Source organism: Streptomyces sp. NPDC088730, from assembly GCF_044751215.1.
Taxonomy (GTDB): Bacteria; Actinomycetota; Actinomycetes; order Streptomycetales; family Streptomycetaceae; genus Streptomyces.
The window spans coordinates 1-55,553 of the sequence record NZ_JBIVLK010000026.1 but is presented as its reverse complement, the minus strand read 5'-3'; the positions used below and the strand labels follow the sequence as shown (position 1 = coordinate 55,553).

50 protein-coding genes and 1 pseudogene are annotated in these 55,553 nt (G+C 71.9%); 38 read left to right on the top strand and 13 right to left on the bottom strand.

Going from position 1 to position 55,553, the window contains the following annotated elements:
- Positions 1-83 (bottom strand): annotated as a pseudogene (locus tag ACIP89_RS36580) (electron transfer flavoprotein subunit beta); the annotation flags it as partial.
- 140 nt (positions 84-223) lie between these two features.
- Between ACIP89_RS36580 and ACIP89_RS36575 the strand changes: the two are divergent.
- The 3 genes from ACIP89_RS36575 to ACIP89_RS36565 all read left to right on the top strand — a co-directional run bounded on the left by ACIP89_RS36575 (position 224) and on the right by ACIP89_RS36565 (position 2,324).
- Complete coding sequence (locus tag ACIP89_RS36575) at positions 224-892, top strand: TetR family transcriptional regulator (protein ID WP_401933732.1); 669 nt, start codon at positions 224-226, stop codon at positions 890-892.
- 132 nt (positions 893-1,024) lie between these two features.
- The gene (locus tag ACIP89_RS36570) at positions 1,025-1,426 is read left to right on the top strand and encodes a Zn-ribbon domain-containing OB-fold protein (RefSeq protein ID WP_402118770.1); all 402 of its coding nucleotides are present in this window, start codon (positions 1,025-1,027) and stop codon (positions 1,424-1,426) included.
- A gap of 349 nt (positions 1,427-1,775) precedes the next feature.
- The gene (locus ACIP89_RS36565) at positions 1,776-2,324 is read left to right on the top strand and encodes a hypothetical protein (protein WP_402118768.1); all 549 of its coding nucleotides are present in this window, start codon (positions 1,776-1,778) and stop codon (positions 2,322-2,324) included.
- On the opposite strand, the gene ACIP89_RS36560 is transcribed toward ACIP89_RS36565, so the two are convergent.
- Together ACIP89_RS36560 and ACIP89_RS36555 are read right to left on the bottom strand one after the other, a co-directional pair.
- Positions 2,306-3,220: an acyl-CoA thioester hydrolase/BAAT C-terminal domain-containing protein gene (locus tag ACIP89_RS36560; protein ID WP_401929491.1), complete on the bottom strand. Its 915-nt coding sequence runs from the start codon at positions 3,218-3,220 to the stop codon at positions 2,306-2,308. The two genes, ACIP89_RS36565 and ACIP89_RS36560, sit on opposite strands and share 19 nt — an antisense overlap.
- 9 nt (positions 3,221-3,229) lie before the next feature.
- Positions 3,230-4,114 carry an SIS domain-containing protein gene (locus ACIP89_RS36555; RefSeq protein ID WP_401929489.1) on the bottom strand — a complete coding sequence of 295 codons (885 nt, stop codon included), beginning with the start codon at positions 4,112-4,114 and terminating at the stop codon, positions 3,230-3,232.
- A gap of 184 nt (positions 4,115-4,298) precedes the next feature.
- Here ACIP89_RS36555 and ACIP89_RS36550 point away from each other — a divergent pair, with 184 nt between their 5' ends.
- From ACIP89_RS36550 to ACIP89_RS36445, 22 genes are all read left to right on the top strand, one after another.
- Positions 4,299-5,099, top strand: a complete 801-nt coding sequence (locus ACIP89_RS36550) for a DeoR/GlpR family DNA-binding transcription regulator (RefSeq protein ID WP_401929487.1) — start codon at positions 4,299-4,301, stop codon at positions 5,097-5,099.
- Between the two features lie 561 nt (positions 5,100-5,660).
- Positions 5,661-6,671, top strand: coding sequence for an ABC transporter permease (locus tag ACIP89_RS36545; protein ID WP_401929485.1), 1,011 nt, complete (start codon positions 5,661-5,663; stop codon positions 6,669-6,671).
- Positions 6,668-7,627: a carbohydrate ABC transporter permease gene (locus ACIP89_RS36540; protein ID WP_402118765.1), complete on the top strand. Its 960-nt coding sequence runs from the start codon at positions 6,668-6,670 to the stop codon at positions 7,625-7,627. The genes ACIP89_RS36545 and ACIP89_RS36540 overlap by 4 nt, the downstream gene beginning before the upstream one ends.
- 53 nt (positions 7,628-7,680) lie before the next feature.
- The gene (locus ACIP89_RS36535) at positions 7,681-9,321 is read left to right on the top strand and encodes a twin-arginine translocation signal domain-containing protein (protein ID WP_402118763.1); all 1,641 of its coding nucleotides are present in this window, start codon (positions 7,681-7,683) and stop codon (positions 9,319-9,321) included.
- Between the two features lie 69 nt (positions 9,322-9,390).
- Positions 9,391-10,566, top strand: a complete 1,176-nt coding sequence (locus ACIP89_RS36530) for a Gfo/Idh/MocA family protein (protein WP_402118761.1) — start codon at positions 9,391-9,393, stop codon at positions 10,564-10,566.
- A 501-nt stretch (positions 10,567-11,067) separates the two neighbouring features.
- Positions 11,068-12,090, top strand: a complete 1,023-nt coding sequence (locus tag ACIP89_RS36525) for an MBL fold metallo-hydrolase (protein WP_401929477.1) — start codon at positions 11,068-11,070, stop codon at positions 12,088-12,090.
- Positions 12,091-12,207: 117 nt separating this feature from the next.
- Positions 12,208-13,575, top strand: coding sequence for an ATP-binding protein (locus tag ACIP89_RS36520; RefSeq protein ID WP_401929475.1), 1,368 nt, complete (start codon positions 12,208-12,210; stop codon positions 13,573-13,575).
- Positions 13,572-13,997, top strand: coding sequence for a roadblock/LC7 domain-containing protein (locus tag ACIP89_RS36515; RefSeq protein ID WP_401929474.1), 426 nt, complete (start codon positions 13,572-13,574; stop codon positions 13,995-13,997). Before ACIP89_RS36520 ends, ACIP89_RS36515 begins: the two co-directional genes overlap by 4 nt.
- On the top strand, positions 13,994-14,347 hold the full coding sequence (locus ACIP89_RS36510) for a DUF742 domain-containing protein (protein WP_073734775.1): 354 nt from the start codon (positions 13,994-13,996) through the stop codon (positions 14,345-14,347). The genes ACIP89_RS36515 and ACIP89_RS36510 overlap by 4 nt, the downstream gene beginning before the upstream one ends.
- Entirely contained in the window at positions 14,325-14,939 is a 615-nt protein-coding gene (locus ACIP89_RS36505) for a GTP-binding protein (RefSeq protein ID WP_401929472.1), read from the top strand. Before ACIP89_RS36510 ends, ACIP89_RS36505 begins: the two co-directional genes overlap by 23 nt.
- A complete protein-coding gene (locus ACIP89_RS36500; protein WP_401933703.1) occupies positions 14,936-16,210 on the top strand; it encodes a cytochrome P450 in 1,275 nt (424 codons plus the stop codon). The genes ACIP89_RS36505 and ACIP89_RS36500 overlap by 4 nt, the downstream gene beginning before the upstream one ends.
- 104 nt (positions 16,211-16,314) lie before the next feature.
- On the top strand, positions 16,315-16,713 hold the full coding sequence (locus tag ACIP89_RS36495) for a cell division protein SepF (protein WP_401933700.1): 399 nt from the start codon (positions 16,315-16,317) through the stop codon (positions 16,711-16,713).
- Between the two features lie 125 nt (positions 16,714-16,838).
- A complete protein-coding gene (locus tag ACIP89_RS36490; protein ID WP_402118758.1) occupies positions 16,839-18,242 on the top strand; it encodes an ATP-binding protein in 1,404 nt (467 codons plus the stop codon).
- Complete coding sequence (locus tag ACIP89_RS36485; protein WP_401929464.1) at positions 18,239-18,598, top strand: nucleotide pyrophosphohydrolase; 360 nt, start codon at positions 18,239-18,241, stop codon at positions 18,596-18,598. The genes ACIP89_RS36490 and ACIP89_RS36485 overlap by 4 nt, the downstream gene beginning before the upstream one ends.
- A 125-nt stretch (positions 18,599-18,723) precedes the next feature.
- Positions 18,724-19,260 (top strand): DUF6099 family protein, encoded by a 537-nt coding sequence (locus tag ACIP89_RS36480; RefSeq protein WP_401929462.1) that lies wholly within the window; start codon positions 18,724-18,726, stop codon positions 19,258-19,260.
- A gap of 92 nt (positions 19,261-19,352) precedes the next feature.
- Positions 19,353-20,276, top strand: a complete 924-nt coding sequence (locus ACIP89_RS36475) for an LLM class F420-dependent oxidoreductase (RefSeq protein ID WP_401929460.1) — start codon at positions 19,353-19,355, stop codon at positions 20,274-20,276.
- A 125-nt stretch (positions 20,277-20,401) separates the two neighbouring features.
- Complete coding sequence (gene mmuM / locus ACIP89_RS36470; RefSeq protein WP_402118776.1) at positions 20,402-21,304, top strand: homocysteine S-methyltransferase; 903 nt, start codon at positions 20,402-20,404, stop codon at positions 21,302-21,304.
- 43 nt (positions 21,305-21,347) lie between these two features.
- Positions 21,348-22,823 carry a 3' terminal RNA ribose 2'-O-methyltransferase Hen1 gene (locus ACIP89_RS36465; protein ID WP_402118755.1) on the top strand — a complete coding sequence of 492 codons (1,476 nt, stop codon included), beginning with the start codon at positions 21,348-21,350 and terminating at the stop codon, positions 22,821-22,823.
- A complete protein-coding gene (locus tag ACIP89_RS36460) occupies positions 22,820-25,423 on the top strand; it encodes a polynucleotide kinase-phosphatase (protein WP_402118753.1) in 2,604 nt (867 codons plus the stop codon). Before ACIP89_RS36465 ends, ACIP89_RS36460 begins: the two co-directional genes overlap by 4 nt.
- A gap of 93 nt (positions 25,424-25,516) precedes the next feature.
- Positions 25,517-26,749 (top strand): arginine deiminase, encoded by a 1,233-nt coding sequence (locus tag ACIP89_RS36455; RefSeq protein WP_401929454.1) that lies wholly within the window; start codon positions 25,517-25,519, stop codon positions 26,747-26,749.
- A 170-nt stretch (positions 26,750-26,919) separates the two neighbouring features.
- Positions 26,920-27,924, top strand: coding sequence for an ornithine carbamoyltransferase (gene argF / locus ACIP89_RS36450; RefSeq protein WP_401929453.1), 1,005 nt, complete (start codon positions 26,920-26,922; stop codon positions 27,922-27,924).
- A 179-nt stretch (positions 27,925-28,103) separates the two neighbouring features.
- Entirely contained in the window at positions 28,104-29,531 is a 1,428-nt protein-coding gene (locus ACIP89_RS36445; RefSeq protein WP_402118750.1) for an amino acid permease, read from the top strand.
- 21 nt (positions 29,532-29,552) lie between these two features.
- Here the strand turns inward: ACIP89_RS36445 and ACIP89_RS36440 are convergent, their stop codons facing one another.
- Complete coding sequence (locus ACIP89_RS36440; protein ID WP_402118775.1) at positions 29,553-29,987, bottom strand: ATP-binding protein; 435 nt, start codon at positions 29,985-29,987, stop codon at positions 29,553-29,555.
- 251 nt (positions 29,988-30,238) lie between these two features.
- Between ACIP89_RS36440 and ACIP89_RS36435 the strand changes: the two genes are divergently transcribed.
- Positions 30,239-31,066, top strand: coding sequence for an enoyl-CoA hydratase family protein (locus ACIP89_RS36435; RefSeq protein ID WP_401929448.1), 828 nt, complete (start codon positions 30,239-30,241; stop codon positions 31,064-31,066).
- On the top strand, positions 31,063-33,366 hold the full coding sequence (locus ACIP89_RS36430; RefSeq protein WP_402118748.1) for a bifunctional salicylyl-CoA 5-hydroxylase/oxidoreductase: 2,304 nt from the start codon (positions 31,063-31,065) through the stop codon (positions 33,364-33,366). Before ACIP89_RS36435 ends, ACIP89_RS36430 begins: the two co-directional genes overlap by 4 nt.
- Before the next feature lie 106 nt (positions 33,367-33,472).
- Here ACIP89_RS36430 and ACIP89_RS36425 read toward each other — a convergent pair whose 3' ends face one another.
- The 3 genes from ACIP89_RS36425 to ACIP89_RS36415 are packed head-to-tail and all read right to left on the bottom strand — an operon-like array spanning position 33,473 to position 36,811.
- The gene (locus ACIP89_RS36425; RefSeq protein WP_401929445.1) at positions 33,473-34,309 is read right to left on the bottom strand and encodes a GNAT family N-acetyltransferase; all 837 of its coding nucleotides are present in this window, start codon (positions 34,307-34,309) and stop codon (positions 33,473-33,475) included.
- 44 nt (positions 34,310-34,353) lie between these two features.
- Positions 34,354-35,169 carry a PaaX family transcriptional regulator C-terminal domain-containing protein gene (locus tag ACIP89_RS36420; protein WP_401933671.1) on the bottom strand — a complete coding sequence of 272 codons (816 nt, stop codon included), beginning with the start codon at positions 35,167-35,169 and terminating at the stop codon, positions 34,354-34,356.
- 4 nt (positions 35,170-35,173) lie between these two features.
- Positions 35,174-36,811, bottom strand: coding sequence for an AMP-binding protein (locus tag ACIP89_RS36415; protein ID WP_402118745.1), 1,638 nt, complete (start codon positions 36,809-36,811; stop codon positions 35,174-35,176).
- A 193-nt stretch (positions 36,812-37,004) separates the two neighbouring features.
- Between ACIP89_RS36415 and ACIP89_RS36410 the strand changes: the two genes are divergently transcribed.
- Together ACIP89_RS36410 and ACIP89_RS36405 are read left to right on the top strand one after the other, a co-directional pair.
- A complete protein-coding gene (locus ACIP89_RS36410) occupies positions 37,005-38,132 on the top strand; it encodes an acyl-CoA dehydrogenase family protein (RefSeq protein WP_402118743.1) in 1,128 nt (375 codons plus the stop codon).
- Positions 38,129-38,530 (top strand): RidA family protein, encoded by a 402-nt coding sequence (locus ACIP89_RS36405; RefSeq protein ID WP_401929438.1) that lies wholly within the window; start codon positions 38,129-38,131, stop codon positions 38,528-38,530. Before ACIP89_RS36410 ends, ACIP89_RS36405 begins: the two co-directional genes overlap by 4 nt.
- 194 nt (positions 38,531-38,724) lie before the next feature.
- Here the strand turns inward: ACIP89_RS36405 and ACIP89_RS36400 are convergent, their stop codons facing one another.
- The 5 genes from ACIP89_RS36400 to ACIP89_RS36380 all read right to left on the bottom strand — a co-directional run bounded on the left by ACIP89_RS36400 (position 38,725) and on the right by ACIP89_RS36380 (position 44,277).
- The gene (locus tag ACIP89_RS36400) at positions 38,725-39,858 is read right to left on the bottom strand and encodes an FAD-dependent monooxygenase (RefSeq protein WP_401929436.1); all 1,134 of its coding nucleotides are present in this window, start codon (positions 39,856-39,858) and stop codon (positions 38,725-38,727) included.
- A 62-nt stretch (positions 39,859-39,920) separates the two neighbouring features.
- Positions 39,921-40,490, bottom strand: coding sequence for a GTP-binding protein (locus ACIP89_RS36395; RefSeq protein ID WP_401929435.1), 570 nt, complete (start codon positions 40,488-40,490; stop codon positions 39,921-39,923).
- Between the two features lie 6 nt (positions 40,491-40,496).
- On the bottom strand, positions 40,497-40,898 hold the full coding sequence (locus ACIP89_RS36390; protein WP_401929433.1) for a DUF742 domain-containing protein: 402 nt from the start codon (positions 40,896-40,898) through the stop codon (positions 40,497-40,499).
- On the bottom strand, positions 40,895-41,332 hold the full coding sequence (locus ACIP89_RS36385) for a roadblock/LC7 domain-containing protein (RefSeq protein ID WP_401929431.1): 438 nt from the start codon (positions 41,330-41,332) through the stop codon (positions 40,895-40,897). Before ACIP89_RS36385 ends, ACIP89_RS36390 begins: the two co-directional genes overlap by 4 nt.
- A complete protein-coding gene (locus ACIP89_RS36380) occupies positions 41,329-44,277 on the bottom strand; it encodes a nitrate- and nitrite sensing domain-containing protein (RefSeq protein WP_402118742.1) in 2,949 nt (982 codons plus the stop codon). Before ACIP89_RS36380 ends, ACIP89_RS36385 begins: the two co-directional genes overlap by 4 nt.
- A gap of 325 nt (positions 44,278-44,602) precedes the next feature.
- Here ACIP89_RS36380 and ACIP89_RS36375 point away from each other — a divergent pair, with 325 nt between their 5' ends.
- From ACIP89_RS36375 to mnhG, 6 genes are read left to right on the top strand one after another with little or no spacing between them, the layout of a single operon-like run.
- Positions 44,603-47,515 carry a Na+/H+ antiporter subunit A gene (locus tag ACIP89_RS36375; protein WP_402118739.1) on the top strand — a complete coding sequence of 971 codons (2,913 nt, stop codon included), beginning with the start codon at positions 44,603-44,605 and terminating at the stop codon, positions 47,513-47,515.
- Positions 47,512-48,174, top strand: coding sequence for a Na(+)/H(+) antiporter subunit C (locus ACIP89_RS36370; RefSeq protein WP_401929426.1), 663 nt, complete (start codon positions 47,512-47,514; stop codon positions 48,172-48,174). The genes ACIP89_RS36375 and ACIP89_RS36370 overlap by 4 nt, the downstream gene beginning before the upstream one ends.
- Entirely contained in the window at positions 48,171-49,823 is a 1,653-nt protein-coding gene (locus ACIP89_RS36365) for a Na+/H+ antiporter subunit D (RefSeq protein WP_402118737.1), read from the top strand. Before ACIP89_RS36370 ends, ACIP89_RS36365 begins: the two co-directional genes overlap by 4 nt.
- Positions 49,820-50,464, top strand: a complete 645-nt coding sequence (locus ACIP89_RS36360; RefSeq protein ID WP_401929423.1) for a Na+/H+ antiporter subunit E — start codon at positions 49,820-49,822, stop codon at positions 50,462-50,464. The genes ACIP89_RS36365 and ACIP89_RS36360 overlap by 4 nt, the downstream gene beginning before the upstream one ends.
- A complete protein-coding gene (locus tag ACIP89_RS36355; protein WP_401929422.1) occupies positions 50,461-50,796 on the top strand; it encodes a monovalent cation/H+ antiporter complex subunit F in 336 nt (111 codons plus the stop codon). The genes ACIP89_RS36360 and ACIP89_RS36355 overlap by 4 nt, the downstream gene beginning before the upstream one ends.
- Complete coding sequence (mnhG, locus tag ACIP89_RS36350; RefSeq protein WP_401929421.1) at positions 50,793-51,146, top strand: monovalent cation/H(+) antiporter subunit G; 354 nt, start codon at positions 50,793-50,795, stop codon at positions 51,144-51,146. The genes ACIP89_RS36355 and mnhG overlap by 4 nt, the downstream gene beginning before the upstream one ends.
- Positions 51,147-51,178: 32 nt before the next feature.
- On the opposite strand, the gene ACIP89_RS36345 is transcribed toward mnhG, so the two are convergent.
- On the bottom strand, positions 51,179-51,730 hold the full coding sequence (locus ACIP89_RS36345; protein WP_401933648.1) for a MarR family winged helix-turn-helix transcriptional regulator: 552 nt from the start codon (positions 51,728-51,730) through the stop codon (positions 51,179-51,181).
- Positions 51,731-51,775: 45 nt separating this feature from the next.
- Here ACIP89_RS36345 and ACIP89_RS36340 point away from each other — a divergent pair, with 45 nt between their 5' ends.
- From ACIP89_RS36340 to ACIP89_RS36330, 3 genes are all read left to right on the top strand, one after another.
- Positions 51,776-53,080, top strand: a complete 1,305-nt coding sequence (locus ACIP89_RS36340; protein WP_402118734.1) for a multidrug effflux MFS transporter — start codon at positions 51,776-51,778, stop codon at positions 53,078-53,080.
- Between the two features lie 116 nt (positions 53,081-53,196).
- Positions 53,197-54,297 (top strand): P1 family peptidase, encoded by a 1,101-nt coding sequence (locus ACIP89_RS36335; protein WP_402118772.1) that lies wholly within the window; start codon positions 53,197-53,199, stop codon positions 54,295-54,297.
- Between the two features lie 168 nt (positions 54,298-54,465).
- Positions 54,466-55,392: an endo-beta-N-acetylglucosaminidase H gene (locus tag ACIP89_RS36330; RefSeq protein ID WP_402118732.1), complete on the top strand. Its 927-nt coding sequence runs from the start codon at positions 54,466-54,468 to the stop codon at positions 55,390-55,392.
- Positions 55,393-55,553 lie beyond the last annotated feature (161 nt).

Here is a 55,553-nt window from a genome sequence, read left to right as displayed (position 1 = left end):
TCCAACGTCAGGTCATCGGCGAAATGCCGGTCACCGGTCGCGTCGGGCACGTACTTCACACAGACAACGATCCTCAAGCTCACGCCGGCTCTCCTCACTGATGCGGTTCGTTCGACTCTATGGCACTCAGTACCCCGAGTAAAGGTACGCAGTGCCGGACGGTCTCTTCTGGTGCTACGTTTCCGCCATGACCGATGACCGCGGACCGGCCAAGAAGCCGCCCATGCGTGACGTGCTCGCGGAGGCTGCCTTCGGACTCTTCATGGAGCGCGGGTTCGAGCGGACCACGGTGGACGACATCGTCGCCAGGGCGGGGGTGGGGCGGCGGTCCTTCTTCCGCTACTTCCCTTCGAAGGAGGACGCGGTCTTCCCCGATCACGAGCGGTGTCTCGCGGACATGACCGCGTTCCTGGAGGCCGCCGGCGACGGCGATCCGGTGGACACGGTGTGCGACGCGGCCCGGCTCGTCCTGCGGATGTACGCGGTGAATCCGGAGTTCTCCGTGCAGCGCTACCGGCTCACCCGGGAGGTGCCCGGTCTGCGCACCTATGAACTCTCCGTCGTCCGCCGCTACGAACGGACCCTCGCCGGCTATCTGGAGCGGCGCGGCGACGGCACCAGGGAGGCCGCGCTGCGCGCCGAGGTGACCGCCGCCTCCGTGGTCGCGGCGCACAACAACGGCCTCCGGTCGTGGCTGCGTTCGGGCGGCCAGGGCGATGCGGGCGCCGAGGTGGACCGGGCGCTCGAACTCGTCCGCACGGTATGGGGCCGGGCGTCCGCGCGGCCCGCCGTAACCGCCGCCGAGGACGAGGTGATCGTGATGGTCGCCGCGAAGGGCGCCCCCATGTGGCGCGTGGTGCAGCGCATCGAATCGGCTCTCGGCCAGGACTGAGCGGCCGGCGGAGAAGGGCTTCGGCAACTTCCGGCACTCAGTACCTTTACGTGCTGGCACTAAGTGCCATACGGTGCCGGTGTGCCGTCGTCGGCGGTGCGGCGCACCCAGTCGAGCGCGGGAGGCCGTGACGTGTTCAGTACCGGAACCGATGTGGGGCGGACGGCCTGTGACCCGGCGGATCCGCATACCGTTGAGGGGCTGGTCTACCAGCTGTGCCGATGGTGCGGCACCGCCTCGTTCCGCAAACTGCTGTGCCCCGTCTGTGCGTCGAGCGATCTCGAACCGGAACGCAGCGACGGCCACGGTGTCGTCGTGCGGTCCAGTGTCGTGAACCGCTATTCGCGGGTGATGCGCAACGAATCCCTGGTGCGCTTCCCCGAAGGGTTCGTGTACCGGTGCCGGATCGTGGGCGCGGCGCCCCATCTCGTGAGTGTCGGCGACCGGGTCCGGCCGGTGGGCGGCACGACCTCCGAGGCCGGCGAAGTGGTCCTCGAACTGTGCGATCCGCCCTTCACGGCCGGCTGGCACTGACCCCGGCCCCGAGTGCCCGGTGCGTCTCCCTGATCTCGGTGAGGGGGCGGACGGTGTCGGCGGACTCGCGGATGCCGCGGACCGCCACGTACCGGGCCGGCCGGGCACCCCGGTGTCCGGGGTGCCGCTGAAGTACCGCACACGCCGGGAGCCGTGGAGGGGCGGGGCGAGGATGCGGGAGACGGAGCGGCCCGAGGCATCTTCCGGTCCACGGAACGCGGGTGCCGGCCGGAACCGGATCAACGAGGACGCGCACGAGTGGGGTTCGGCCCGGCTCGGGGACACGCCCGGGGCCGGGTGAACACGGACTCACTGGCCCCGTACAGGTTCGTCGGCCATACTGCCCGCCGTGGAGCAGCGCATAGATCCGAACACTCAGCCCGCGTACGCCGCAGGGACAGACCCGGCGTACATCCCTGGTCTCACGGCCCCCCGAACCACCGGAAAGGCGGACAAGGAGCCGGAGCCGACCGAGGAGCCCGCACCCGAGGACGCCGTGCCGGGCAAGGCCGCGGCGGAGGCCGTGTCCGGGGACGCGGAGTCCGACGGAGAGGCCGTCGCCGAGGCGGCCGACGACGAGGAGGACGAGAACGAGGACACGGACGGCCGGCCCGCGGACGGGCCCGCTTTCGAGGTGAGCGACCGCCGCGGTTCGATCGCCGCGGACAGCCAGGGCATCCGGTTCACCCTGGACGACCAGGAGGCCGAGTTCGGCTGGGACGAGATCGGCGCGGTGGAACTGAAGCCGGCCCGGTTCGGCCGCCGGTTCACGGTCACGGTCCACATGTCGACCCGGCGTTGGTTCAACGCGGAGGTCGAGGCTGCGAACAGGAGCAGCCTCAAGGAGTGGACGGCAGGTTTCGACGCGGTCCTGGACGCCTACTTCGAGGAGTCCTGACCTGCGGCCGGTGCCGCCCCGCCCGGACCGAGCAGCGCGTCCAGGATGTGCGGCCAGGCGGCCGCGCCGAGCGATGCGTCGGCTGCGGCTGAACCGCCGTACCGGAAGGTGCCGGACGCCGGCGCATGGCCCTCGCCGGGCAGCCGGGGCCGGTGTCCCGCTCCGGCGCGGGTGACGAGCCGGACGGGGAGACCGGCCGCCCGGCGCCGGGCGGCCAGCTCTTCGGCGTACGGCAGCGAGGGCCACATCAGGTCGTCCCCGCCCGCGACCAGCACGAGTTCGGCCCCCGACCTCTCCACCGGGACGGCCGCGGCCGGGGCCCGGTCCGCGTACCTCCGCAGGCTCTGCTCGTACCAGCCGAGGACCGAGGCGGGGGAGCCCTCCGGCTCGGAGGGCGTCCAGGCGTCGTCGTAGGGGACGAACGGCAGCGGCTCACCCCGCCAGGTCCAGGAGGAGCGCTGAGGGCGGGTCAGTCCGTCCCGGCCGGGTCCGATGTTGGCCCAGGTCACCGCGGTGGGGGAGAGTGCCACCACGGCATCGACGCCGGGCTGGAGCACGGACAGGTGCAGCGCGGCCTCGGCGCCCTTGGAGACGCCCAGGACACCGATGCGGCGGGCCCCTTCCGCGCGGAGCCGGCCCATCGCGGACACGAAGGTCTCCAGCGGTACCTCGCAGATGCCCGGCGGCTGTCCGGGGCCGCCGAACCAGCGGACCGAGAGAGCGGTCATGCCCTCCCGGGCGAGCAGCCGGCAGCGCTCCCGCTCGATCCGTCCGCTGGACCCGGCGAGCACGAGCACTCCGACGGCGCTGCCGTGCGAGGGCGCGGCGCGGAAGCCCGTCCAGGCATCCGCGCCGGCGACCGGTCCGGAGTGCACCTCGCCCTCGACGGTCTGCACGGGATCAGGTCAGGCGCCGGCCAGCACCACCGAGCGGGTCAGGTGGCGCGGGCTGTCCGGGTCGAGGCCGCGGGCGGCGGCGCGGGCGATGGCCAGGCGCTGCACACGGACCAGTTCGGCCAGCGGGTCGAGACCGCTCTCCACCCAGCGGGCGCCGGTCTCCTCGACCTGCTCGCGCAGGCCCTCGGGCGCGGTGCCGAACATCCAGGTCGCGGTGCCCGTGGTGGCGATGCTGATGGGGCCGTGGCGGTACTCCATCGCGGCGTACGCCTCCGTCCAGGACAGCGAGGCCTCCTTCATCTTCAGCGCGGCCTCGTTGGCGAGACCGGCCGTCCAGCCGCGGCCGAGGAAGGTGAACTGGGTGCAGTCCAGGAGCCCTTCGGGCAGCGGTTCGGCCAGCGCGGTCTCCGCGTCGCGGACCACGGCGTCGGTGTGCAGACCGAGGTGGGCACGGAGCAGGGTCAGCAGCGTGGTCGCGAAGCGGGTCTGCACGACGGACTGCTCGTCGGCGAAGTCGAGCACCACGACCGCGTCCGCGGACGTCATCACCGGGGTCTGCGGGTCACCGGTGATGGCCACCGTCGGGGTGACGCCGCGCAGCCGGTCGAGGAGTTCGAGCACCTCGGTCGTGGTGCCGGAACGGCTGAGGGCCACGACCCGGTCGTAGCGGCGGCCGAACGGGAACTCCGAGGCGGCGAACGCGTCGGTCTCGCCCTGGCCGGAGTCCTCACGGAGCGAGGCGTATGCCTGAGCCATGTAGAACGAGGTACCGCAGCCGACCACGGCGATGCGCTCACCGGACGCGGGCAGTACGGCCGCCTGGCTCTGCGCCAGCTCCGCGGCGCGACGCCAGCAGTCCGGCTGACTGGCTGTCTCGATCTCGACAAATGACACTTTTGCACTCCGTACTGGTGATGGGATGCTCGTAAACGCACGGTATACGGGACGTGCAAGCATTATCAAGCATTTTCCTTGCAGGTGACTTGACTCGCGAGGGCCTTGTGCGACGCTTGCGCGAGTCCGGTGATGGCGCCCAAGGGGATGGACGCCCGCGGCCGGACCTGTGAGGAGAGTGCACGTGTCCAGGGATACCCGGTGGAACTCACTGCTGGAGCTCGTAGGCAAGCATGGCCGGGTGGACGTCGAGGACGCCGCGAAGGCGCTGGACGTCTCGGCGGCGACCATCCGCCGAGATCTGGACCAGCTCGCTGACCAGCAACTGCTCACCCGTACGCGGGGCGGCGCGGTGGCGCACGGTGTCAGTTACGAGCTGGCGCTGCGCTACAAGACGGGGCGCAACGCCCCGGAGAAGCAGGCCATCGGCCGCGCCGTGGCCGAACTGGTCGCGGTCGGTGAGGTGGTGGGGCTGACCGGCGGCACCACCATCACCGAGGTGGCCCGCGCGCTCGCCGTGCGCTCCGACCTGGTGGGGGACGCCGTCGCGGGAGCGGCCGGCCAGCCGACCCTGACCGTCGTCACCAACGCCCTCAACATCGCCAACGAGCTGGTGATCCGGCCGCAGATAAAGATCGTGGTGACCGGCGGGGTGGCCAGGCCCCAGTCGTACGAGCTGACGGGCCCGCTGGCCAGTGGGGTACTCGGTGAGATCACGCTGGATGTCGCCGTGCTCGGTGTCAACGCCATCGACACCGAACGCGGTGCGTACGTCCACCACGAGGGCGAGGCCAGCATCAACCGGCTGCTCGCCCAGCAGGCCCAGCGGGTGGTGGTGGCGGCCGACTCGTCGAAGATCGGCAAACGTGCTTTCGCCCGGGTCTTCGACCTCGGGATGATCGACTTCCTGGTCACCGACAAGGGGATCCCGGCCGAGGCGACGGCCCGCTTCACCGAGGCCGGCGTCACCGTTATCGCCGTCTGAACCGCCTGAACCGCCTGGACCGCCTGAGCTGCCCGAACCGCCGGAACCCGTCCGGGCCGTCCGGACTTGCCCGAGTCTGCCCGATACCTGCCTCGCGCCTGCCCCGTCCCGCACCTGTCCGAGCTGAACGAGTGGCCCGAACGGCGGGTCGTCCCACCCGAAGGGTGTGGCGGCCCGCCGTTTCGCGTGCCCCGCGACCCGGGTTCGGGTGTGCTGGAACATGCGCTTGCGTGTGCTTGATCGATCACAACCAAGCACACAGGGACCGGATTTGACGGGTTGGTAGCGTCGGCTGCGGTCGCTTCACGGCCATCTTGTGCCTCTTCTGTGCATATTTCGATCCACGAGGTGCGCCGACGTGCTGCATGTTGTGGTTTTTGGATGTCAATAGATGTTCGTTACCTCTGTGAAATGAACAACTCTTGCCATTCGGGTGCGCTGTCGTGAACTATGTGCCTGTCGCCGTGAAGGAGCAGCGGCCGCACCTCTTCCGGGACGCGGCCCGCCTCCACGTATGCGGGACGTTCTCTCGCTCCATCAGCCCTGGAGGTGCCTGTGACGATGGCAGATGTGCCGGTCACAGCAGCGCGGCAGTCCGCGCCGCAGCCCCGCGACCCGGACGGCGCCGACCTGCCCGCCGGGAAGAGGCCCAAGAAGAACCGAATACGGCAGCCGCTTCGATACCGGCTGAAACGCGACAGAGCGCTTCTGCTCTTCTGCCTGCCCGGTGTTCTGTACTTCGCGCTCTTCTTCTACTTGCCGCTCGCGGGCAACGTCATCGCCTTCCAGGACTATCAGCCGTTCCTGGGCTTCAAGCAGAGCCCGTTCGTCGGGCTCGCGAACTTCACCGCGCTGCTGGCCGAACCGGATTTCTGGAGTGCGGTCTCCAACACGCTCCAGATCACCGCGATCCAGCTGGTGCTGTACTTCCCGGCACCGATCGCCCTGGCACTGCTGCTCAACTCGCTGATCAGCGAGAAGATCAAGCGGTTCATCCAGACCGTCGTGTACCTCCCGCACTTCCTGTCCTGGGTCGTCGTGGTGGCCATGTTCAAGCAGGTGCTCGGCGGCGCGGGTTCGGTCACCACGCTGCTGATGGAGCACGGCGTCAGCATCGGCAACGTGATGACGGACCCCGGCACCTTCAAGCTGCTGATCACCGCCCAGGCCATCTGGAAGGACACCGGCTGGGGCACGATCATCTTCCTGGCGTCCATCGCCTCGATCGACATGGGCCAGTACGAGTCCGCCGCCATGGACGGCGCCGGCTGGCTCCGCCGGATCTGGCACATCACCCTGCCGGGCATCCGGCCGGTGATCCTCATGCTGCTGATCCTGCGGCTCGGCGACATCCTCTCGGTCGGCTTCGAGCAGATCATCCTGCAGCGTGACGCCGTCGGCCCGGACGCCTCCGAAGTCATGGACACCTACGTGTACTTCCACGGAGTCGTGGACGGCGACTGGGGCATGAGCACCGCCGCCGGTTTGATGAAGGGCGTCATCGGATTCGCCCTCATCCTCGCCGCCAACAAGCTCGCCCACCGCTTCGGCGAGCAGGGAGTCTACCGATGAGCCAGCAGTCCGTCGCGACCCGGCTGCGCAGTGCCGGGCCCGGCCCACGGGCCGGCGGGGGCCTGCACGCCTCCAACGGCAGGCCGCCGTGGATGGAGCGCCCCCACTGGTACGGACAGGGCGCGAAGGGCCTGGCCCTGATCGTCCTCACCGTGATCGTGCTCTACCCGTTCGTCCTCGCCATCGGCACCAGCCTGGCGGGCCGCGAGGAGCTGAACGCCAACGGCGGTTACGTACTGCTGCCGCACCACCCGACGCTGGAGGCCTACCGGGTCGTCCTGTCCGGCGGGGTCGTCACGCAGGCCGCGCTGGTCTCCATCGGGATCACGCTGGTCGGCACCGCGCTCAGCCTGGCGTGCACGGTGATGATCGCCTACGGGACATCGCGCCCCGGCAGCGTCCTCGCCAAGCCGATCCTGCTGCTGGTGCTGGGCACGTTCCTCTTCGCTCCCGGCATCATCCCGACGTACCTGGCGGTCCAGCAGTTCAAGATGCTGGACACCTACGCCGCGCTGATCCTTCCGGTGCTGCTCAACGCGTTCAACATCGTGGTCGTCCGGTCCTTCTTCCAGAGCATTCCCGAGGAGCTGTACGACGCGGCCCGGATCGACGGCGCCGGTGAGGTCACGGTCCTCTTCCGGATCGTCCTCCCGCTGTCCAAGGCGGTCCTCGCCGTGGTCGGGCTGTTCTACGCGGTCGGGTACTGGAACAGCTTCTTCAACGCGGTGCTCTACCTCAACGACTCCGGCAAGTTCCCCATCCAGGTGATCCTGCGCAGCTACGTGCTCAACGGGCAGAGCATCAACGCGTCGGCCATGGGCGTCCACTCGATTCCGCCGGCGACGTCCTTGCAGATGGCCGTGCTGATCATCGCCATCGTGCCCATCTTCTGCGTGTACCCCTTCCTGCAGAAATTCTTCGTCAAGGGCGTTCTCACCGGGGCGATCAAGGGCTGATCCGCCCACCGCCTTCGTCGCCGCCACGCACTCCACATCTTTCAAGGAGCCCCATGTCCACCAACTTGTCCCGGCGCGGATTCATGGGCGCCGCGGGAATCGCCGGCCTGACCGTGGCCGGGCTGTCGACCCTGAGCGCCTGCGGCAGCGGTGCCACGGTCAGCAAGGGCGGCTCCAAGGCGTCGGCCAAGGTCAAGCTGCCGACGTACGCGGCCGTGCAGACCGCTCCCGCGGACCTGGCGGGCAACGCGGCCGGTCTGGACGCCACGTACCTGCGCTACCCCAAGGCCCTCACCAAGTCGGTGGCCAAGGCGCCCGGCGACGGCAGCCGCATCACGGCCCTCACCGAGACGTTCACCACGCCCGCACCGCCGCAGGGCAAGAACGCCTACTGGCAGGAGCTGAACAAGCGCCTCGGGGCGCGGTTCGACATGACGATCGTGGTGGACCAGGGCGTCGACGCCTACCTCCAGAAGTTCAACGCCATGATGGCCGGCGGTGACATACCCGACCTGGTCTGGTTCCCGCCGAACCAGGGCATCCAGCGCGTCCCCGAGCTGCTGGACGCCAAGTTCCACGACCTCACCCCGTACCTCTCGGGCGACGTCGTGAAGGACTACCCGAACCTGGCGAACCTGCCGACCACCGCCTGGAAGACCGCCGTGGTCAACGGCAAGATCCGCGGCGTCACCGTCGCCTACGGGTCGATGGGCCAGGTCTACGCCGTCAACCAGGACTTCTGGAAGCCGGTCGGCGGCGCCGAGTTCAGCAGCGCGGAGGACTTCCTCGCCAAGGGCAAGGAACTCCTCGACACCAAGCGCAACAAGTACGTCCTGGAGCCGGCGTACGTGAACCACATCGGCCAGTTCGCCCAGTGGTTCGGCGCGCCCAGCGGCTGGCGCCTGGAGGGCGGCAAGCTGGTCCACATGTACGAGACGGAGGAGTACCAGGAGGCACTGGCCTTCGCCGTCAAGGTGGCCAAGGCCGGACTCTTCTGGCCCGACCCCAACCTCTCCACCACCATGGAGAAGATGGCGCAGGGCAGCCTCGGCGCCTATGTGCAGTCCTTCCCCAGCTTCCTGGTGGACGCCAAGACGTACGACTTCCCGTTCGGCGTCATCGTGCCCTTCGCCGCCAGGACCGGTGCGAAGCCGAGGTACAGCATGGGCTACGGCTCCGTCGGCTACACCGCCATCAACAAGAAGGCCGACGCCAAGCGCGTGAAGATGCTGCTGGGCGTCCTGGACTACCTCGCCGCCCCCTTCGGTACGGAGGAGCGCCTCTTCCTCGACAACGGCATCGAGGGCACGCACTTCACCCGTACGGCCAAGGGCGACGTCAAGCTCACCGCCAAGGGGAACACCGAGGCGGTGACCACGGCCATGCCGCTGGCCTTCCTCGCCGCGGGCCCCGAGTACATCTACCTGCCCGGACAGCCCGAGCTGGCCAAAAAGATGCACGGCTGGCAGCAGGAACTCCTCAAGATCAGCCAGACGAACCCGACGAGCGGCCACTTCTCCGACACGAGCACCAGCAAGAGCCCCTCGCTCACCACCGCCATGAGCGACCTCCAGCTGGACATCGTCGCGGGCCGCAAGCCGCTCTCCGCCTACCAGGAGCAACTGCGCAAGTGGCGCTCCGGCGGCGGTGACAAGATGCGTGCCGAGTTCGAGGCCTCGCTCGCCGGCAAGTAGCCCGGGGCCGGGCAGCCGGCCCTCGTCCGCACCACCCGCACCACCCGTACAGACAGAGAAGGGACCCCCGTGTCAGACCTGCGACTCGGCGTCATCGGACTCGGCCTGCGCCGTTCCATCGCGATGTCCGCCCACCACCCCGGACAGGGTTCGGCGATCACCGCCGTCTGCGACCTCGACCCCGAGGTGCGCAGCCGCGAGGCCGAGCGCTTCGGCACGGACGTCGCGGTCGAGGACTACAAGCTGCTCCTCGGCCGCGACGACATCGACGCGGTCATCGTCGCCACCCCCGACGACACCCACGAGGCCATCGCCATCGACGCGCTGCGCGCGGGCAAGGCCGTCTTCGTCGAGAAGCCGCTCGGGATCACCGTCGAGAGCTGCGACAACGTCCTGCGTGCCGCGTACGAGACCGGGACCCGGCTCTACGTCGGCCACAACATGCGGCACATGGGTGTCGTGCGGCTGATGCGCGACATCATCGCCCGCGGCGACATCGGCGAGCCCAAGGCCGTCTGGGTACGCCACTTCGTCGGCTACGGCGGCGACTACTACTTCAAGGACTGGCACGCCGACCGGACCCGGACCACCGGTCTGCTGCTCCAGAAGGCCGCGCACGACATCGACGTGCTGCACTGGCTGACCGGCGGCTACACCCGGCGCGTCAACGCGCTGGGCGACCTGCTGGTCTACGGCGACCTGCCGCGGCGCGAGCCGGACACCCCGCGTCCGGACAACTGGCTGCGCGAGTTCGACTGGCCGCCGACGGCCCGCAAGGACCTGCACCACATCGTCGACGTCGAGGACGTCTCGGTGATGAACATGCAGCTCGACAACGGCGTGGTCGCCGCCTACCAGCAGTGCCACTTCACCCCGGACTACTGGCGCAACTACACGGTCATCGGCACCGAAGGGCGGCTGGAGAACTTCGGCGACAGCCCCGGTGACGAGGTCAAGGTCTGGAACACCGGCCCCAGCGGCTACCGGGCGGACGCCGACATCACCTACCGGGTGCCGGAGGCCAAGGGTTCGCACGGCGGCGGTGACAGCCGGATCATGGAGGAGTTCTGCCGGTTCGTGCGCGACGGGGGCGTCACCGACACCTCGCCGGTCGCCGCCCGGATGAGCGTCGCCGCCGGTGTGCTCGCGACCCGCTCGCTGCGTGAGGGCGGTGCGCCGTACGACGTGCCCGCCCTCGACCCCGAGCTGATCGCCTACTTCGAACGCGGTCAGGTCCGCTCCTGAGGATCTGACCGGGAAAGGCCGGACAGGGCCGTGCCACAGCCCCGTCCGGCGGGTCCGGCCGTACGAGGCGCACCCACGCCCTGTCCGGGACCCCGGCCGCCCCTCTCCGGTGCGCCGAAGCCGACCGACGCCACCCGGTCCACCACCGTCCCGAGCCGTGCCGGCCGTTCCCCGGGCCGCATCCCGCCAGCTGGCCCCGGCAGTCCGCTTCCAGCGATCCTGCCGGGGCCAGCTGGCGTCTGTTTTGAGTCATGCTCGGTGGGTAATCGGTCTCTTCCGGTTTGACGGCCGCTCACTGCGTCATGGCGAAGAAGGAAGAGTCGGCCGGGTGATATCGACTGTTTCATCCGGACAATCCCGTAAGGCGGACAGCCGCGCCGCTCTCGTACGGTCACCGATCAGCCGTTCCGAGCGGAATGAAACGGCGATTTCAAGCCAGTAAGTGACTGCCGTGTCCGATTTCGAACGCGCGACCGGAAACCGGTCGGCATAATCGCGTCCATGTCGATCACGGGTGGGCACGTCGTTGCTCTGGGCCGGGGCCTGCACGCGTGGCTCCCGCCGAAGCGGGGCTGGGGGCTGGCCAACTGCGGCCTGCTCGTCTCACCCCGGGGTGCGGTCTGGATCGACACCCCGTACGACCCCGTGCTGGCGGGGCAGTTCCTGGCCGAGAGCACGAAACTGCTCCCCGCGGGCGTCACCGTCGACCGGGTGATCGTCACGCACGCCAACGGCGACCACTTCTGGGGCGCGGGCGTGCTCCCGGACGCGGAGATCATCGCGACCCGCGAGGCCCGGGACCACATCCACTACGAGCCCACCCCGAAGCAGCAGCACGCCCTGGTCAACGGCGGCGGTCCGGCCGGCCCGCTCGGCGCCTACCTCGGCCGCCACTTCAGCCCGTTCGACTGGTCCCGGACCGAACCGGTCCAGCCGACCACCTACTTCACCGGCGAGCTCGAACTGACGCTGGGGGAGTACCCGGTCCGGATCACCGCCCTGCCGCCCGCACACACCACCGGTGACCTGATGGTCCACCTGCCCGCCCAGAGTGCCGTGTTCAGCGGCGACATAATCTTCTCCTCGACACCCGCGCAGCCCGGGGACCACCCGATCCACTGGTCGGGCCCGCTGAGCAACGTGATCGCCGCCTGCGAACAGGTGCTGGCCACCGGAGCCGAGACGATCGTGCCGGGCCACGGACCGGTCCTCGACCGGGCCGGGGTACGCGACCACATCGCCTATCTGGAGTACGTACAGGAGCGGGCCCACGCCCTCCACGCCGCCGGGGTCCCCGCACCGGAGGCGGCCCGCCGGGTGATCGGCGAGGGCCGCCACCCCGAACTCGGACTCCCCGAGCGGCTGCTGGTGACGATCGGCAGCGAGTACCGGCAGCTCGACGGCTCCGAGATGCCCGGGGTGCTCCAGGTGATGACCGAAGTGGCCGTGCTCGCCCGGGAAGTGGAGCAGCAGGCCGAGCGGGAAGCGGAACAGCCCGGTCAGCCCGCGGGCGCGGTGGAGTGAGCGCCCGGCCCGCCGCACAGGCCGGGCCACCCGCCCGCCCTCCGGGCCGGGCCGACCGTCCGGTCCTCCGCCGCCCCGGCCGGAGGACCGGCCCGACGACAGAAACGCGGTAACGGCATGGGATGGATCGTGGCGGTGATCGCCGTCGTGGCCGCCGTGGCGGCGACGGCGCGCTCGTACGGGTCCGCCCGCTCGGAACAGCTCGCCGTGGCCCGCGCCGAGCTGACCGAACGGCAGATGAAGGCCGCGGAGGCCCGTACCGCCGCGCTCGTCGACGAGATCCGGCAGCTGGCCCACAGGCGCATCCCGGCCGCCGCGGTCGCCCTCTCGCACTCCAGCGCCCAGGTCCCCGGACTGCGGGAGGCGGCCGAGGTGGACGGCGAGGCCGCCCGGCTGCTCACCGAGGCCGTGCAGGCCGCCAGGACCGCCGTCATCGAGGAGCGGCAGCGCGTCGACGCCGCGGCCCGAGCGGCGATGCGCGGCACCTCGGCCAAGATCCAGTCGCTGCTGAACCAGTCGCAGCAACTGCTGCACGAGCTCCAGCACGAGTACGACGACCCGCGCATCCTGCAACTGGACTTCCGCAACGAACTGGCCCTGCGCCGGACCCAGTCCACCGCCGTGCTCTGCGACGCCTGGCCCGGCCTGGCCCGGCAGAACTCACCGCTCATCGAGATCGTGCTCGGGGCCCAGTCCCGCGTCGCCGGCTACGAGCGCATCAAGGTGGCCAACCACCTGCGCGAGGAACGGCTGGCGCTCGCCGCCAGGGCCGCGGAGCCCCTCGCGATCGCCCTCGCCGAACTGCTCGCCAACGCCACCGCGTACTCCCACCCCGACACCGACGTGACGGTGACGCTCCAGCAGAGCGGCGGCCGGGGCGCGTTCCTGGTCGTCGACGACGCGGGCATCGGCATGGACGAGGACGCGCTCGACCGGGCCCGCGCACTGCTGGCAGGCCCCTCAGAGGTGCTGCTGACCGAGCTGGGCGACCCGCCGCAGACCGGCTTCGCGGTCGTCGGCCGGCTCGTGACGCAGTACGGCTTCCACTGCCACATCGAGGCCTCGCCGTTCGGCGGCATGCGGACCATCCTGCGCGTCCCCGCACATCTGCTGACCGTGCTGAAGGAGGGCCGGACCCTCTCCGCCCTGGCCCCGGAGCCCGTATCCGCGCAGGCCGCCCCGGCCGAGGAGGCCGCCCCCGCCGCCCCCGCGCAGGAACCGCCGAGGGCGCATCCCGTCGCGGAACCGGCCGGACTGCCCAGCAGGCGCCGGCGCGCCCCCCGGCCGGCCGCGGCCCCGGCCCCCGCCGCCGTTCCGGCCGCCGGACAGATGCCCCGTACACCGGAGCAGGCGGAGTCTTCCTGGGCGGCCCTCCAGCAGGGCACCCTCAACGGCAGGAGCGTCGCCGGGCGGGCCCCCGCACCGGAATCGGACGGCCACGACCACCTGGGCGACCAGGACGACCAAGGAGACGACGAGACGTGAGCGCCCCCAGCCCCACCACCGGTGACCTCGCATGGGTGCTGACCCCGCTGCTGGAGCTGCCCGGAGTCCAGCATGCCGTGGTCGCCACCGGTGACGGCCTCATCGAGGGCGCCTCCCCCGGCCTCGACCGGGCGTCCGGCGAACGGGTCGCCGCCATGACGGCCACGCTGCACGCCGCGGCGCGCGCCTTCACCACGGCGTTCACCGACGTCGAGGGCCCGAAACTGGCCCAGACGGTGGTCGAATCCGATCTGGGCTTCGCCGTCGTCGTACCGGCCGGGAACAACACCACCCTCGCCCTCTTCGCCGAACCCGGCGCCAAACTCGGTGACATCGCCTACCAGATGCAGGTGCAGGTCACCGCGCTGACCCGGGCGATGCACGCGCCCGCCCGCCAACCGGACTCCGCCGCCCGGCCATGAGCTCCGGACCGGGACGCCGTCTGATCCCCGCCTATCTGGTCACCGGCGGCCGGTCCCGGCCCGCCGGCCCCGCGCTCGACCGGCTCGCCGTGCTCGTACGCACCGATACGGCCCTGCCCCCGGACACCGGCTCGGAACAGCGCAGGCTCTGCGAGCTGCTGGCACCGGGCGCCCTCACCGTCGTCGAGTGCGCGGCCCACCTGGACCTGCCGGTCAGCGCCACCGTATTCCTGGCCACGGACCTCGCGGCCGCCGGACTTCTGCTCACCCGACCGCCGATACCCAGTGCCGGGGAGATCGACCGGTCGCTCGTCGAGAGGCTGCTCGTTGGACTCCGCTCCCTCCACTGACCGGACCGGCGTCGGCTATCTGCCGACGGCCGCCAGGACCCTGATGAAGATCGTCGTCACGGGTCCCTTCGGCGTGGGCAAGACGACCCTGATCCGTACGCTCTCGGAAATAGCCACCCTCCATACGGAGGAGGCGATGACCCAGTCCAGCACCCTGTTCGACGACACCGCCGGGCTCCCCGACAAGACCACCACCACGGTCGCCATCGACTTCGGACGCCTCACCGTCCTGGACGACCTGGTGCTCTACCTGTTCGGCACACCCGGTCAGCAGCGTTTCCTGCCGCTGTGGGAGGACATCGCACGGGGCGCGCTCGGCGCGCTCGTGCTGGTGGACACCCGGCGGCTCGGAGACTCCTTCGCGGTCATGGACATGGTGGAGGAGCAGGGGCTGCCGTACGCCGTCGCGGTCAACCGCTTCCCCGACGCTCCCGCCCACAGCGACGAGGTGCTGCGCAAACACCTCGACCTCGCCCCCGGGACCCCGCTGATCCAGTGCGACGCCCGGGAACGGCGCGGCAGCATCGACGCCCTGATCGCGCTGGCCGAACACGTGCTGACCCGACTGCCGCGACCCGAGGACCCGTCATGACCCTGTTCGTACAGCCGCCGCAGCCCGTCGCGCTGTACGGCCCCGACTTCGCGGCCGACCCGCACGGCCACTACCGCAGGCTGCGCGAAGAGGGCCCGCTGACGCCGGTCCGGATCGCACCCGGTGTGGAGGCGATGCTGGTCACGGACTACCAGGCGGCCGTCGACCTGCTCCGCGACACCCACACCTTCAGCAAGGACCCCCGCGACTGGCAGGCGACCGTCCCGCCGGACTCGCCGGTGCTGCCCGTGCTCGGCCACCGCCCCACCGCGCTGTTCAGCGACGGCGACGAGCACACCCGCTACCGCGAGGCCATCAACGACAGCCTCGCGCTGATCGAACCGCACATCCTGCGGGCGGAGGTGGCCGGGGCCGCCCAGCGGCTCATCCGGGAGTTCGCCGCCACCGGCACCGGCGACCTCATCGCCCAGTACGCCCGACGGCTCCCGCTGCACGTCTTCATCACCTGGTTCGGCGTCGCCCCCGACGACGGCGAGCGGATCATCGACGGCATCGGCGGCATGATGGACTCGGCCCGGGGCGCCGCGGCGGCGTACGCCGACCTCGTCGACGTCGTCACCCGCCTCGTCGCCGACCGGCGCGCCGGCCCGCGCCGGGACCTGACCTCGTATCTGCTCGCGCATCCGGCCCGTCTCGACAACGACGAGACGGTCCGTCAGATCACCCTGGTGATGAGCGCGGGCCACGACCCCACGACCAACCTCATCGGCAACTCCATCCTGCACATGCTCACCGACGAGCGGTACGCGGGCTCGCTGCACGGGGGAGCGATGACCGCGCACGAGGCGATCAACGAGGTCCTGTGGCAGGAACCGCCGATCGCCAACCTGGCCGCGCACTACCCACGCCACGACACCGAGTTCCACGGGGTACGGCTGCACGCCGGACAGCTGGTCCTGGTCTCCTTCGGCGCCGCCAACACCCAGTCCGCGGCGGTCACCCCGCAAGAAGGCGTCCGCTCCGGGGCCAGCGCCCACCTCGCCTGGTCGGCCGGGCCGCACCGGTGTCCCGCGAAACAGCCCGCGCTGCTCATCGCGATGACCGCGATCGAACAGTTCACCAGCCAGCTGTGCGACGCGGAACTCGCCGTGCCGGTGAGCGAACTGCTCTGGCGGCCGGGCCCCTTCCACCGGGCCCTGGCACACCTTCCGGTCCGCTTCACACCGCTCGACACGACACCCGCCACCGGCCCGGACGAGGGCTCCGCGACCCTCTCCGGCCGCACTCCGAAGGTGCCGATCGGGTCCTGAGCCGTGTCGCTGGTAGGCCGAACGGGTGAGGGGCGAGAGAATTGCCCGATGAACAGTGAGCGCAGCCGGCGCAACGCCGAACGAAGCACAGACGGAGTGGTCCGGTGAGCAGGTACGACAGGTATGACGTCACCGACGAGCAGTGGGAGGGACTGGCCCAGGTCGTCCCCCTGCGCAGCCGCAACGAGTGGCCCTCCCGGGTGGACCACCGGACGGCCCCGGAGGAGCGGGAGAGCGCCGAGCAGCGGCGCATGGTGGTGCTGCGGGTCCAGGTCTTCGCGGACGCGCGCGAGGTGGCCGAGTACCTGGTCGGGCAGGTTCCGGTGCTGCTCGACCTGACCGGCGCGGAACCCGATGTGGCCAAGCGGATCCTGGACTTCACCAGTGGAGTCGTCTTCGGTCTCGGCAGCGGGATGCACCGGGTGGACCGGAACGTCTTCCTGCTGTCGCCCCTCGGCATGGAGGTCGAGGGCGTGACGGCGGCCGGCGTGCCGGGGGTCTGAAGCGTGTTGCGCTGTACCCCGGTGGGCGGCGTGCCATGCGGGCGGGGGAGGCCGTTCCTCCGATGGGAGGACGGGCGATCCGGCGGAACGGTTCGGCGGGGAGGCGGGTGCGTACGGTCCTTGGCATGACCGCACCCAGCCTCCGCGCCGATCCTCCCCGCGCCGATCCTTCGCTGCCACGCGGCGCCGACTCCGCCCGGTGGTCGAAGCGTTGCGCCGGACCCGTCGTGACCGAGCTGCGGCTCGCCGCCTTCGGGGCGCACCGGGGCACGGTCGTGCCGCTGGCCCCGCTCACCCTCCTCACGGGTCCCTCCGGCAGCGGCACGTCGAGTGCGCTGCGGGCCTACGAGGCGCTGTCCCGGCTGGCCGCCGGGTCGCCGCTCGACGAGGTCTTCCCCGATCCGGCGGGGTGCGTGCCCGAAGGGACCGGAGCCGACCGGCGGGGGCGGCGCGGCTTCCGGATCGGGTGCACTGCGGACGGCCCGGTCGGCCCGGTCCGGCTGGAACTCGCCGTCCAGGCCGAGCCGGCCCTCCGGATCGTCGGGGAGCAGCTGACCCTGGACGGGGAGACCCTGCTCAGCACCGCGCTGCGTCATCCGGCGCAGCCGACGCTCCAGGCGGCCTGGCACACCGCCGACGAGCTTCCGGTGACGCGGGAACGGCTGCCGGACGACCGGCTGGGCACGGCCCTGCTGCCCTTGCGGGTCGCGGGCCGGACGCCGGGCCAGCTGCTGGTGCTGGCCGCCGCCGAACAGCTGGTGGTCGCTCTGCGCCCGGCCTTCGTCTGTGAGCCGAGGCCGCACCGGATGCGGACACCGGTGCCGCCGGGCGAGGGCCGGCTCCGCCGCGACTGCGGGAACCTCGCGGCGGTTCTGCACGCCGCGTACGAGGGACAGGGGCATGCGCGCGGACGTGGGCGGGGCGACGGGGGCGGGCACGGAGGCGTGGGCGGGTACGCGTACGGGCGCCGTCATGCCCGGCTGGTCGCGCTGGCGGACGCCGGATGCGCGCGGCCGGTGACCGGGCTCCGCGTCGAGCGGCTCGCGGACGGGCAGGTCCACGCGGTCGTGGGCCGGGGCGACGGGCCGGGTACCCCGCTGGAACGGCTCGGCGACGGCGAACTGCGGTACCTGGCACTGGCCGCGGCCCTGCTCCTGGGGCCTGGGGAGGATCCGGCGGATGCCGACTCCGAGGTGCCGGCGGCCCTGCAGACCCGCACGGTGCTGGCCGACGGGTTCGACCGTGATCTGGACGGGCGGCAGACGCGGGAACTGCTGACCGAGGCGGCCTCCGCGGTGGCCGGCGGCCGGGTCCGGCTGCTCGGCACGGTGACGGAGTCGGGCGCCGCACGGGCCCGCGGGACGGCCGGAGCGACGGTGGTGGACCTCCGGGGAACGGCCGGAGCGACGGTGGCAGACCTCTGTGGGACGGCCGGAGCGACGGTGGCAGACCTCTGCGGGACGGCCGGAGCGACAGTGGCAGACCCCTGCGGAACGGCCGGAGCGACGGTGGTAGACCTGGGGCCGTGACAGAACTCGACGTACCCGCCCTGCAACGACGGCTCGCCGCCTTCGCGGCCGCACGCGACTGGGAGCAGTACCACACCCCGAAGAACCTGGCGTCGGCGCTGAGCGTCGAGGCATCCGAACTCATGGAGATCTTCCAGTGGCTGACGCCGGAGCAGTCGGTCCGGGTGATGGAGGAGCCCGGTTCCGCGCACCGGGTGTCGGACGAGGTCGCCGATGTCCTCGCCTATCTGCTGCAGTTCTGCGCAGTGCTGGACATCGACCCGCTCGCGGCGCTGGCGGCCAAGATCGAGCGGAATGAGGCGCGCTTCCCGGCCACGAAAGGCCCGGATACAGCCGACCGTCACTCTTCGGAGTGATCCACTTATTCACAGTCGATAAGGTGTCCACAGATTTCCGAAATCCTCTGGCTTTTCGGTACCACCACCCTCACTGTGGGTAATGGGAGAGGTGAGTGGGTTTTCGTACCGAACGGGGGCAACACATGGAAGCGGAGCGGTTGGTAGCGGTCATCAGGCAGGCGCTGGCCCGGAGCAGGGGCACGCCGGACATCATCGCCGAGGCCTGGCAGGCCCAGGCCCTTGCGCAGGCGGTCGGAAGCAGGCTGGCGGCGAGCGGCCCCAAGGAGTTACGGGGCGAGGCGGGAGGCCTCAGCGAGATCGGCGGAAGAAGCAACGGGGCCCTTGACCACCCGGCGGCGCGGGCCGGGGTGGCCAGGGCGGCGCAGCTCTCCGAGGTGGCCGACCCGCGCTCCGCGCTGACGGGGCTCGGCACGCTGCTGGGGGAGGTGGGGATCGCCCTGGTGGGGGTGGCGTGCGAGACGGATGAACAGAGCCTGTACTGGCAGTGCATGGAGGCGATCGACGCCGCCGACGAGTCGACGGACCGGGTTCACGGAATGCTCCGGCTCCTCGACGAACGGGACCGGGAACGCCGGGAGGATCTGGAGCGCAGCAGGGAGCGGGACGGCCCTCACGGAGTGCTGCACGGACCGGCGGGTCCGGCTGCCGGCCGGTCCTGAGCGTCCCTCGCGCCCGGGACGATCCGGACACCGCGGCGGCGACAGGGGGGCGGGAGAAGGACGGGCGGAGTCCGGGGGTGCAGGATGGATCCATGGATCTTCGAATCTTCACCGAGCCCCAGCAAGGGGCGAGCTACGACACCCTGCTCACCGTCGCCAAGGCGACGGAGGACCTCGGCTTCGACGCCTTCTACCGTTCCGACCACTATCTGCGCATGGGAGGGGGAGACGGACTCCCCGGCCCGACGGACGCCTGGATCACGCTCGCCGGGCTGGCGCGCGAGACCAAGCGGATCCGCCTCGGCACGCTGATGACGGCGGGGACGTTCCGGCTCCCCGGCGTGCTCGCCATCCAGGTGGCACAGGTCGACCAGATGTCCGGCGGCCGGGTGGAACTGGGTCTGGGAGCGGGCTGGTTCGAGGATGAGCACAAGGCGTACGGCATCCCTTTCCCGCAGGAGAAGTTCGGCCGGCTGGAGGAGCAGCTGGCGATCATCACCGGTCTGTGGTCGACCGAGGTCGGCAAGACGTTCAGCTACGACGGCACGTACTACCAGCTCACCGACTCGCCCGCACTGCCCAAGCCGGCGCAGGCCAAGGTGCCGGTACTGATCGGCGGGCACGGTGCGAAGCGCACGCCGAGGCTCGCCGCCAAGTACGCCGACGAGTTCAATATCCCCTTCGCCGGCCTGGAGGACAGCGAGCAGCAGTTCGGCCGGGTCAGGGAAGCGGCCGCGGCGGCGGGCCGGGGGCCGGACGATCTGGTGTACTCCAACGCGCTGGTCGTCTGTGTCGGCAAGGACGACGCCGAGGTCGCGCGCCGTGCCGCCGTCATCGGGCGGGACGTGTCGGAGCTCAAGGCGAACGGCCTGGCGGGTTCGCCCGCCGAAGTGGTCGACAAGATCGGCCGGTTCGAGGCCATCGGTGCTTCGAGGATCTACCTCCAGGTGCTGGATCTCGATGACCTGGATCACCTGGAACTGATCTCGTCGCAGGTCCAGACCCAGCTCACCTGAGACCGGGAGGAGTACCCGTGCGGCCCGTCCCCGGTCCTGGCCGTGACGCCCACGCCTCCGGTGGGCGGCCGTTCGCCGGGACGCCGTCCCGTCCCCTCGCGGCCGCCCTCGCGGCGGGGACGGTCCTGCTCGACGGCGGCCTCTCCAGCCAGCTGGAGTCGCAGGGCTGCGATCTGTCCGACGCGCTGTGGTCCGCCCGGCTGCTGGCCGACGGGCCCGAGCAGATCGAACGGGCGCACACGGCATATGTGCGGGCGGGCGCGCAGGTGCTGATCACCGCCAGTTATCAGGCGAGTTTCGAAGGGTTCGGGCGGCGCGGAGCCGGTCGGGCCGAGACGGCCGCCCTGTTCGCCCGCAGTGTGGAGCTGGCCCGGCGCGCGGCCGCTTCGGTGGAGCGGGATGTGTGGGTCGCCGCCTCGGTCGGCCCGTACGGGGCGGTGACGGCGGACGGCGCCGAGTACCGGGGCCGGTACGGACTCTCGGTCCGGGAGCTGGAACGCTTCCACCGCCCCCGGATCGAGGCGCTGGCCGCCGCCGGCCCCGACGCGCTGGCGCTGGAGACGGTGCCGGACACCGATGAGGCGGAGGCGCTCCTGCGGGCCGCGGAGGAGACCGGGTTGCCGGTCTGGCTCTCCTACACCGTGGCGCGGGGGGAGACCAGGGCGGGACAGCCGCTGGCGGAGGCGTTCGGCCTCGCGGCGGGGTACGAACGGGTGGTGGCGGTCGGGGTGAACTGCTGCGATCCGGCCGACGCGGACCTCGCGGTACGGACGGCGGCGGAGGTGACCGGCAAGCCCGTCGTGGTCTACCCGAACAGCGGGGAGCGCTGGGAAGCCGGGGGACGGGGGTGGACCGGCGGCGCCACGTTCGATCCCGGCCGGGTCCGGGCCTGGCGGGCGGCCGGCGCACGGCTGGTCGGAGGCTGCTGCCGGGTCGGCCCGGATACCATCGGGGAACTGGCCGCGCTGCTCGCTCCGCCGGGGGCGCACCACCGGGAAGGAGGGCGGGAAGAACCGGAGCCGGGCTGAAATTGCCTGGTGGGAGGGAGTGAACCGGACCATACTCAAACGCGTGTTCCTGACGATCAGTACAACCGGCAACCCGGAGCGTCCCGCCACCGATCTCGGATTCCTGCTGCACAAGCATCCCGAGAAGGCGCAGACGTACTCCACCTCCCACGGCACCGCGCACGTCTTCTATCCCGAGGCGTCCGCGGAGCGGTGCACAGCGGCGCTGCTGCTGGAGGTGGACCCGGTGGCGCTGGTGCGCAGGGGCAAGGGCAAGGGCCGGGGCGGTGCCCCCGACGCGGCACTCGCCCAGTACGTCAACGACCGCCCGTACGCGGCCTCCTCGCTGCTGTCCGTCGCGATGAGCACCGTCTTCAAGTCCGCGCTGAGCGGCACCTGCCGGGCGATGCCCGAGCGGGCCGAGGGGACGCTGCCGCTGCGGATCGAGGTGCCCGCGCTGCCGGCCCGTGGCGGTGCCGATCTGGTGCGGGCCCTCTTCGGTCCGCTCGGCTGGTCGCGGGTGGACGCGGTGGCCGTACCGCTGGACGAGCGGTTCCCCGAGTGGGGGGACTCGCGGTACGTACGGCTGGTGCTGGAAGGCGAGTTGCGGCTGGCGGACGCGCTGCGGCAGCTGTACGTCCTGCTGCCGGTGCTCGACGACGCGAAGCACTACTGGGTGTCGCCGGACGAGGTGGACAAGTTGCTGCGCGCCGGTGAGGGCTGGCTGGCCGATCACCCCGAGCAGAAGCTGATCACCAGCCGTTATCTGGCCCGGCGCTGGGGGCTGACCAGGCAGGCGATGGAGCGCCTGGAGCTGGTCCGGCTCGCGGAGTCGGACGACCTCGACGTCGAGAGCGTCGACAACGCGGTCGACGAGACGGCCGACACGGAGGAGCGGCCGGTGCCGCTCGCGGAGCAGCGGCGGACCGCGATCCTGGCCGCGCTGACCGGCGCCGGAGCGAGCCGGGTGCTCGACCTGGGCTGCGGACAGGGCCAGTTGGTGCAGGCCCTGCTGAAGGACGTGCGTTTCACGGAGATCGTCGGGGTCGACGTGTCGATGCGCGCCCTCACCGTCGCCTCGCGCCGGCTGAAGCTGGACCGGATGGGGGAGCGGCAGGCCGCTCGCGTGACGCTTCAGCAGGGCTCGCTCACGTACACGGACAAGCGGCTCAAGGGCTACGACGCGGCGGTGCTCAGCGAGGTCATCGAGCATCTCGACCTGCCCCGGCTGCCCGCGCTGGAGTACGCGGTGTTCGGCTCGGCCAGGCCCCGCACCGTCCTGGTGACCACGCCGAACGTCGAGTACAACGTCCGCTGGGAGACGCTCCCGGCCGGGCACGTCCGGCACGGCGACCACCGCTTCGAATGGACCCGGGCCGAGTTCCGGGACTGGGCGGGCGAAGTGGCCCGCCGGCACGGGTACGGGGTGGAGTTCGTCCCCGTCGGCACCGACGACCCCGAGGTGGGGCCGCCGACCCAGATGGCCGTGTTCACCATGACCGCGGCCGACGAGAAGGAGAAGGAGGCGAAAGCCGCATGAGCGGGACCGACACCAGCACCAGTGACAGCACCAGCCGGAGCGCCCCGCGCGTCCTGCCGGTGACCGATCTCTCCCTTGTGGTCCTCATCGGGGCGAGCGGCTCGGGCAAGTCCACCTTCGCCCGCCGACACTTCAGGCCGACGGAGGTCGTCTCCTCGGACTTCTGCCGGGGCCTGGTCGCCGACGACGAGAACGACCAGAGCGCCAGCCGGGACGCCTTCGACGTCCTGCACTACATCGCGGGCAAGCGGCTGGCCGCCGGGCGGCTGACCGTCGTCGACGCCACGAACGTCCAGCCCGAGAGCCGGCGGCAGCTGGTGAAGCTGGCCCGGGAGCACGACGTGCTGCCCATCGCGATCGTGCTGGACCTGCCGGAGGAGGTCTGCCAGGCACGCAACGCCGCCCGCCCCGACCGGGCGGGCATGGGCCGCCACGTCGTCCAGCGCCACCGCCGCGAGCTGCGCCGCTCGCTTCGCGGACTGGAGCGCGAGGGCTTCCGCAAGGTCCACGTCCTGCGCACGGAGGACGAGGCCGGGCACGCCGAAGTGGTGCGGGAGCGCCGCTACAACGACCTCCGCCACCTCACCGGCCCGTTCGACATCATCGGTGACATCCACGGCTGCAGCTCCGAGCTGGAGACCCTGCTCCGCAAGCTCGGCTACGCGGACGGGGCGCACCCCGAGGGGCGTACCGCGGTCTTCGTCGGAGACCTCGTCGACCGCGGACCCGACAGCCCCGGCGTGCTGCGCCGCGTGATGTCGATGGTGTCGGAAGGCAACGCGCTCTGCGTGCCCGGCAACCACGAGAACAAGCTCGGCCGCTACCTCAAGGGCCGCAAGGTCCAGCAGACCCACGGACTCGCGGAGACCGTCGAGCAGCTGGAGCGGGAGGACGGCAAGGACCCGGAGTTCCGCAAGCGGGTCGCGGAGTTCATCGACGGGCTCGTCAGCCACTACGTGCTGGACGGCGGCAAGCTGGTCGTCTGCCACGCCGGGCTGCCGGAGAAGTACCACGGGCGCACCTCCGGACGAGTGCGTTCGCACGCGCTGTACGGCGACACCACGGGCGAGACCGACGCGTTCGGCCTGCCGGTGCGCTACCCGTGGGCGGAGGACTACCGGGGCCGGGCCACGGTCGTCTACGGCCACACCCCCGTACCCACCACCTCCTGGGTCAACAACACCATCTGCCTGGACACCGGCGCCGTCTTCGGCGGGAGGATGACCGCGCTGCGCTGGCCGGAGCGTGAGCTCGTCGACGTACCGGCCGAGCGGGTCTGGTACGAGCCGGCGAAGCCGCTGGCCACCGAGGCGCCGGGCGGGCACGAGGGCCGTCCGCTGGACCTCGGCGACGTGCGGGGCCGCCGGATCGTGGAGACCCGGCACATGGGCCGGATCGCGGTGCGCGAGGAGAACGCGGCGGCCGCGCTGGAGGTCATGAGCCGGTTCGCCGTCGACCCCCGGCTGCTGGCCTACCTGCCGCCGACCATGGCGCCGACGGCCACCTCGAAGGAGGAGGGTTACCTGGAGCACCCGGCCGAGGCGTTCGCCCAGTACCGGGCGGACGGCGTGGCCAGGGTCGTGTGCGAGGAGAAGCACATGGGCTCCCGGGCGGTCGCCCTGGTCTGCCGGGACGCCGACGTGGCGCGGGAACGCTTCGGGACGGGGGACGCCGCCGCCGGGGGAGTGGGCGGCCCGACGGGCGCCCTGCACACCCGTACCGGACGCCCGTTCCTGGACGACGCCGCGCTGACCGAGGTGGTCCTCGGCCGGCTGCGCGCGGCCGTCACCGCCGCCGGGCTGTGGGAGGAGTGGGACACCGACTGGGTGCTGCTCGACGCCGAGCTGATGCCCTGGTCCCTCAAGGCGGCCGGACTGCTCCGCTCGCAGTACGCGGCGGTCGGCGCCGCGTCCGGCGCCGTCCTCCCCGCGGCGGAGGCCGCCCTCGCGGCAGCGGCGGAGCGCGGCATCGACGTCGGCGCGCTCGCGGACCGGCAGCGCGGCCGGGCCGAGGACGCGGCCGCGTTCACGGAGGCCTATCGCCGTTACTGCTGGAGCACAGAGGGGCTGGACGGAGTGCGGCTGGCGCCGTTCCAGGTCCTCGCGGTGCGGGGCCGCTCGCTTGCCACCGTTCCCCATGACGAGCAGCTGGGCTGGCTGGACCGGCTGGTGGAGCACGACCCCACGGGGCTGCTCCAGGTCACCCGGCGGCTCGTCGTCGACACCGCCGACGAGGCGTCGGTGCGCTCCGGCATCGACTGGTGGCGGGAGATGACCGGCCGGGGCGGCGAGGGCATGGTGGTCAAGCCGCTCGACGCGTTCGCCAGGGACGGCGAGGGGCGGCTGGTCCAGCCGGGCATCAAGGTGCGGGGCCGGGAGTACCTGCGGATCATCTACGGACCCGAGTACACCCGCCCGGAGAACCTGGAGCGGCTGCGCGGGCGGTTCCTCGGCCACAAGCGCTCGCTCGCCCTGCGCGAGTACGCGTTGGGGCTCGAAGCCCTGGACCGGCTGGCCGGTGGCGAGCCGCTGTGGCGGGTGCACGAGGCGGTGTTCGCGGTGCTGGCATTGGAGTCGGAGCCGGTGGACCCTCGCCTGTAGTGCCGCTGGGCCCTCGCCTGTGGTGGAGGTCCGCGCAGGAATCGGCAGGCGATTCGCCGGGTGAACGGCGCTCCGCGCGGTGAGGATATGGGCATGGGATTCCATGTCGACTCCGAGGCCGGGCGGCTGCGCCGCGTCATCCTGCACCGCCCCGATCTGGAACTGAAACGGCTCACCCCGAGCAACAAGGACGCGCTGCTCTTCGACGACGTGCTCTGGGTGCGCCGGGCCCGCCAGGAGCACGACGGGTTCGCGGACGTGCTGCGCGACCGGGGCGTGGAGGTGCACCTCTTCGGCGACCTGCTCCGCGAGTCGCTGGAGATCCCGGTGGCCCGGCGCCTCGTGCTGGACCGGGTCTTCGAGGAGAAGGAGTACGGCCCGCTCGCCACCGAACACCTGCGGGCCGCCTTCGAGGAGCTGTCCGCCACCGAACTCTGCGAGGCCCTGGTCGGCGGCATGACCAAGCGGGAGTTCCTGGAACGGCACCGCGAACCGACCTCGGTCCGCTTCCACGTCATGGATCTGGACGACTTCCTGCTCGGGCCGCTGCCGAACCACCTCTTCACCCGTGACACCTCGGCGTGGATCTACGACGGGGTCTCCATCAACGCCATGCGCTGGCCCGCCCGGCAGCGCGAGACCGTCCACTTCGAGGCGATCTACGGGCACCATCCGCTCTTCAACGGCCCCGACGCGGGCGCCTTCCACCACTGGTCGCAGGGGCAGGACGACTACCCCTCCACCATCGAGGGCGGCGACGTCCTGGTCATCGGCCGGGGCGCCGTCCTCATCGGGATGAGCGAGCGCACCACCCCGCAGGCGGTGGAGATGCTGGCCCGCGGACTCTTCGACGCCGGGTCCGCCCGGACGATCGTGGCGCTCGACATGCCCAAGAGCCGGGCCTTCATGCACCTCGACACGGTGATGACGATGGTCGACGGGGACACCTTCACCAAGTACGCGGGCCTGGGCATGCTCCGCTCGTACACCATCGAGCCGGGGGACGGCCCGCGCGATCTCAAGGTCACCGACCATCCGCCCGAGCACATGCACCGCGCCATCGCGGCGGCGCTGGGACTGGACTCGATCCGGGTCCTCACCGCCACCCAGGACGTGCACGCCGCCGAGCGCGAGCAGTGGGACGACGGCTGCAACGTGCTGGCCGTCGAACCGGGCGTCGTCGTCGCCTACGAGCGCAACGTCACCACCAACACCCACCTGCGCAAGGAGGGGATCGAGGTCATCGAGATCCGCGGCAGCGAACTGGGCCGGGGCCGGGGCGGGCCCCGCTGCATGAGCTGCCCCGTGGTGCGCGATCCGGTGTAGGGCCTCTCGTCTGGGTCCCGCCGGGCTCGCGAGGTCCGGCCGGACCGGACGGAAGACCCCGGCGGGTCGGCGGGAGGGCGCCCCGAACGCCCTGTATAGCGATGCATTGCATCGTATAGACTTCCAGGGTTACCGTATGCGTCCCCCCGCCCGACCCAGGAGCAGTCACCATGGCCATAGACCTCGCAGGCCGCCACTTCGTCAAGGAGCTGGACTTCACGGCCGAGGAGTTCCGCGGCCTGATCGACCTGGCCGCCGAGCTGAAGGCCGCGAAGAAGGCGGGGACCGAGGTGCAGCGGCTGCGCGGCCGGAACATCGCGCTGATCTTCGAGAAGACCTCGACCCGTACCCGGTGCGCGTTCGAGGTCGCCGCCGCCGATCAGGGTGCGGCCACCACGTACCTCGACCCTTCCGGCTCCCAGATGGGGCACAAGGAGTCGGTGAAGGACACCGCGCGCGTCCTGGGCCGGATGTTCGACGGGATCGAGTACCGGGGTGACAGCCAGGCGGCCATCGAGGAGCTGGCGGAGTACGGCGGGGTGCCGGTCTTCAACGGCCTCTCCGACGACTGGCACCCCACCCAGATGCTCGCCGACTACCTCACCATGACCGAGCACAGCACGAAGCCGCTGGAGCGCATCGCCTTCGCCTACCTCGGTGACGCCCGGTTCAACATGGGCAACTCCTACCTGGTCACCGGCGCCCTGCTGGGCATGGACGTGCGGATCGTCGCGCCGAGGGCCTACTGGCCCGCCGACGGGATCGTCGCGGAGGCCCGCAGGCTCGCGGAGGCCAGCGGGGCGACCGTCACGCTCACCGAGGACATCGCGGAGGGCGTGCGCGGCGCCGACTTCGTCGCCACCGACGTCTGGGTCTCGATGGGGGAGCCCAAGGAGGTCTGGGACGAGCGCATCGCCGCCCTCGCGCCGTACGCCGTCACCATGGACGTCCTGCGGGCCACCGGCAACGCCGACGTGAAGTTCCTGCACTGCCTCCCGGCCTACCACGACCTCGGCACGAAGGTGGGGCGGGAGATCCACGCCCGGCACGGTCTGACCGAGCTGGAGGTCAGCGACGAGGTCTTCGAGTCGGCCCACTCGGTCGTCTTCGACGAGGCGGAGAACCGGATGCACACGATCAAGGCGGTGCTGGTCGCGACGCTGGCCGGGCGCTGATCGGGACATACCGCATGTTCATACGCTCAATTGGGTGAACATGCGCATGGGTACCTATCATGGTGCCGTTGGTGGGGTTCGGGCTCGCACGCTCGAACCCCATTTTCGTGCGCCCCACCGGTCCCCACGGCCCTCGGCGCACCCCCCCCGCATGCGCCACCAGAGATGAGAACCGCCCCGTGAGCCCCCTGCGTCCGCCCGGCCCGCCGTACCGCGTCAAGGACCCCCACCAGCTGATCGCGGAGTCGGGGGCCGACCTGGAGGGGCACGGCCTCAAACGCACCATGGGCCTCTTCCAGCTCGTGTGCTTCGGAGTCGGCGCCGTCGTCGGCACCGGCATCTTCGTCGGCCTCTCCGACAGCGTGGCCGAGGCCGGACCCGCCGTCGTGCTGTCCTTCGTCCTCGCCGCGGTCACCTGCATCTTCACCGCCTTCTCCTTCGCCGAGCTGGGCAGCGCGATCCCGGTGTCCGGCAGCTCCTACTCCTTCGCCTACGCCACCCTCGGTGAACGCGTCGCCTTCCTCGTGGGCTGGTGCCTGCTCCTGGAGTACGGGGTGTCCGTCTCCGCCGTGGCGGTGGGCTGGAGCCAGTACGTGAACGAACTGCTCGACAGCCTCTTCGGACGGCAGCTGCCCGCCGCGCTCTCCGCCGGACCCGGTGACGGCGGTGTGATCAATCTGCCCGCGGTCATCGTGGTCATGATGGCGGCCGCCCTGCTGGTTCGGGGCATCCGGGAGAGCGCCGGAGCCACCGCCGCGATGGCGGTCCTCAAGATCACCGTCCTGGTGATGTTCTGCGCCATCGCCTTCACCGCCTTCGAGCACGGCAACCTCACCCCGTTCGCGGCCCACGGCGCGGGCGGCGTCACCGCGGGGGCGTCGCTGGCGTTCTTCTCGTACATCGGGTTCGACGCCATCACCACCGCGGGGGAGGAGGTCAAGAACCCCCGGCGCGACATCCCGGCCGCGATCATGATCTGCATCGGCCTGGTGACGCTGCTCTACTGCGCGGTCGCCCTCGCCGCCATCGGCGCCCTCGGCCCGGACGCCGTCTCGGACAAGCCGGCCGCGCTCTCGCTGATCGTCGACCGGGTCACCGGCTCGACGGTCGGCGGCGGGATCATCGCCTTCGGGGCGATCGTCGCCATCGCCTCTGTCGTCCTCGCGGTGATGTACGGGCAGACCCGCGTCCTGATGTCGATGTCGCGCGACGGCCTGGTCCCGCGGGTCTTCGAACGGGTCTCGCCGCGCACCTCGACGCCGGTGGCCAACACCTGGATCGTGGCCACCGTCTTCGCCGTCCCGGCCGCCTTCTCGTCACTCGACGTGGTGGTGAACCTGACGACCATCGGCACGCTGGCCACCATGGTCGCGGTCAACATCGCGGTGATCGTGCTGCGCCGCCGCAACCCCGAGGTGCGCGGCGCCTTCCGGATCCCGCTCCACCCCGTCGGCCCGCTTCTCGGCGTCGGCTTCTGCGTCTACCTCATGTACGGGACCGGCTGGACGACCTGGGCGCAGTTCGCGGTGTTCCTCGCGGCCGGCGCGGTGCTGTACGCCTGCTACGGCCGAAGCCGGTCCCGGCTGGCGGGCCGGACCGGAGCCTGACCGCTGCGAGGCGCGCCGGCGTCAGTCCACAGGGCCGGCCTGCGACGGCAGGGTGAACCACACCGCCTTGCCCCCTTCCGTCGTGCGGTGACCGCAGGACGAGCTGAGGGTGCGGATCAGCAGCAGCCCCCGGCCGTGCTCCTGCCAGGGGTCCGGCGCGCTGTCGGGGCCGGGGCGGGAGAGATCGCCCGGCGGCGCGGGGTCGCGGTCGTGCACCTCCACCTGGCAGCCGGTCGGCAGCAGCTCCACCACCAGCTCGACCGGCTCGTCGCCCAGGGTGTGCTCCACCGCGTTCGCGACCAGTTCGGCCGTGAGGAGTTCGGCGGTGTAGCTGTCCGCCGAGGCCTCGATGTCCGCCAGCGCCGTGCGGATCAGGGCGCGTGCGATCGGCACGGCCGCGGCCGTGTGCGGCAGCGCGATCCGCCAGGAGGCGGGGACGGGGACATCGGGCGGCACGGCGGGTTCCATTCGGAGTCGAGACGTTCCTGGAACGCATTGCTTCTAGGTTCAACCGTACGAAGCATCGCGGCTCGGACAAGGGGCTGTCGACCGGCACGAAGGGGGACTTTCGTCACTGTGCTCCCCGCCCCACGTGTCCGAGGCCGCCCGTTCCGTCCCTCATCTATCGTGCACTCGTGACGGGAGTCACGTACGAGTGATAAATTCGACGCAAGCAGCAGCCCGACGGCTGAAGGGGACCACCCTCCATGAGCCCGTTTCCCGGCTCCGCACCACGTACGGAGAACTGGCGCCATCTCCGGGTCACGACGTGCGACGGGGTCGCCACCGTCACCCTGGCCCGCCCCGAGAAGCTCAACGCGCTGACCTTCGGCGCCTACGCGGATCTGCGCGATCTGCTGGCCGAGCTGTCCAGGGAGCGTTCCGTGCGGGCCCTGGTGCTGGCCGGGGAGGGGCGCGGCTTCTGCTCCGGCGGGGACGTGGACGAGATCATCGGGGCCACCCTCGCGATGGACACCGCCCAGATCCTGGACTTCAACCGGATGACCGGCCAGGTGGTACGGGCGCTGCGCGAATGCCCGTTCCCGGTCGTCGCGGCGCTGCACGGGGTCGCCGCGGGCGCGGGCGCCGTCCTCGCGCTGGCCGCCGACTTCCGGATCGCGGACCCGACGGCCCGGTTCGCCTTCCTCTTCACCCGCGTCGGGCTCTCCGGCGGCGACATGGGCGCCGCCTACCTGCTGCCCAGGGTGGTCGGCCTCGGCCACGCCACCAGACTCCTGATGCTCGGCGACCCCGTCCGCGCACCCGAAGCCGAACGCATCGGGCTGATCAGCGAGCTGACCGAGGAGGGCCACGCCGACGAGCGGGCCGCAGAGCTCGCCCGCCGGCTCGCGGACGGCCCCGCGCTCGCCCTCGCCCAGACGAAGGCGCTGCTCACCGCCGAACTCGACATGCCGCTGGCCGCCGCCGTCGAGATGGACGCCGCCACCCAGGCCCTGCTGATGCACGGCGAGGACTACGCCGAGTTCCACGCCGCCTTCACCGAGAAGCGGCCGCCGAAGTGGCAAGGCCGGTGACAGCCTCCGGCACCGGGGACCCCGCGGGGCCGCACCGCATCGCCGTCATCGGCGGCGGCCCCGGCGGGCTCTACGCCGCGGCCCTGCTCAAGAGGCTCGGCCCCGAGCGCGAGATCACCCTCTGGGAGCGCAACGCCCCGGACGACACCTTCGGCTTCGGCGTCGTCCTCTCCGACGAGACGCTCGGCGGAATCGAGCACGCCGACCCCACGGTCCACCGTGCGCTCCAGAAGGAGTTCGTCCGGTGGGACGACATCGACATCGTCCACCGCGGCCACACCCAGACCTCCGGCGGTCACGGCTTCGCCGCGCTCGGCCGCCGCCGCCTCCTGGAGATCCTGCACGAACGCTGCGCCTCCCTCGGCGTGCGGCTCCGCTTCCGGACCGAGGCCCCGCCCGCCGCCGAACTCGCCGCCTCCCACGACCTGGTGATCGCCGCCGACGGAGTGCACAGTGCCACCCGCGAGGCCCACGCCGGCAGCTTCGGCCCCCGCGTCAGCGATCACCGCTGCCGCTACATCTGGCTCGCCGCCGACTTCGCCCTGGACGCCTTCCGCTTCGAGACGGCCGAGACCGCCTACGGCGTCATGCAACTGCACGGCTACCCGTTCTCCCCCGACGCCTCCACCGTCATCGTCGAGATGCGCGAGGAGGTCTGGCGGGCCGCCGGGTTCGACACCTGCGGAACGGCGGAGTCGATCCGGCACTGCGCCACGGTGTTCGCCGGCGCGCTCGGCGGCCGGCCGTTGCGCTCCAACAACTCCTCCTGGCTCACCTTCAGCACCGTCGTCAACGCCCACTGGTCGCACGGCAACACGGTCCTCATCGGCGACGCCGCCCACACCGCGCACTTCTCCATCGGCTCCGGCACCAAACTCGCCGTCGAGGACGCCCTCGCGCTCGCCGCCTGCATCGAGGAACAGCCCGGACTGCCCGAGGCCCTCGCCGCGTACGAGAGCGAGCGCCGCCCCGTCGTCGAATCGACCCAGCGGGCCGCGTCGGCCAGCCTGCGCTGGTTCGAGGAGCTGAGTACGTACGTCGACCAGCCGCCCCGCCAGTTCGCGTTCAACCTCCTCACCCGCAGCCGCCGCGTCACCCATGACAACCTGCGGCTGCGCGACTCCTCCTTCACCGCCGCCGTCGAGGAGGAGTTCGGCTGCCCGCCCGGCACCCCGCCGATGTTCACCCCGCTGCGGCTGCGCGGCCTCGAACTGCGCAACCGCGTCGTCGTGTCGCCCATGGACATGTACTCGGCGACCGACGGTGTGCCCGGCGACTTCCACCTCGTCCACCTGGGAGCGAGGGCGCTCGGCGGCGCCGGGCTCGTCATGACGGAGATGGTCTGCGTCAGCCCCGAGGGGCGCATCACCCCCGGCTGCACCGGCCTCTACACCGGGCAACAGGCCGCCGCCTGGCGCCGGATCACCGACTTCGTGCACACCGGATCACCCGGCACCGCCATCGGCGTCCAGCTCGGCCACTCCGGCCGCAAGGGCTCCACCAAGCTCATGTGGGACGGCATCGACCAGCCGCTCGACGCGGGCAACTGGCCCCTGGCGGCCGCCTCCCCGATCCCGTACGCCCCGGGGACCAGTCAGGTCCCGCAGGCCCTGGACCAGGCCGGTCTCGACACCGTGCGCGGGCAGTTCGCGGACGCCGCCCGCCGCGCCGACGCCTGCGGATTCGACCTGCTCGAACTGCACTGCGCCCACGGCTACCTGCTCTCCGGCTTCCTCTCGCCCCTCACCAACCGGCGCACCGACCGCTACGGCGGATCGCTGGAGAACCGGCTCCGCTTCCCGCTGGAGGTCTTCGACACGGTCCGGGAGCTGTGGCCGGACGACCGGCCGATGACCGTCCGGATCTCCGCCACGGACTGGGCCGAGGGCGGTACCACGGCCGAGGACGCCGTCGGGATAGCCCGCGCGTTCGTCGCGCACGGCGCCGACGCCATCGACGTCTCCACCGGGCAGGTCGTCCCCGGTGAGCGGCCCGAGTTCGGCCGCTCCTACCAGACCCCGTACGCCGACCGGATCCGCAACACCCTGTGCGTGCCGGTCATCGCGGTGGGCGCCATCTCCTCCTGGGACGACGTCAACTCCCTGCTGCTGGCGGGCCGCGCCGACCTCTGCGCCCTGGCCCGCCCCCACCTCTACGACCCGCACTGGACGCTGCACGCGGCGGCGGACCAGGAGTACGCCGGGCCCGGCGCGCCTTGGCCGCTCCCGTACCGCGCGGGCAGCCGCACCCCGCCGGGCGGCCGCACCGACGCACCGAAACCGCGGCTCACCCTGGGCTGAGCGGCGGGGAACGCCTTCGGGCCCGCCCGCGCCTCCTGCCCCCGGCTCCCCGTACCGCCGCCACCGGGCCACGTTCACCGCGACCTGCCGGAGCGGCTCGGCGGACTCAGCCGTCGTCGGACGCGACGCCGACCAGCATCCGGTCAGATAGGGCCCGGTAGCCGATCCGGGTGTACACGCCGTTGCTGACCGGGTTCGACAGGTCGGTGAAGAGCAGTACCTCGGCCGCGCCCGCCTCCCGGGAAGCGCGGCTGACCTCGGCGGTCACCGCCGCCGCGTAGCCGCGGCGACGGTGCTCGGGCGGGGTGTGGACCGGAGCGACGCGCACCGTGCCGGCGAGCCGGAGCGAGACGCCCGCCATCGACACGGGGACACCGCCGTCCTCCCAGAGCGTCAGCCTGCCCTCCGCCGTCCGCTCGTCCACCGCCCGCTCGTGACGTCCGGCCCCCTTGGCCGGCCCGCCGGTCTCGGCGCCGAACGCCGCGAACCAGCGCAGCAGCAGGTCCCGGTCGGCGGGGGTCGCGGCCCTCGCCCGGCCCTCGGGGGCGGGCGACGGCGGGACGAGTTCGCCCAGCCGGTAGAGCCGCTCCTCCCTGATGACACGGTGCGCCGGCCAGTGGGCCGCCACCGCCTCTGCGATGGCCCGGTCCGCGTTGACGCGGGTGAGCGGGAGGGCCGCCATCAGCGGGCCGACCGCCTGCGGGGCGAGTGTGTTCAGCGATGCCGGATGGGGCGGTGTGTGGACCAGGGTGCCCGCGACCTCGCCCCCGGGACCGCGCCACCAGCCCATGACCGGGGGATGCTCACCGAAGGCGTGCGGACCGTGGCGGCGAAGGGCCGCGGTGATGGTCAGCACCAGTGTGTTCTCGGCCGGCCGGGCCGCGAGCGAGGCGCCGGCCGCGTCGAGGAAGACGCCGACGTCGTCGGTGAAGGTCCATGTCATGCACACGCATTCTGCCGGGCGCGCCACCGCGGGCGCAGCCGCTTTCATCCGCGGACGAACTCCGCTCCGGCGTCCCGCAACCGCTCGTGCAACCGCCCGAACACCTCCGCCGATCTGGTGCCCGGCCACCCCCGCGGCAGCAGTTCCGGCGGCAGCCCCGGGTCCGCGTACGGCACCTGCCGCCAGGAGTCCAGCGCCAGCAGGTAGTCCCGGTAGGCCGCCTCCGGATCCGGCACCTCGTCCGGGCGGGAGTCCCAGGCCCGCAGCACGGGTTCGTGGCGCTCCAGGAAGCCGTGGTGGAGCCGGGCCACCGCCGCCAGGTCCCACCAGCGCGCCACCGACTCGCCGGTGGCGGCGAAGCCCAGGTGGTCGCCGCGGAACAGGTCGACGTACGGGGCGAGTCCGAGCCGCTCCAGGGTGTGCCGGGTCTCGTCGTACAGCCCCGCCGGGGCGATCCAGACGCCGGGGGCGGCGGTGCCGAAACCCAGCCGGGACAGCCGCGAGCGCAGCAGGTGCCGCTTGTCGCGCTCGGCCTCCGGTACGGAGAACACCGCGAGCACCCAGCCGTCGTCGAGCCGGGGGGCCGGATGCCGGTAGATGCGCCGGTCGCCGTCGTCGAGCAGCTGGCGGGCGTCGGCCGACAACGCGTATCCGGCTGCCCCGTCCGCCGTCCGGGCGGCGACGAGCAGTCCGCGCCGCTTCAGCCGGGAGACGGAGGACCGCACGGCCGGGGCCTCCACGCCGACGGCGCCGAGCAGCCGGACGATCCCGGCGACCGGCAGCGGGGCCTCGTCCGGGGTCCGGCCGTAGGCACCGTAGAGGGTGACGATCAGCGAGCGGGGTGCGTGCGGTTCGGCCATGCGATCATTCTCGGCCCGGCGCGGCGGGGCCTCCACCCCGGTCCTCCGTACGCAGCCGGAACCGCTGCAGTTTGCCCGTCGCGGTACGCGGCAGCGCGGGCAGGAAGGTGATGAGGCGGGGGCATTTGTGCGGTGCCAGTTCCGTCTTCATGAACGCGCGCAGCCCGTCGGCCGAGAGCGAGGAGCCCTCCCGCAGCACCACGTACGCCGCCACGATCCGGCCGCGCAGCTCGTCCTCACGTCCCACCACCGCGGCCTCGGCCACCTCCGGGTGGCGCAGCAGGGCGTCCTCGACCTCGGGGCCCGCGATGTTGTAGCCGGAGGAGATGATCATGTCGTCGGCGCGGGCCACGTAGCGGAAGTAGCCCTCGGCGTCACGCACATAGGTGTCGCCGGTGAGGTTCCAGCCGTGCCGTACGTAGTCCCGCTGCCGCTCGTCGGCGAGGTAGCGGCAGCCGACCGGTCCGCGTACGGCCAGCAGTCCCGGTTCGCCGTCCGGGACCTGCGTGCCGTCCCGGTCCACCACCCGGGCCTGCCAGCCGGGCACCGGGACGCCGGTGGTGCCGGGGCGGATCGCGTCGTCGGCCGCGGAGACGAAGATGTGCAGCAGCTCGGTGGCGCCGATGCCGTTGATGATGCGCAGCCCGGTCCGCTCGTGCCAGGCCCGCCAGGTGTCCGCGGGCAGGTTCTCACCCGCGGAGACACAGCGGCGCAGCGCGGAGAGGTCGTGCCCGTCGATCCCGTCCAGCATCACCCGGTAGGCGGTCGGCGCGGTGAACAGCACCGAGACGCGGTGGGCGGCGAGGGCCGGCAGCAGCAGCTTGGGGCCCGCCTGTTCGAGCAGCAGCGCGGAGGCGCCGGCCCGCAGCGGGAAGACCACCAGTCCGCCGAGCCCGAAGGTGAAGCCGAGCGGCGGGGAGCCGGCGAACACGTCCTCCGGCACCGGCCGCAGGACGTGCCGGGAGAAGGTGTCCGCGATGGCCAGCACATCGCGGTGCAGGTGCATGCAGCCCTTGGGGCGGCCGGTGGTGCCCGAGGTGAACGCGATCAGCGCGACGTCGTGGGACGCGGTGTCCACGGCCCGGTAGGGGCCCGGTCTCGCGGCGGCCAGCCGCAGCAGGTCGTCCGGCGCGTCACCGCCGTACGCGGTGATCCGCAGCCCCGGGACCTCCGCCCTTGCCAGGTCGTCGACCGAGCGGGTGTCGCACAGCGCGTGGCTGATCCGGGCGATCGAGCAGATCGTGGCCAGCTCGGAGGCCCGCTGCTGGGCCAGTACGGTGACGGCGACCGCGCCGGCCTTCAGGACCGCCAGCCAGCAGGCGGCGAGGCGGGGCGTGGTCGGGCCGCGCAGCAGGACCCGGTTGCCGGGGACGACCCCCAGGTCCGAGGTGAGGACATGGGCGATCCGGTCGACCAGTTCGCGCAGTTCTCCGTAACTCAGCACCGCGCCGTCCGGCGTACGGAAGGCGGCGCGGTCGGGTCCGAAGCGCTCGGCCGTACGGTCCAGGAGTTCGGCGGCGCAGTTCAGCCGGTCCGGGTAGTGCAGCTCGGGCAGGTCGAAGACCAGCTGTGGCCACTGGTCCTCGGGTGGCAGGTGGTCCCTGGCAAAACTGTCGATGTGCGCTGAGGTCTTCGGGTCCATGACGGATCGCCCCCTTGTCGCCTCTGGAGCGTATCGTTTGGGTGACGGTAGTCAACGGTCCGCGATAAAACTGACTACGGGGCAAGGCACGAAGGAACGCCACCGGGTAAGGAACGGCGCCGCGCGAGAGCGGCACCGGTAGAACCGCACCGCGTACAGCTTCCGACGGGACTCCGACAAGAGAGGCGCCGGTATGACGGCATTCTCGCTCGATCCGGCCCAGGCCGCCTGGTGCGAGGAACTGCGCACCCTCGCGGAGCGGCGGCTGCGCCCGCTCGCGGAGAAGGGCGGGCCCGGCCGGGTGAACCGTCCGCTGGTCGCCGCCCTCGGTGAGCTGGGGCTGCTCGACCGGCTGCTGGGCTCCGGCGCCCTGGACCTCTGCCTGTTGCGTGAGTCCCTCGCCCGGGGCTGCACGGAGGCCGAGACCGCGCTCGCGCTCCAGGGCCTCGGCGCCTGCCCCGTGGTCCAGGCGGGCACGGCCGCCCAGCGGGAACGCTGGCTGCCGGAGGTCCGGGCGGGCCGCGCCGTCGCCGCGTTCGCGCTCAGCGAGCCGGGGGCGGGCTCCGACGCGGCGGCCCTGGCGCTCGACGCCGCGCCCGCGCCGGACGGCTGGCGGCTGACCGGCGAGAAGTGCTGGATCTCGAACGCGCCCGAGGCCGACTTCTACACCGTGTTCGCCCGTACGACGCAGGGCGCCGGAGCCCGCGGCGTCACCGCGTTCCTGGTCCCGGCCGACCGTCCGGGGCTGACCGGCACCCCCCTCGACATGCTCTCGCCGCACCCGATCGGGGCCCTCGGCTTCGACGGCGTACCGGTCGGCAGGGACGACGTGCTGGGCGAGCCGGACCGGGGCTTCCGGGTCGCCATGAACACCCTCAACCTGTTCCGGCCGAGCGTCGGAGCCTTCGCCGTCGGCATGGCCGCGGCCGCGCTCGACGCCACCGTGGAGCACACCGCGACCCGCACCGCGTTCGGGGGCCCGCTCGCGGACCTCCAGGCCGTCTCCCACCAGGTCGCCGAGATGGCCACCCGCACCGAGGCCGCCCGGCTGCTGGTCTACGCGGCCGCCGCCGCGTACGACGCGGGGGAGCCGGGCGTCCCGCGCCGTGCCGCCATGGCGAAGCTGTTCGCGACCGAGACCGCGCAGTACGTCGTGGACACGGCCGTCCAGCTGCACGGCGCCCGCGCCCTGCGCCGCGGCCACCTGCTCGAACACCTCTACCGGGAGGTCCGCGCCCCGCGGATCTACGAGGGCGCCAGCGAGGTGCAGCGCACGATCATCGCCAAGGAGCTGTACGCGAACCGGGAGCCGTCCGCATGAGCCCGATCCACCGCATCAACCCCGCCGAACTCTCGCCGCCCGCGGGCTTCTCGCACGCGGTCACCGCCACCGGGAGCCAACTGGTCTTCCTGGCCGGACAGACCGCGCTCGACCAGCGTGGCGACATCGTCGGGACCACCCTGCCCGAGCAGTTCACCGCGGCGCTCACCAACCTGCTCGCCGCCCTGCGAGCGGCGGGCGGCGCCCCGGCGGACCTGGCCCGGGTCACGGTGTACGCCACCGACGTGGCCGACTACCGGGCGAACGCCGCGGAACTGGGCCGGATCTGGCGGCGGCTGGCCGGCCGCGACTACCCCGCGATGGCGGTGATCGGGGCGGCGCGGCTCTGGGACGAGCAGGCACTCGTCGAGATCGACGGCACAGCGGTACTGCCGTGACCGGGTCACGCGGTCCGAACCGTGCTGCCCTGGCCGGGCCGCGCGGTCCGAACCGTGCTGCCCTGACCGGGTCACGCGGTCCGGACCCCGCGTCGTGGGGCTGTCGTCGAACTGCCGACTGCCGACTGCCGACTGCCGACTGCCGACTGCCGCGCTCCGGGCGACGACGGCAGTTCGGCGACGGGCCCCAGGAATCAGTACGGCTTCGCCAGCACGTGGGCCGCGCCCGGAATGCCGACCTTCAGCAGCTCGTCCTCCTCGGGCGTCGTCTCGCCGCCGGTCTCCTGCTTGAGCACGGCACGCGACATCGCCTGCACCCACATGGCACGGGGACGGCGGCGCTCCTCCCAGGCGTCGAGCGCGGCCGCGACGTCCGGCGTGGCGTCCAGCGACTGGGCGAGCACCAGCGCGTCCTCCACGGCCATCGCCGCGCCCTGCGCGATGTGCGGGGTGCTCGCGTGCGCGGCGTCACCGGCCAGCACGACCCGGCCGACGTGCCACGGCTCCTCGACGGTCACCTGGGAGATCCGCGAGTACACCACGTCCTCGGGTCCGGTGACCGAGGCGAGCGCCTCCGCGACCGGGCCGGAGAACATCGGCAGCCGCTCCTTGAGCTGCTCGTGGGCCCTTTCCGGGTCGGGCCGGAAGTCCTCGGACTCCGGGAACACCGTGCCCAGGTACATCAGGTCTTCGGTGATCGGGGTGAGCAGTGCCTTGGCCGCCTGGCCCGCGGTGCCCATCACCACACCCCGCACCCGCTCCTGACGGGGCATGGTGACACGCCAGTTGGCGAACCCCGTGTACTGCGGGGCGTAGCGGTCGCCGTACAGCCGGGTGCGCAGCGGCGAGCCGATGCCGTCGAAGCCGACGACCAGGTCCCAGCGGCCGGCCGCGCCGTCGGACAGGGTGACGTCCACGCCCTGGCCGTCGTCCGTGAGCTCCGCGATGGTGGTGCCGAAGCGGATCGTGGCGCCGGCCGCCTGGGCGGCGTTGCCGAGCACCTGCGCCAGCGCGGGGCGGGGTATGCCGTTGTTGGACGGCGCGTCGTCCATCCGGGGCTGCGGAATCTCCGCCAGGGTGTTCCCGGCCGGGTCCGCGATGGTCAGGACCTCCCACTCGAAGCCCGCCTTCAGGCAGTCGTCGAGCACCCCGATCTCCCGCATGACGTGGAGCGCGTTGGACGGCTGGATGATGCCGACGCCGAGTGCGTCGAGCTCGTCGCGGAGCTCGACGACCTCGACGATGTGGCCGCGCCGGGCCAGGGCGGTGGCGAGCGTCAGCCCGCCGATGCCGCCGCCGTGTACCAGGACGCGCAGGGGTGTTGCCATATCGGGTCTCCAGAGAGGGAGTCAACAGGAATCAGCGGGTCCGGCCGGAGCCGGGGGGAGCGTCAGCCGGCCGCGACCGGCAGGCTCATCAGGTGTTCGACCAGGGCCAGCAGCACGTCCCGGCCGAACGTTCGTTCACGCACGTCACCGACGAGCAGGGGGACATGGGGATCGAGGTCGAGCGCGGCCCGCACCTCGTCCGCGGTGCGGGTGTTGTGGCCGTGGAAGCAGTTGATCGCCACCACGAACGGGATGTCCCGGCTCTCGAAGAAGTCGATCGAGGCGAAACTGGTCTCCAGCCGGCGGGTGTCGGCGATCACGACGCCACCGAGCGCGCCGTTCACCAGGTCGTTCCACATGAACCAGAAGCGCTCCTGGCCCGGTGTGCCGAAGAGGTAGACGACCAGTTCGGGACTGACCGTGATCCGGCCGAAGTCCAGTGCCACGGTGGTCGTGTCCTTCTGGCCGACACCGGCCAGATCGTCGACGCCGATGCTGGCCTTGGTCAGGAACTCCTCGGTACGCAGGGGCGCGACCTCACTGACGGCGCCCACCAGGGTGGTCTTGCCGACGCCGAAGCCGCCGGCGATCAGTATCTTGACGGCGGCCGGGGCCGCCTGACTGCTTGTCATCTTTACTCAGAGTCTCCGGAGTCCGTCGCGAACAGCGGCCAGCACGCCCATGTCCGCACCGCCGGCCGCCCGTGCCACCGAGAGCGGGGCGCGGGCGAGCAACAGGCCGTGCGACACCAGGTCCGCCAGCAGGATCTTGGTCACCGAGACCGGGAGGTTGAGGTCGGCCGACACCTCGGCGACCGCCGCGGGACGCAGGCAGCGCTCCAGGATCATCCGGTGCTCGGGCTGGAGCCGGCCGGGCCGGGCCACCGCGCCGTGTTCGTCCCGCGGGTCGTGTGCGGTCGTCAGCACGGTGATGAGGGTGAAGTCGTCCCGCTCGGGAGCGGTCCGGCCACGGGTGATGGTGTACGGGCGCACCATGGTGCCCGCTCCGTCCTCCTCCTCGTCCTCCCAGTGCGGGGTCACGCGTGCGGCCCGTCCCCGCTGCCGAAGGCGTTGAACTCACCGCGCACCGGAGTGCTGAGCTTCTGGCCGACCTGCTGGACGAGGTTGTGCATGGCCAGCGACATGATCTCGGCGTCCACCTCCTGGGAGGCGACGACGGCCAGGTGCGTGCCCTGGGCGGCCGAGATGATGAAGAGCCACAGGTCCGACAGCTCGACGATCACCTGGTGCACGCCGCCGCCGTTGAAGAGCTGCCCCACGCCCCGGGCCAGGCTCTGCTGGCCGGTGCAGATGGCGGCCAGCCGCTCCGCGTCCGCGCGCTCGACGGTGCGTGAATGGCTCACCACCAGGCCGTCGTCGGACAGCAGTACGGCGTTGAGGGTCTCGGCCACCGAGTCCACGAGGCCGTCGAGCAGCCAGTCGAGGTCCTGATGAGTGGCAGTTGTGCGTGTCATGACCGTTCTTCTCTCGTGGGGAGGTGGGCGGGCGGGCCGGGATCCGTCGGCGGCTCGTCGGTCGCGCGGGCGGCGCGGGACCGGCGCTGGAAGGCCCCGATCGCGGCTCCGGCCCTTCGGGGCGCAGGCTGCCGGACCGGGTTCCCGTCCCGGCTCCGCGGCGTCGGCCCGGCGGACGGGTCGATCCGCAGCTCGTCCGCGAGGCTGGCCTGCCGTACCCGGCGCGGCAACGGGGGTTCCGCGGCCGGTGCGGCGGGCAGCGCGGGCCGGCCGGTCCCGTCGCCCGGGGCCGTGGCGGACGACGGCGGTGCCGGATGGTCGGGCTCGGCCATCGGCAGCCGTCCGGGATGCCCTGCGGCCGGGTCCGGCCGCAGGGGGCCGGGGACCGGGAACACGTCCCGGTCCCCGGTGACGCCCGTGGGATACGGGCCCGGGTACGGCTGCTGCGGAGTCATGTACGGCTCCTCCGGCGTCGGGTACGGCTGGTGCGGTACGGGGTACTGGCCCTCGGCCTTCATGTACGGCTGCTCGGCCCGGTCGTACGGGCCCTGGCGGGAGCCGTCGTACGGGGACACCGGCCCGGCGGAACCGTACGGAGACGGTCCGGGGGCGGGAGCGGGAGCGGTGTACGGCGGGTACGGGTGCTCACGTCCGTCGGACGATCTGTCGAACGGGCTGTCGGACGATCCGCTGAAGGAGTCGCTGTCCGGCGATGCGTTGAAGGAGCTGTTGAACGGGTCGTCCGGCGGGGCGTCCGCGATCCCGTCGGCAGGTCCGCCCGGAGCGCCTTCCGCCGGGTCGCCGGCGGGCGTGCGCCGCGGCTGCTGCCCGTCCCGGTCCGGGAAGGGCTCGGCCGCCACGCTGTACGGGGCCGCCGCGTCGAACGGTGCGCCGGAGGCGTGCAGCGCGGTGACCCCGGCGAGGGCCTGGCCGCGGCCCCGGCTGGGCAGCGCCTCCGCGTTGCCGGTCGCGGCGGGGGCCGGGGGCGCGGGGGGCTGGGCGGCCTCGGGGGACGGTACGCCCACCGGGCCGGTGCGCGGCTCGTTGACCGTGAGCGCGTCCGGGACGAGCACGACGACGCGGGTGCCGCCGAAGGCCGAGGGGCGGAACTCCACCCGCAGGCCGTGCTGGTCGGCCAGGCGCGCGATCACGTACAGGCCGAGCCGGATGTCGTCGGAGTGCGCCAGTACGTCCATCCTGGGCGGACGGCTCATCAGTTCGTTGGCGTGGGCCAGCTGCTCCTCGTCCATGCCGAGGCCGCGGTCCTCGACCTCGATGGCCAGTCCCCGGCTCACCCGGGCGGCCCTGACCTCGACCGGGCTCGGCGGCCTGGAGAAGCTGAGGGCGTTCTCGATCAGTTCGGCGAGTACGTGGGAGACCGGACCGACGGCCCGCTCCGTCAGCCACGGGGCGCCGTCCAGGTCCAGCACCACGCGCCGGTAGTCCTGCACCTCGCCCTGGGCGGAACGCATGACGTCGAGCAGCGGGACGGGCTTGCGCCAGCGCCGGTGCGGGGAGCCGCCGGCGAGGATCACCAGGTTCTCCTCGTAGCGGCGGAGCCGGGCGGTGAGGTGGTCGAGGTCGAAGAGGCCGTCCAGCACCTCGGGGTCCTCGTGCTTGCGCTCCAGCTCGTCCAGCTTCTTCAGCTGCTGGCCGATCAACTGCTGGGTGCGGCGCGCGATGCGCTGCAGCAGCCGCTCGAAGCCGCGGTGCTGGTCGGCCTGTTTGACGGCCGCCTGCACGGCGCTGGTGCGGGCCAGGTTGAGCGCGTTGCCCAGCTGCGTCAGCTCGTCGGACTTGCCGCTCCCGCTGTCCGGCGTGATGGCGCGGGCCTCGGCCTCGACGTCGATGCGCTCGCCCTTGGAGAGACGGTCGACCACATCGGGCAGCGTTCGCTCCAGCTCCTCGGCGCGCTCCTGGAGCCCGCCGATCCGGCGGCGCAGGTTACGGGTGAGCCGCCAGGTGAACCAGATGACCGCGATGACCGCGAGGAGACCGACCACGGTCGTCAGGACGACCCTGATCAGCAGCGAGATGACGCTGTCCTTGCCGTTCTCCACCACCATCGCGGTGCGGTGCTCCATCAGCTTCTTCAGCTGGGGCGTCAGCTCGTCCATCGCGCCGCGCCAGGTCTGCTCCTTGGCGCCGAGGCCGACGTATCCGGCACTGTCCGGATCGGCGGGGCGCAGCACCTGCGTCTCCACCTGGGTCTTGGTCTTCCAGGCGGGCCCGGCGGCGATCTCGTCCCACATCGCCTTCTCGTCCGGCGGAAGGTAGGGGGCGACCTTGGAGGAGTACTGGAACTGCTGGGCGGAGACGGACTGCCGGACCTCCTGGAGCTCGGCCGTGCTGAGCTTGCCGTCGGGCCAGCCACGGGCCAGCAGGGCGTCCGTCCGGGAGATCATCTCCTTGCCCCAGAACAGGTCGACCAGCGGCTGCGAGAGCGTGGTGATCTTTCCGTTGTCCACATGGCTGAGCGCGGTGAACAGCTGCAGGTCGACGGTGATCAGATCCGTGTAGTAGCGGTACACGGCCTTCTGCTGGTCACCGTCGCCCTCGTCGACGAGGGTCCGCTGGGCGGGGAGTTGGGTGATCGACTGGCGAGCCTGGGCGACCGCGTCGCGCACCTCGCGGGGCGCGTCGCCGGTGTCGATGTCGGAGAGGGACTGGAAGCTGGTGATCGCTTCGTCGGTCAGCTTGCGCTGCTTGCTCAGCGCGTCGGTGGCTCCTCCGCGGCGGGCCAGAGCCTCGGCGCTCAGCCGACGCTCCTCCTGCAGGTTGTAGTACACGATGTTGGACGGCTGGCCGGCCTTCTGGGCCAACTGCCCCTGGGCTGCCTGGGTCTGGAAGTCGAGCAGAGTCTGACCACTGGTGACGGCCCAGAGGGCGGCCAGTGCGACACCGGGGACGATGGCCAGTACGAGCAGGGCTGTCCGCAGCGACATGGTGGTCGAGTCGCTCCGCCGAGACGCGCGCGTGCGCAGGGCATGCTCCTTGGCGATGATGCCAGCCTCACGACTGGTCAAATCCGTTTAGAACTTCGACAGACAGATATTAGCCACACTGTAAAAATGAAAAGTAAGCGGCCTCACATGTGCAACACCGAACAATCACATGGTCACCATCTGCGCGCGGAGCCTGCGGCCGATCTGAGTGCGCACGGGTGGGCGCGGCGCGCCGTACGGGTGAAGCCGGTCCGGGGATATATCTGTATTTAGTGCCCTTTGCCCGTTCCGCAACACCCTGCGGCGGACCGACCCGCGGAGCCGTATGACCGCGCTCATCGTCTGCCACTTCGTCCTGGCCGCGTGCGCCCACCCGCTGGTCCGGCGACTGGGCACGCGCGCGTTCGTGGTACTGGCCCTGCCGCCGGCCGCCACCACCTGCTGGGCCCTCGCCCAGTGGGACACCACCGCCTCCGGCGCCTCGGTCACCTGGTCGTGGCACTGGATCCCGGACTACGACGTCGTCCTCGGCCTGCGCCTCGACGCGCTGGCCGAACTGATGGTGCTGCTCGCGGCCGGTGTCGGCACGCTCGTCCTGCTCTACTGCGCCTCGTACTTCACCGACGGCACTCCGCAACTGGCCGGATTCGCCGGGAACCTGCTCGCCTTCGCCGGGGCGATGCTCGCCCTCGTGCTGGCCGACGACCTGATCTCGCTCTACGTGTTCTGGGAGCTGACGACGGTCTTCTCCTACCTGCTGATCGGCTACAACAGCGAGCACCGGCACAGCCGCAGATCCGCGCTCCAGGCGCTCACCGTCACCACCTTCGGCGGCCTCGCCATGCTGGTCGGCTTCCTGATCATCGGTCAGGCGGCGGACACCTACCGGATCTCCGCGATCCTCGCGGACCCGCCCCGCACGAGCGTCGCCGTCTCGGTGGCCGTGGTGCTGATCCTGTGCGGAGCGCTCTCCAAGTCCGCGATCTGGCCGTTCAGCCTCTGGCTCCCCAACGCCATGGCCGCGCCCACCCCGGTCAGCGCCTACCTGCACGCCGCCGCCATGGTCAAGGCCGGTGTCTACCTGGTCGCCCGACTGGCACCCGGATTCGCCGATGTCCCCGTGTGGCGGCCCGTCGTGATGGTCCTCGGCGCCGCGACCATGCTGCTCGGCGGCTGGCGGGCGCTGCGGCTCAACGACCTCAAGCTCGTCCTCGCCTACGGCACCGTCAGCCAGCTCGGCTTCCTCACCCTGCTCGCCGGGATCGGCAACCGTGACGCGGCACTGGCCGCCGCCGTCATGATCCTCGGCCACGCCCTGTTCAAGGCGCCGCTGTTCCTCGTCACCGGCATCGTCGACCACGCGGCCGGCACCCGGGACCTGCGCAGACTCTCCGGCGTCGGACGGGCGCTGCCGCACGTCTGCGCCGTCGCCGTGATCGCCGCCGCGTCCATGGCCGCGCTGCCCCCGCTGCTGGGCTTCGCCGCGAAGGAGGCGGCCTTCGAAGCGCTGCTGCACGGCGACACCGCGGACCGCTGGGCGCTGGGCATCGCCGTCGCCGGGTCGATGCTGACCGTCGCGTACACCGTCCGGTTCGTCTGGGGCGCCTTCCTGCGCAAGCCGGGGGTCACCGACACCCCGGTCCACCGGGTCGGCCCGTTCTTCCTCGCCCCGCCCGCACTGCTCGCCGCCTGCGGACTGGTGCTCGGCCCCGGAGTCGGGTGGACCGACCGCCTGCTGAGCGCCTACGCGGACACCTTCCCGGCCCCCGTGCACCCCTACCACCTCGCGCTCTGGCACGGGTTCGGCACCGCGCTGCTGCTCTCCGCCGTCGCCGTCGTGGGCGGCGCCGCGCTCTTCGCGTGGCGCGGCGAGGTCACCCGGCTCTCCCGGCGGATCGCCTGGCCGACCGCCGACAACGTCTTCGGGTACCTGCTGCTCGGCCTGGAGCGGCTCTCCCTCCAGATCACCGGCTTCGTCCAGCGCGGCTCGCTCTCCGTCTACCTCGCCACCACGCTGCTCGTGATGCTCGGCGGGCAGCTGGCCGTGCTCGGCGTGGACCGCCCCTGGCGGGGGGCCGCCGCGCCCCGGCTCTGGGACGCACCGCTGCAAGGCGCGGTCGCCGTGCTGACCTGCGCGGCGGCCCTGCTCTGCCTCACCGTCAGACGCCGCATGAAGGCCGTGGTGCTCGCCGGACTCACCGGGTACGGGACCGCGTTGCTCTTCGTCGTCCAGGGCGGGCCGGACCTGGCGCTCACGCAGTTCTGCGTGGAGACCGTCTCCATGATCGTGTTCGTACTGGTGCTGCGCCGGATGCCGGTGCACTTCCAGGAGTCGGTCAGCAGCTGGCGCCGTGCCGTGCGCATCCCGGTGGCACTGGCCGCGGCCGCCACCCTGAGCGTGGCCGTCTGGGTCGCGGCGGCCGCGCGCACCGCGAGTCCGGCGGGCGCCGCCATGGTCGAGGAGACCGCCCACCACGGCCTCAAGGACGTGGTGGCCACCATCCTGGTCGACCTGCGGGCCTGGGACACGATGGGGGAGTCCGCCGTGCTCGCCGCCGCCGCGATCGGTGTGACGAGCCTGATCTATCTGCACCGCCGGGCCGAGGGGGCCGCGGCGCCCCCGGAGCGGGAGGGGCACACCGCCTGGTCGGTGAGCGCGCCCCGGCTGTCGGGGCTGCCGCACGGCGACGAGGGGGCGCCGGAGCGCGGCTGGCTGGCGGCCGGCGCCACGCTCGCGCCCGAGCACCGCTCCGTCGTCTTCGAGGTGGTGGCCCGGCTGCTGTTCCACCCGATCCTGGTGCTCTCGGTGTATCTGCTGTTCTGTGCGGAGAACATGCCGGGCGGCGGCTTCGTCGCCGGACTGGTCGCCGGAGTCGCCCTGATCGTCCGCTACCTGGCGGGCGGCCGCTTCGAACTGGCCGAGGCCGCCCCGCTGCAGCCGGGACTCTTCACCGGCCTCGGCCTCTTCCTCTCCACCGGGGTCGCCCTGCTGGGCCTCGCCGACGGCACGGTCCTGCACGCCTGGACGTATGACGGACACCTGCCGCTGATCGGCGCCTACCACTTCGGTACGCCGGTGGTCTTCGACTTCGGTGTCTATCTCCTGGTGCTGGGCGTGGTGCTGGACATCGTCCGGGCCCTCGGCGCGAAGGTCGACCGGCAGATCGAGCGGGCCGCCGCCCAGGAGGCGGCGGCCCGAGCGGCCGGACCGGCGTCCGGGACGGGAGGCGCGGGATGACCGTCAGCGCCTCGCTCCTCGCGACCGCCGCGGTCCTGTGCGCGGTCGGCGGCGCCCTCATGCTCACCCGGCCGCTCACCCGGATCCTGCTGGGCGCGGTCATCGCGGGCAACGGCATCAACCTGCTCGTGCTGTCCGCCACCGGAACGGCCGGCCGCGAACCCCTGCTCTACGGCGTCGCGTTGGCCAAGGTCACCGATCCACTGCCCCAGGCCATCGCCCTCACCGCCATCGTCATCACGCTCGCCACCACCGCGTTCCTCCTGGCCATGGCCTACCGCAGCCACCAGCTGACCGGTACGGACGAGGTCCACGACGACCTGGAGGACCGGCGCATCGTGCTGCGTGCCGAGGTACTGGGGGAGCGCGACGAACTGCGCGAGCGCTACCGGGCGGAGTCCGTCCGCACCGACGAGGAGCGCCGCCGCTACCGCGCGGAGCGCCGCCGGCTGAGAGCCAGGCTGCGCGCCGACCGGGCCCTCCAGGCCCGCGGCCGGGACGCGTCCGGCGATCTGTGGCACGACGTCCTGGGCGCGGATCCGGAGCACTACGCGGCCACGGCCGACGGCGAAGGCCCCGCCCCCGGCAACCCGCCCGGCGCCCCCGCCCCCGACGGCCCGAACCGGCCCGACGAACCGAACCGAGGAGACACCGGGTGAACGCACTCGTCCCGCTGCCGGTGCTGCTGCCGCTCTGCGCCACCGGACTGAGCCTCGCCTTCGGCACCCGGCTCAAGCAGTTCCAGCGCTTCATCAGCGTCGCCGTGCTCACCGCCGTACTGGGCCTCTCCGTCACCCTGATGATCGACGCGGACATCGAAGGGCCGCTCACCGTGCACCTGGGCGACTTCGCGCCGCCGCTCGGCATCACGCTGGTCGCGGACCGGCTCTCCGGGCTGATGCTGACGGTCTCCTCCGCCGTCACCCTCTGCGTCCTCGTCTACTCCCTCGGCCAGGGCATGGCCGACCGGGACGAGGAGACACCCGTGGCGGTCTTCCACCCCGCCTACCTGATCCTGGTCGCCGGGGTCTCCTGCACCTTCCTCGCCGGCGACCTGGTCAACCTCTACGTCGGCTTCGAGATCATGCTGGTCGCCAGCTTCGTGCTGCTCACGCTCGGCGGCACCGGCCCCCGGGTCCGCGCGGGCTCCACCTACGTGATCATCTCGCTGTTCTCCTCGATGCTCTTCCTCACCGCCATCGCGATGACGTACGCGGCCACCGGAACCGCCAACTTCGCCCAGCTGGCCGGGCGTCTGGCCGCCCTCCCGCTGGGTGTCCAGACCCTGATCCAGGCGATGCTGCTGACCGTCTTCGCCATCAAGGCCGCCGTCTTCCCGCTCGCCGCCTGGCTCCCCGACTCCTACCCGACCGCCCCCGCCCCGGTCACCGCCGTCTTCGCCGGACTGCTCACCAAGGTCGGCGTCTACTGCATGCTGCGTACCGAGACCCTGCTCTTCCCCGGCAACCGGCTCGGAGACCTGCTGATGGCGGCGGCCCTCGCCTCGATGGCCGTCGGCATCCTGGGGGCCGTCGCCCAGACCGACCTGAAGCGGCTGCTCTCCTTCACCCTGATCAGCCACATCGGCTACATGATCTTCGGCATCGGCCTCGCCACCCGGCAGGCGTACGGCGGTGCGATCGTCTACGTCGTCCACCACATCACCGTGCAGACCACGCTGTTCCTGGTGGCGGGGCTGATCGAACGGCGCGGCGGCACCACCGAACTCACCCGGCTCGGCGGCATCGCCAAGGCCGCGCCGCTGCTGGCCGTCCTCTTCTTCGTACCCGCGATGAACCTGGCCGGAATCCCGCCGCTGTCCGGATTCATCGGCAAACTCGGACTCATGCGCGCCGGTGTCGCCGACGGCGGTGTCTGGGCCTGGATCCTCGTCATCGGCTCGACGGCGACCAGCCTGCTCACGCTGTACGTGATGGCGAAGGTGTGGAACCTGGCGTTCTGGCGGGCCGCGCCCCCCGGGCAGGCGCTGGACGGCACGGTCCTGGAGTCCGACGAGGAGGACGACAGCGACGCCGACGAGGGCCCGGACCGGATGCCCGGCACCGGCGACGAAGGGGTACGGATCCGCCACCAGCCGGCCGGGCGGGCGGTGGCGGCCACCCTGCACGGCCACGCCGTCACCACGACGAAGAAGCTGCCGAAACCGATGACCTTGGCCACCGCGGCGACGGTCGCGCTCGGGCTCGCCTTCACCGTGTTCGCCGGTCCGCTGACCTCGTACACTGACCGCTCCGCCGCCGAACTGCTGGCACGTTCCCCCTATATCGAGGCGGTGCTCGGACGGTGAGACGACTCATCAGATTCTCCTACCGGAACAAGGACCTGCCGCCGTTCAGCTGCGAGTTCCGAGGCCGCCGCCGGCGCGTGCTCGACCTGCCGCTGCTCGCCTGGCTCACCGTCATCTGGGTGCTGCTCTGGTCCAGCCTGCACTGGGCCAACGTGCTGACCGGAGTGGTGGTCGCGGTCGCGGTCTGCCTGGCCTTCCCGCTCCCGCAGGTCGACCTCGGGCTCCGGCTGCACCCCTGGGGCATCCTGCGGCTGGCCGGCTTCCTGCTCTACGACATGTACACCTCCGGTGTGAAGGTCACCCGGCAGATCTTCGCCGGCCGTCCGCACCGGGCCGCCGTGATCGCCGTACCACTGCGCTGCCGCTCGGACCTGATGCTCACGGCGACCGCCGTCGCGATGTCCAACGTGCCCGGCGGCTCCGTCGTCGAGGTGCGCCGCGCCACGGCCACCGTCTTCCTGCACGTCCTGGACGCGGACCGGCCCGCCGAACTGGACGCGGCCCGGCGCTCGGTATGGCGCATGGAGGAGCTGACGGTCCGGGCCTTCGGCACCCGCGACGAGATCGCCCGCGTCTCGGGCCCGCCACCGACGGCACCGCACACCGGCGAGCGGCCGGAAGACCGGGGGGAGGACGCGTGAGCGTTCCGGAAGCCGTGGACCGTGGGCTGCTCATCGCGGCCGTCGTCGTGATCGTCATCGCCGGAGCGGGCCTGCTGACCCGCATCTGGCGGGGCCCCTCCATGCTGGACCGGGCGATCTCGCTGGACGTCTGCGCGGCCCTGATCATCGCCGGGCTGGGCGCCAAGTCGGCCTTCGCCCGCGACCCGTTCTACTTCCCGGTCATGCTGGTGCTGGCCTTCCTCGGCTTCACCGGCTCGGTCGGCATCGCGCGCTTCATCGCCGTACGCGACCGGCCGCCTGCCCGGCCGCGCGACGACGGTCCCGAGCGGCCGGACGAGGAGACACCATGAGCGTCTGGCTCCAGATCACCGACACGGCCGGCGCGGTGCTGGTCTTCCTCGGCGCGGCCATCTGCCTGCTGGGCGTGATCGGCATGCTCAAGCTGCCGGACGTCCTTTCCCGCAGCCACGCGGCCACCAAGCCGCAGTCCCTCGGCATGCTGATCGTGCTGGCCGGGGTCGCGCTCCGGCTGCGCAGCGGCATGGACCTGGCGACCCTGGCGCTGATCGGCTTCTTCCAGCTGATGACCGGCCCGGTCGCCGCACACCTGGTCGCGCGCTCCGCCTACCGGACCGGTCAGATCGACCACGGTGAGCTGCTCTTCGACGAACTGGACGAGCAGCTGACGCAGGAGAGCTGACCGGTCCGGACCGGACGGTGCGGACCGGTGGATCAGGTCTTCCTGGAACCGCGGATGTTGGAGAGGCCCAAGCCGGTGTCGTGGCCGCGTGCCCGGTCGGCCAGCGCGTCGTCCATCACCTCGGCGAGGAGCGCGAGCGCGTCGAGCACCTTCGTCCGGTCCTCGCCGAGGCCGGACAGCAGCTGTGCCTCGATGCTGAGCTGGCGCGGGAAGAGCTGGTCGATGGCCTGCTTGCCCGACTCCGTGATGGTCACGAGCGCGGCGCGCCGGTCGGCGGGGTTCTGGGTGCGTTCGATGTGGCCGCGCTTCTCCAGCTTGGCCAGCGTCTTGCTGACCCCGGCCCGCGACATCCCCATGTTGTCGGCCAGCCGGCGGGCGATGGCCGGTTCGGTGGCCCAGCGCAACGGAATGAGCAGGTCCGCCTCCGGTGCGGTGAGCGGGGCGCCCTCGTAGAGCGGTTCGAGCGCACGGTCGAACAGTCCGGACACCTGCTTGACCAGCGCCACGACCTCCATGGCGGAGACGTCCAGGCCGGGGTTGTGGCCGACCCATTGATCGCGGACACCATCGGGATGGGACTGCACCAGCACTCCTTTGTTAACCAGTGAACCATCGGTTACCTTTCTCTCATGCTATCGCCCTTCCCCGCCTCCGACGAGGCGGCGTCCTCTGCTGCCGGGTCCCAGTCCGCGTCCCAGCCCGCGTCCGGTCCGCCGGTCTCGCCCAAGCAGGTCTCCGCCCTGGTCGCGGTCCTCGGGGCGCTCACCGCCGTGGCCCCGCTGGCCACCGACATGTACGTGCCCGGCTTCCCCTCCATGGGGGCCGCGCTGCACGCGAGCAGCTCGGCCGTCCAGCTCACCCTGACCGCGTTCCTGGCCGGTCTGGTGGTGGGCCAGCTCGTGATCGGCCCGCTGAGCGACGGATGGGGCAGGCGCCGGCTCCTGCTGTCCGGGGTCGCGGGCTTCGTCCTCCTGTCGCTGCTCTGCGCCGTCGCGCCGAACGTGGAACTGCTCACCGCCGCCCGCTTCCTCCAGGGCGTCGCGGGCGCGGCCGGGATGGTGCTGGCCCGAGCGGTGATCACCGACTGCTTCCGGGGCGCGGACGTCCCGCGCTACTTCGCGCTGCTCTCCCAGATCATCGGCATCGCCCCGATCGCCGCCCCGGTCATCGGCGGCGCCGTCCTGTCGCTGTCGACCTGGCGCGCGGTGTTCGTCGTCCTCGCCGTGATCGGCGCACTGCTCCTGGCCGCGGTGTTCGGCAAGGTCCCCGAGACCCTGCCCCCCGGGCGCAGGCACGGCGGAGGCCTCGGCGGCACTCTGCGCACGATGGGAGGCCTGCTCACCCACCGGGCCTTCATGGGGTACGTGCTGGTGCTCGGCTTCACCTCTGCGGCGCTGTTCGCCTACATCAGCGGCTCCAGCTTCGTCTTCGAGAACGTGCACGGCGTCTCGGCCACGGTGTACTCGCTGATCTTCGCTTCGAACGCGGTGGGCATGCTCATCGCCGGAGCCACGTTCGCACGGCTCTCCCGCCGGGTCCGGATGAACACGCTGCTGATCGCCGGGCTCCTGGTCTCAGGCGTCGGCGCGGTGGCCCTGCTCGTGGTCCCGGCCCTGGCGGGCGAGAGCCTGGCGGCCACCTGGAGCTGTCTCTTCGTCACCATGGCCGGCATCGGTCTGGTCTTCCCGGCCACCATGAGCATCGGCCAGACCCTGGGACGGGCGGCCCCCGGCGCGGCCTCGGCACTGCTCGGCGGCCTCCAGTTCCTGTTCGGCGCGCTCGCCTCGCCGCTCGTCGGCGTCCTCGGCGAGGACAGCGCGACGCCCATGGCCGTCATCCTGCTCACCGCGCTGGCCCTGGCGGGCCTCGCCCTGGTCCTGCTCGCCCGGCCGTGGCTGGGACACGGCGAGGTCGCTTCCGGGGACAGCCGCTGACAGCGGCACCGCGGAACGCCCACCGGCGGGGAATCCGCTGCCGCCGGCCCCGGCCGAGTATCCTCTGCGCGCATCACTGACGACGGCGTGAGGGGAAGTCCGTGGACGAGAACCGTATGAGGGCACGGGAGTCGGGCATCCCGCTGAGCGGTGAACCGGGCCGGTGGAACGCGATCACGGACGTGCCGGGTGTCGAGGTCGGCTACGTCACCCTCTGCGAGGGCGACGACGTGCGTACCGGAGTCACCGCGCTGCTGCCGCGCGGCCGGGACGGTGTGGGGCTGCCCTGCGCGGCCGGCTGGCACTCGTTCAACGGCAACGGAGAGATGACCGGCACCGCCTGGATCGAGGAGAGCGGCTCCCTCGCCGTGCCGGTCCTCATCACCAACACCTACGCGGTGGGCCCGGTCCACCGCGGCGTGGTCGAGTGGGTGCGCGCCAACTGCGGCGGTATGGCACCGGAATGGCTGCTGCCCGTGGTCACCGAGACCTGGGACGGTCACCTCAACGACATCCACGGCACGGCGGTGCGGTCCCGCCACGCGGCGGCCGCCATCGACGCGGCCGCTTCCGGTCCGGTCGCGGAGGGCTGTGTCGGAGGCGGTACGGGGATGCGCTGCTACGGCTTCAAGGGCGGCTCCGGGACCGCGTCGCGCGTGGTGGAGTACGGGGACGACCGCTACACCGTCGGCGCGTTCGTCCAGGCCAACTTCGGTGCCCGGCGCGAACTCGTGGTGGCCGGTGTGCCGGTGGGCCTCGAACTGCCGGACCGCCCCGGGCCGGCCCCGGACGGTGTACGCCAGGTACCGCCCGGCGCCGGCTCGGTGATCGTGGTGGTGGCGACGGACGCGCCCCTGCTGCCGGGGCAGTGCAAGGCGCTGGCCCGACGCGTCACCCTGGGCCTCGCCCGTACCGGCACCACCGGCAGCCACTTCTCCGGGGACATCTTCCTGGCCTTCTCCACCGCCAACGAGTCCGCGCTGAACAGCACGTTCCCCTCCGATGACGACAGCGCCCCGTACGAGTCGATGCGGTTCGTGCCGTGGGGCCGGATGGACCCCTTCTACGGCGCGGTCGTCGAGTCGGTGGAGGAGGCGGTGCTCAATGTGCTGACCGGTGCCCACTCGATGACCGGCCGTGCGGGGCACCACGTCGAGGCGCTGCCGCTGGACAGGCTGTCCGAACTCCTGGCCGCCCGCGGGGTGCCGGCGCCCTGAGGGCTCACCGGCTCAGGTGCCGGATTGCTGTGGAGCGTGCGTGGGAGTCGTGAGAGTTCGCGCGAGGTTCCCGGGACCCGGTGACGGGGGCGGAAGACTCGGGGGGACCGTCCGGCGCTCCCGAACAGGTCCGTGGCGCCGGCCCATGCGAGGGGAGACCGATCAACGATGCTCACTCCGGTACGCAGCAGAGCACGGACCGCCGCGCTCGCGCTCTCGGCCGTCGCGGCCCTCGCCTTCGGTACGACCGCGACGGCCGGCGCGGCGGCGGCGCCCCTTCCCGCTCCGGCTCCCGCCAAGCAGGGACCGGCCTCGGTGGCGTACGTCGAGGTGAACAACAACAGCATGCTCAACGTCGGCAAGTACACCCTCGCCGACGGCGGCAACGTCTTCGACGTCGCCGTGGTCTTCGCCGCGAACATCAACTACGACACCGGCACGAAGGCGGCGTACCTGCACTTCAACGAGAACGTGCAACGCGTCCTCGACAACGCTGCCACCGAGATACGGCCCTTGCAGGAGAAGGGCATCAAGGTCGTCCTCTCGGTGCTCGGCAACCACGAGGGCGCGGGTTTCGCCAACTTCCCCGACCAGCAGGCGGCTTCGGCCTTCGCGACGGAACTGTCGGACACCGTGGCCGAGTACGGCCTCGACGGCATCGACTTCGACGACGAGTACGCCGACTACGGCAACAACGGCACCGGTCAGCCCAACGACAGCTCGTTCGTACAGCTGGTGACGGCCCTGCGCACGGACATGCCGGACAAGATCATCAGCCTCTACAACATCGGCCCGGCCGCCTCGCGGCTCACCTACGGCGGCGTGGACGTCTCGTCGGCGTTCGACTACGCCTGGAACCCGTACTACGGCAGCTGGCAGGTCCCCGGCATCGCGCTGCCCAAGTCGAAGCTGTCGCCGGCGGCGGTCGAGATCGGCGGTACCCCGCAGAACACGGCCGCCGACCTCGCCCGCCGTACCGTCAGTGAGGGGTACGGCGTCTACCTGACGTACAACCTCGACGGCGCCGACCGCAGTGCCGACGTCTCCGCGTTCACCAGGGAGCTGTACGGCAGCGACGCCCGCTACACGCCGTAGGGCGACCGGACGTCCTGCCCGCGTACCCCTTCGGGACCGCGGTCTCCCGAAGCAGGCGACCCGTACCGGCCGTGGCCCCCGCCGCGCTGCCGGGGGGCCCGCCCGGACGGGGCGGCCTCCCCCGGGCCGCGCCCCACCCCCCGCCGACACGGGCCCGGCCC

What these genes read in the sequence shown, in the direction of transcription:
- ACIP89_RS36575 (WP_401933732.1), top strand. Translation starts at nt 224, where the DNA reads ATGCGTGACGTGCTCGCGGAGGCTGCCTTCGGACTCTTCATGGAGCGC.
- ACIP89_RS36545 (WP_401929485.1), top strand. Translation starts at nt 5,661, where the DNA reads ATGGCAGATGTGCCGGTCACAGCAGCGCGGCAGTCCGCGCCGCAGCCC.
- ACIP89_RS36540 (WP_402118765.1), top strand. Translation starts at nt 6,668, where the DNA reads ATGAGCCAGCAGTCCGTCGCGACCCGGCTGCGCAGTGCCGGGCCCGGC.
- ACIP89_RS36535 (WP_402118763.1), top strand. Translation starts at nt 7,681, where the DNA reads ATGTCCACCAACTTGTCCCGGCGCGGATTCATGGGCGCCGCGGGAATC.
- ACIP89_RS36525 (WP_401929477.1), top strand. Translation starts at nt 11,068, where the DNA reads ATGTCGATCACGGGTGGGCACGTCGTTGCTCTGGGCCGGGGCCTGCAC.
- ACIP89_RS36520 (WP_401929475.1), top strand. Translation starts at nt 12,208, where the DNA reads ATGGGATGGATCGTGGCGGTGATCGCCGTCGTGGCCGCCGTGGCGGCG.
- ACIP89_RS36510 (WP_073734775.1), top strand. Translation starts at nt 13,994, where the DNA reads ATGAGCTCCGGACCGGGACGCCGTCTGATCCCCGCCTATCTGGTCACC.
- ACIP89_RS36500 (WP_401933703.1), top strand. Translation starts at nt 14,936, where the DNA reads ATGACCCTGTTCGTACAGCCGCCGCAGCCCGTCGCGCTGTACGGCCCC.
- ACIP89_RS36490 (WP_402118758.1), top strand. Translation starts at nt 16,839, where the DNA reads ATGACCGCACCCAGCCTCCGCGCCGATCCTCCCCGCGCCGATCCTTCG.
- ACIP89_RS36480 (WP_401929462.1), top strand. Translation starts at nt 18,724, where the DNA reads ATGGAAGCGGAGCGGTTGGTAGCGGTCATCAGGCAGGCGCTGGCCCGG.
- ACIP89_RS36475 (WP_401929460.1), top strand. Translation starts at nt 19,353, where the DNA reads ATGGATCTTCGAATCTTCACCGAGCCCCAGCAAGGGGCGAGCTACGAC.
- ACIP89_RS36460 (WP_402118753.1), top strand. Translation starts at nt 22,820, where the DNA reads ATGAGCGGGACCGACACCAGCACCAGTGACAGCACCAGCCGGAGCGCC.
- ACIP89_RS36455 (WP_401929454.1), top strand. Translation starts at nt 25,517, where the DNA reads ATGGGATTCCATGTCGACTCCGAGGCCGGGCGGCTGCGCCGCGTCATC.
- argF (WP_401929453.1), top strand. Translation starts at nt 26,920, where the DNA reads ATGGCCATAGACCTCGCAGGCCGCCACTTCGTCAAGGAGCTGGACTTC.
- ACIP89_RS36435 (WP_401929448.1), top strand. Translation starts at nt 30,239, where the DNA reads ATGAGCCCGTTTCCCGGCTCCGCACCACGTACGGAGAACTGGCGCCAT.
- ACIP89_RS36425 (WP_401929445.1), bottom strand. Translation starts at nt 34,309, where the DNA reads ATGACATGGACCTTCACCGACGACGTCGGCGTCTTCCTCGACGCGGCC.
- ACIP89_RS36420 (WP_401933671.1), bottom strand. Translation starts at nt 35,169, where the DNA reads ATGGCCGAACCGCACGCACCCCGCTCGCTGATCGTCACCCTCTACGGT.
- ACIP89_RS36415 (WP_402118745.1), bottom strand. Translation starts at nt 36,811, where the DNA reads ATGGACCCGAAGACCTCAGCGCACATCGACAGTTTTGCCAGGGACCAC.
- ACIP89_RS36410 (WP_402118743.1), top strand. Translation starts at nt 37,005, where the DNA reads ATGACGGCATTCTCGCTCGATCCGGCCCAGGCCGCCTGGTGCGAGGAA.
- ACIP89_RS36405 (WP_401929438.1), top strand. Translation starts at nt 38,129, where the DNA reads ATGAGCCCGATCCACCGCATCAACCCCGCCGAACTCTCGCCGCCCGCG.
- ACIP89_RS36400 (WP_401929436.1), bottom strand. Translation starts at nt 39,858, where the DNA reads ATGGCAACACCCCTGCGCGTCCTGGTACACGGCGGCGGCATCGGCGGG.
- ACIP89_RS36395 (WP_401929435.1), bottom strand. Translation starts at nt 40,490, where the DNA reads ATGACAAGCAGTCAGGCGGCCCCGGCCGCCGTCAAGATACTGATCGCC.
- ACIP89_RS36385 (WP_401929431.1), bottom strand. Translation starts at nt 41,332, where the DNA reads ATGACACGCACAACTGCCACTCATCAGGACCTCGACTGGCTGCTCGAC.
- ACIP89_RS36380 (WP_402118742.1), bottom strand. Translation starts at nt 44,277, where the DNA reads ATGTCGCTGCGGACAGCCCTGCTCGTACTGGCCATCGTCCCCGGTGTC.
- ACIP89_RS36375 (WP_402118739.1), top strand. Translation starts at nt 44,603, where the DNA reads ATGACCGCGCTCATCGTCTGCCACTTCGTCCTGGCCGCGTGCGCCCAC.
- ACIP89_RS36370 (WP_401929426.1), top strand. Translation starts at nt 47,512, where the DNA reads ATGACCGTCAGCGCCTCGCTCCTCGCGACCGCCGCGGTCCTGTGCGCG.
- mnhG (WP_401929421.1), top strand. Translation starts at nt 50,793, where the DNA reads ATGAGCGTCTGGCTCCAGATCACCGACACGGCCGGCGCGGTGCTGGTC.
- ACIP89_RS36340 (WP_402118734.1), top strand. Translation starts at nt 51,776, where the DNA reads ATGCTATCGCCCTTCCCCGCCTCCGACGAGGCGGCGTCCTCTGCTGCC.
- ACIP89_RS36335 (WP_402118772.1), top strand. Translation starts at nt 53,197, where the DNA reads ATGAGGGCACGGGAGTCGGGCATCCCGCTGAGCGGTGAACCGGGCCGG.
- ACIP89_RS36330 (WP_402118732.1), top strand. Translation starts at nt 54,466, where the DNA reads ATGCTCACTCCGGTACGCAGCAGAGCACGGACCGCCGCGCTCGCGCTC.